We start from the raw sequence: 57,671 nt of genomic DNA, 5'->3' as shown, positions 1-57,671 counted from the left end.
ATCTGGCCGACGCCGTCACCTTCGTGGTTGACGGCCAGCACGTCCAGGGCCAACTGGCCGGAGGTGAAATAGACCCACAGGCTGCCCGTGTCGAAGTTGGCGGAGTCGCTGTCGCTCACCCAGACGTCGGCATCGATGATCTGCGGCGTGACGGCCTCGGCGGCGCCCAGGCTGCGGGTGGCAACGACATCGTCCAGCACGGGGTTGGCCTGCCGTGGCAGCTCGGATGGATCGCCGAAGAGCTGCTGGTAGATGCCGTTGCCGCTGCCGTCCTGATCGCCGGAAGTCCAGACGCTGACGTAGTTGCCGTTGCCCAGGTCGGCCAGCGCCGGCTGCGACTGAGCGGACCAGTAGTAATGGCCGCTGGCCGGATTGTTGATCTGCCGGTCGCCTTCGATGGGATTGCCGGCAGCGTCGTACTCGCGCACGTAAACATCGAAATAAGTGCCTTCCGGGCCCCAGTTGTCGTTGTAGAAGCTGACCACGAAGCCACCGGTGGACAGGCCGATGACGTCAGGCTGGTACTGGCCACCAGCCGTGTTTTCGTTGACGCGGAACGGGCTGCCCACGGCGGCACCGCTGGCGTCGTAGCGCTGGCCCATCACCGCCGCACTGCTGCCGTCCTGGTTGTCGTCGCGCCAGACGATGACATAGCCACCGTCGTTCAGGGCCGCCACCTTGGGTTCGTACTGGGCGCCACTGGTGTTGCCCGCATTCACCAGGAAACTGTCGCCGAAGCTCTCGGTGGCCGCGTCGAAGCGGCGGGCGAATACGCCATAGCTGCTGCCGTCATTGCCGTTGTCGTCGCGCCAGACCACGAGCAGGTCGCCGTCCGAAAGAGCGGCGATGTCAGGTACGACCTGGTAACCGGGCTGCGGCGTACCACTGCCCGGGCTCGTGCTGACCAGCAGTTCGCCACCCACCTTGTTGCCGGCGTTGTCCCAGCGCTGCAGGGTGATGTCGAGGTAACCGCTGTCCGCCGGACTGTAGGAACTCCAGGCCGTGGCAAAGCCGCCGCCATAGGCGGTCAGTGCGTCGTTGTACTGGGTACTGTCGGTGTAGGTATTGAGGAGGAACTGGCTGCCTTGGGCGACACTGCTCGCGTCGTAGCGCTGCCCAAACACGCCCCAGCCGGATCCGTCATGACCATTGGCGTCCTGCCAGGTGACGACGAAGCCACCGTCGGACAGGCCCGCCACATGCGGCCAGCTCTGCTCACCCGCGCTCAGGCTGTTGACCTGCCATTCCGGTCCCACCGCGACGCCGCTGGCGTTGAAGCGCTGGGCGTAGATGCCCCATGAACTGCCGTCCTGGCCGTTCGAATTCCACACCACCACATAACCACCGTCGGAAAGACGACCAACCTCGGGGCTGCTCTGATCACCCGGTGTGAAGGTGTTGACCCGCTCCTCGCCGTAGGCCTTGGCCGTGCCCGTGCCGTCGAGCTCGGGCGTGACGTTGATCGTCAGAACGTTGGCTTGGCTTGCGCCGCCGTCGCCGTCGGACACGCGCAAGCCGAGGGTGCGGCTGGCATTGGGACTCGAGTCGATGTTGGCGTAGCCCAGGCGCTGGATCACCGCCTCCACCGCGTCGGACGTGGCGGCGTCGTTGCTGAAGTCGATGCGCAGGTTGGCGCCGTTGCTGCCGCCGGAAATCGTGCCGATGGCGGTGCCGCCATAACTCACGGTAGCGCCGGAGACGCCGATCTGGCCGGCGGCGTTACCCTGGTGCACGACGCCGAGCTGGTCTTCGGCGGATTGGCCGGTGAGGTAGTAGAGGTCGAGGCGGCCACCGTTGAAATTGCTCGAGTCTGAATCCGTCAGGCTCACGGCCGCATCGATAATCTGCAGGCCGCTGTTGACGACGTTCTCGGCAAAGGTCACCGTACCGACGAAATCCGCCAGATCGGGGTTGGCCTGCCGTGGCAACTCGGCCGGATCGCCGAAGAGCTGCTGGTAGATGCCGTTGCCGCTGCCGTCCTGATCGCCGGAAGTCCAGACGCTGACGTAGTTGCCATTGCCCAAGTCGGCCAGCGCCGGCTGTGACTGGGTGGACCAGTAATAGCTGCTGGCCGGATCGTTGATCTGGCGATCGCCGTCCACCGGATTGCCGGCAGCGTCGTACTCGCGCACATATACGTCGGAATAGCCTTCCGGGCCGTAGCTGTCGCTGTAAAAACTGACCACGAAACCGCCCGTGGACAGGCCGATGACATCAGGCTGGTACTGGCCACCAGCCGTGTTTTCGTTGACGCGGAACGGGCTGCCTACGGCGGCACCGCTGGCGTCGTAGCGCTGGCCCATCACCGCCGCACTGCTGCCGTCCTGGTTGTCATCGCGCCAGACGATGACATAGCCACCGTCGTTCAGGGCCGCCACCTTGGGTTCGTACTGGGCGCCACTGGTGTTGCCGGTATTCACCAGGAAACTGTCGCCGAAGCTCGCGGTGGCCGCGTCGAAGCGGCGGGCGTAGACGCCATGGCTGCTGCCGTCATTGCCGTTGTCGTCGCGCCAGACCACGAGCAGGTCGCCGTCCGAAAGAGCGGCGATGTCAGGCACGGACTGGTAACCGGGCTGGGACGTACCACTGCCCGGGCTCGTGCTGACCAGCAGCTCGCCACCGACCTTGTTGCCGGCGTTGTCCCAGCGCTGAAGAGTGATGTCGTGGTAACCGCTGTCAGCAGGACTGTAGGAACTCCAGGCCGTGGCAAAGCCGCCGCCATAGGCGGTCAGTGCGTCGTGGTACTGCGTACTGTCAGCATAGGTATTGACCAGGAACTGGCTGCCCTGGGCGACGCTGCTCGCGTCGTAGCGCTGTCCGAACACGCCCCAGCCGGAGCCATCATGACCATTGGCGTCCTGCCAGGTGACGACGAAGCCCCCGTCGGACAGGCCCGCCACATGCGGCCAGCTCTGCTCGCCGCCGCTCAGGCTGTTGACCTGCCATTCCGGTCCCACCGCGACGCCGCTGGCGTTGAAGCGCTGGGCGTAGATGCCCCATGAACTGCCGTCCTGGCCGTTCGAATTCCACACCACCACATAACCACCGTCGGAAAGACGACCAACCTCGGGGCTGCTCTGATCACCCGGTGTGTAGGTGTTGACCCGCTCCTCGCCGTAGGCCTTGGCCGTGCCATCGAGCTGCGGCGTGACGTTGATGGTCAGCACGTTGGGCGCGCTGCTGCCGCCGTCGCCGTCGGACACGCGCAGACCCAGCGTGCGGCTGGCGTTGGGGCTGGAATCGGGGTTGGCATAGCCCAGGCGCTGGATCAGCGCCTCCACCGCGTCGGACGTGGCGGCGTCGCTGCTGAAGTCGATGCGCAGGTTGGCGCCGTTGCTGCCGCCGGAAATCGTGCCGATGGCGGTGCCGCCATAACTCACGGTAGCGCCGGAGACGCCGATCTGGCCGGCGGCGTTACCCTGGTGCACGACGCCGAGCTGGTCTTCGGCGGCCTGGCCAGTGAGGTAGTACAGGTCGAGGCGGCCACCGTTGAAGTTGGCCGAATCGCTGTCGATCAGATTCGCCGCCGAGTCGATGACCTGCAGGCCGGCGTTGACGGCGTTCTCGCTGAAGCTGACGGTGCCGGTGAAGTCGGCCAGTTCCGGGTTGGCGGAACGTGGGAGTTCGGTGGTGTCGCCAAACAGTTGCTGGTAGATGCCGCTGTTGCTGCCATCCTGATAGTCGGAACGCCAGACGACGACGTAGTTGCCTTGACGGAGTTCGGCCATGACCGGCTGGTGCTGGTTGTTGCTGGTGTAGCTGTTGACCAGGCGGTCGCCATCGACTGGGTTGCCGGCGGCGTCATACTCACGGATGTAGACGTTGGCGCTGGTGCCGTCCGGGCCGTAGTAGTCATTGAAGAAGCTGACCACGAAGCCGCCGGTAGACAGGCCGATGACGTCGGGCTCGTACTGGCTGCCGGTGGTGTACTCGTTGACGCGAACGGCCGTGCCGACTTTCGCGTCACTGGCGGCGTAGCGCTGCACCATGACCGCCGAGCCGCTGCCGTCCTGGTTGTTCTCACGCCAGACGACCACATAGCCGCCGTCGCTGAGAGCGGCCACCTTGGTCTCGTACTGGGCATCGTCGGTGCGCGTGTTCACCAGGAAGCTGTCGCCGAAGGTACCGGTGCCGACGTCGAAGCGGCGCGCATAGACGCCATGGCTGCTGCCGTCGTTGCCAGCGTCGTCGCGCCAGACGATCAGCAGGTCGCCGTCGTTGAGGGTGGCGATGTCGGGCACGAACTGATGCCCGCCCTGCGCCTGCGTCGCGTTACCGGGGGTCGTGCTCACCAGAAGCTGGCTGCCATCCAACGCCGTGCCATCGTTGTTGAAGCGGCGCAGATAGATATCGTGATAGCCGCCATCGGCCGGATTGTAGGAACTCCAGACCGTGGCGAAGCCGCCGGCATAGGCGCTGACTGCATCGTGGTACTGGTCGTTGCTGGTGTAACTCGACAGAGCGAACTGAGCGCCTTGCGCGACGGCATTCACGTCAAAACGCTGGCCGAACACACCCCAGCCCGATCCGTCATAGCCGGCGTTGTCCTGCCAGGTGATGACGAAGCCGCCATCGGACAAGCCGGCCACATGAGCATATTCCTGGCTCGAACCCGTCAGCGTCGGGACGCGGAATTCCGGCCCTACGGCGACGCCGCTGGCGTTGTAGCGCTGCGCATAGACGCCGTCGGCATCGCTTACGCTGTCCTGGCTGCGCGAGGTCCACACCACCACGTAGCCGCCATCAGCCAAGCGGGCGACTTCCGGGTTGTGCTGGTAGTCGTAGCTGTAGGTGTTGACCTGCTGCTCGCCGTAGGCGGCCGGGGTGCCATCCAACTCGCTGGTAACGTTGATGCTGACGATGCCGCCGAAGGTGGAACCGCCGTCGCCGTCGGAAACGCGGATACCCACTTCGCGGGAAGCGGCTGGGTTGCCGCTGCTGTTGCCATAGCCGAGGCGCTGGATCAACTGCTCGACCGCGTCGATGCTGGCGTTGGCGTTGAGGTCGATGATCAGGCTCGCACCGTTGGCGCCACCGCTGATCGTCCCGATCGCCGTGCCGCCATAGCTGACGGTCGTTCCGGAGACGCCGATGCGCCCGGGAGTGTTGCCTTGGTGCACCACGCCGAGTTGGTCTTCCGCGGCCCCACCGCCTTTGACGTAATACAGCTCGATCCGGCCGCCGTCGAAGTTCGCCGAGTCGGCGTCGCTGACGCTCACCGCGGCATCCAGCACCCGCAGACCGGCGTTGACCAGGTTCTCGCCGAAGGTGACGCTGCCACCGAAATCCGCCAGTTCGGGATTGGCCTGGCGGCTGAAGTCCGCCGGGTCACCGAAGATCTGCTGATAGACGCCGTAGCTGCTGCCATCCTGATTGTCCGACGACCACAGCACGACGTAATTGCCCTGCCCCAGATCGGCCACCACCGGTTGCAGCTGGCCATAAGAGCTGCTGTCGTAGGTGTTCACCTTCTGCTCGCCGGTGATCGGAGCGCCGGCGGCGTCGTATTCGCGGGTATAAATCTCGTAGTACTTGCCTTCCGCGGGCACGTAGTAGCTGTACCAGGTCACGACGAAGCCGCCGGTGGACAGGCCGGTCACATCAGGTTGCCCCTGGGTGTACTCGGTGGCCACGTTGACACGGAACTCGCCACCGGCCTTGCTGCCCGAGGCGTCGTAACGCTGGCCGTATACGCCGTCGTCCCAGCCGTCCTGGCCTCTCGACTGCCAGACGACGACGAAACCGCCATCGGAGAGGGTCGCCACCCGCGGCGCGAACTGGTAGTCGGAGACATGGCTGTTGACGTGAAACTCGCCGCCCAGTTTGTTGCCATTGCTGGCATAGCGCTGTCCGTAAACACCGGAATAACCATCGCCTTCCTGGCCCTCGGAGCGCCAGACCACGACGTAGCTGCCGTTGCTGTAGGCCGCAACGTCGGACTCCCACTGGTGGCTGGTGGTGTAGGTATTGACCTGGAACTCGCTCTGCCCGCCGGTCTGCACGACGTTGCCGGCGTTGTCGAAACGCGTGCCGAAGACACCATAGCTGCTGGTATCCACATTACCCGCGGCGTTGGCCCAGGTGACCACGAAACCGCCCGTGTAGGCTGCCACGCTGGGCTCGTACTGCGTGCTGTAGGTCGTCGTGTTGATGCGGAACTCGGCCCCCTGCGGCACGCCGGCAGCATCGTAGCGCTGGGCAAAGACGCCCCAGCCACTGCCGTCTGTGCCACCGTCGTCGGCCCAGACGATGACGAAGCCGCCATCGGAGAGCGCGGCGATCCTCGGATCGGTCTGATTGCTGCCCGTGGTCGTATTGACCCGGAACTCGGGGCCGATCGCAACCCCGTTGACGTCCATGCGCTGGGCAAAGATGCCTTCGACGCTGCCATCCTGGCCATTCGAGACCCAGGTGGTGACGTAGCCGCCACCGGTGAGCGCCGCCACGGCCGGAGCCGACTGGCTGTTCGAGACATAGGAATTCACCCGCTCTTCACCGAAGACTTTCATCACCAATCCCCTTTACCAGGCCAACCAATGGAGTGCTCGGGCGTTCGTTCGTGCTGCCCCACGAACCCTCTGCTCGAATGCGAGGTCGGTTGCAAGATTTGTGCCGCAATTTTTTCGCTCATTAGATCAATTCATTGCGATGGCACCCATAACCGAATACGAACCAACTGTAAAAAAAGCCGACACCGTGATGCGGTGACCGTGCGGGGCGTTCGCCGCGCCGCTGCGCGCAGAACCCGCAGACACGGCCAACCAGACGGAGGGGAAATTCAGCCCTCCCGGCTGCCGAGCAGGAAGTTGCCGATGCGCCGCAGGCGCAGCGCCCCGGCCTCGCCATCGACACCGGCGACCAGCGGAGCGGCGGCGGCAGCCAGTTCGGCGGCCCGCTCCGGCGTCAGCCGGGGCGCCCGCTGGCTGAACTCGATCAGCACGAGTTGTTCTTCGCGGCTCAGTGCGCACGGCGGCGGCTCGCTGCCGACCTCGATGCTGCCGCTCACCACCGGCCGCCGGCCACTCTCGACATGGACCACCAGCGTCCCGGCGGCGAGATCGCCGAGCCGCTTGCCGTCGGCGTTGAGGAGGCTGCTGACGAAACCCGTGGCGTAGAGCAGCGGCAGGAAGTCGATCGCGCGCAGGGTGTTGCGGATGAACGCCGCATTGCCGCCGAGCGGCCGCCCGTCGTCGTGCACCACCGCCAGCCCACACGCCTTCTTGCCGGGTGTCTGCCCATGAAACCAGACCTCGAAGGCGGTCGGATAGAGCCACTCGAGCAGGAACGCGGCGAGCAGGAGCAGACCGGCACCGAAATCGCCCAGCCGCGAGGCGACGAGCACCAGCAGCAGCCAGACCGCCAAGCGGATCAGGAAATCGATCAGCCAGGCGCGCGCGCGCACCACCGGACCGGCCAGCCGCAGGTCGATGACGCAACCCTCGGGAGTCGCCAGCCGGCGAACGGTATCCAGACGCGCGCTGCTCGTCACTCGCTGAAGAAGATGTCGCGATAGGCGGCGTAGAGCGAGGCGTAGATCACCGGCAGCAGCAGCAGCCAGCCGAGCAGCAGGGGCAGGCTGGCGCATACCGCAAGGAGGAGGACGAGGACGCCATAGACCATGAACGGCGGCAGGTTGCGCAAGGCGACGCGCAGGCTGGTCCAGATCGCCTGGCTGGCCGAGAAGTCGTGCAGCACGACCAGCGGCGGCGCCAGCCAGACGGCCATGGCGAGCGGCGTGAACACCAGGATCATCACCCCGAGCGACAGCAGGAAGGTCCACAGCGCCGCCTCGCCGCCCGCACCGTCCGCCGTTCCGACCGCCACCGCACCGGTCAGCGCGGCAACGACGCCAATGATGATGGCCATCAGCAACAGGCCGACGAGATAGAGCAGGCCCACCATCAGCAGCGTGCCCGGGCGCCGCGAGAAGCCGGCGAACAGGTGCGAGAAGCGGATGCCCTCGCCGTCCTCGATGGCGCGGCAGCCGATGCTGAGCCCGCCGATGAACACCGGCGCCAGCAGGTTGACGGCGACGTTCAGGACGGGGATGCTGCCGAGGACGAGCAACACGGCGAGACAGGCGACCGCGATGCCGATCCAGGTGCCCGGCGCCGTGCGGAAGAGCGCCCAGCCCCGCTGCAGCCAGCGGTAGCCATGGCTGAGCGGCAGCAGACGGCCGCCACCCTGGAAATCGCCGACGACCTGCTCGCCATGGTCCTGCAGGCGCGCCACCGGCGCCTGAAACGGATTGTCCTGGATACTCATCGCGCCCCCCGCGCCGCGGCCCTCACCCTGGCCGCCATGATCGTCTTCCTCACCGCGGCGCTGTCGCGCCGCCGCCCGCAGGCGCGTACTATAGCGTGCCGGCGCGCTTTCTGGCTCGGTAATGATTGATCAGCGCCACCGGCAATTCGCTCGCGCTGACATCCAGGATCTCGACGCCGCCGTGGCGCAGCAGGGCCAGTTGTCGTCGCCGCGCCTGCAGGTACTCGAGACCGGCGGCGCGCAGCAGCGCCGCGGAGAAGTCCTCGACCGGCGCCTCGAGCACCTCATCGAGGATCGGTTCGCGCAGACTGGCGACGCTGACCGCATGCCGGCGACGCAAATGCCGTACCGCCGGCAGCAGCGTATCGTCGTCCTCGTCGCGCAGGTTGGTGACCAGGATGACCAGCGCCCGCTTGCGCAGATGGCGGCTCAGCGTCTCGCCGGCGGCGAGATAGTCCGGGACCTGCAGCGATGGCTCGAGATCGTAGACCGCGTTCATCAGCGTATTGACCGTCGCCACCGTCTTGCCCGGCAGCAGAACCCGAGGCCGCGCATGGCCGAAGGTGGCGAGGCCGACCGTGTCGCCCTGGCGCAGGGCCACCCAGGCGAGCAGGAGAAGAGCGTTGAGGGTATGGTCGAAGTGCGACAGGTCGCCGTCGCGGGCGCGCATGCGGGCGCTGCAGTCGAGCAGGAAGACGATCTGCTGGTCGCGCTCATCGGCGTACTCGCGCGAGATCAGGCGGCTGACGCGGGAACTCGCCTTCCAGTCGATCGCCCGCGGCGAATCGTCCTGGCGGTAGTCGCGCAGTTGCTGGAATTCCATTCCCTGACCGCGCCGCCGCCGCTGCAGGATGCCGATCTGTGACAGCCGGTTGTCGGTGGCGAGCAGCGTGTAGTGGGCGATGCGCGCGAAATTCGGGTACACCCGAACCTCGTCGCGGGCCGCCAGCCGCTCCTGCATCTGCCACAGGCGCAGCGGCGACGAGCGGCGCAGCGTGATGCCGTCGAAGCACTGCCGGCCGCGCTCGCTGACCGCCACGCGGTAGCTGAGGCGCAGCCAGCGCCCCCGCGCCAGGGCGAAGCGCAGCGGCAGGCCGTCGCTGGCGAAGGCCGCCGGGTGGCCGTCGCTCAGCCAGCCGCGGGCGGCGGCGGCGTCACAGCGCAAACGCAGCCCGACGGTCTGCCAGGTACCTACCGGCATCGCGTGCGCCAGTTGCCGCTGCACGCTGACCTCGCCAAGCCGGCTGCGGGCAGCCAGTCCATCGGCCACCGCCAGCGCAGCCAGGGCGACGCCGGCGGTCTGCCAGAGCGGCAGCCAGGCCGGCACGACCGCAGCGGCCACTGCCAGCAGCAGCCAGCAGCCGGCGGCCAGCAGGAGCGCACGATCGGGCAGGAGCATCGACAGTCCTAGAGGCGTGGCGCCGACACGCGCTCGAGCAGCGCGCGCAGGAGATCGTCTGCGCTCAGCCCCTCGATCTCGGCCTCGGCGGTCGGCGTCACGCGATGGCGCAGGGCCGGCAGGGCGACGGCCTTGATGTCGTCCGGGGTGGCAAAGCCACGACCGCCGATCAGTGCCCGTGCCCGCGCCGCGCGGACCAGCGCGATCGGCCCGCGCGGCCCGGCGCCGCTGGCCAGGCCGGGCGTATCGCGACTGCCGCGAACGATCGCCACGGCATAGGCGAGGACGCGCTCGTCGAGCGTCACCTGCGCGGCCCACTGCTGCAGTTCGACGACGGCGGCCGGCTGCAGCAGTGTCGCCACCGCCTCGACGTCGAGATCGGCGCCGGTCTTGGCGCTCGTCACCTGCCGTGTCAGGGCGATCTCCTCCTGCTCGCTCGGGTAGTCGATGCGGATCTTGAGCAGGAAGCGGTCGAGCTGCGCCTCCGGCAAAGGATAGGTCCCCTCCTGCTCGATCGGGTTCTGCGTCGCCAGGACCATGAACGGTTGCGGCAGGCGCGACGTGCTGCCCTCCAGCGTCACCTGCTTCTCCTGCATCGCTTCGAGCAGCGCCGCCTGCGTCTTCGCCGGCGCCCGGTTGATCTCGTCGGCGAGCAGCAGATGCGTGAACACCGGACCCTGCCGGGTGACGAAGCGTGCCGTTGCCGCATCGAACAGCGTGTGCCCGACGACGTCGGAAGGCATCAGGTCGGGAGTGAACTGGATGCGCCGCGTCTCGCCGGCAAAGGTCCTCGCCAGCGCCTTCACCAGCAGGGTCTTGCCGAGACCCGGTACGCCCTCGATGAGGACATGCGCGTCGGCAAGCAGCGCGATCAGCACCTCATCGATGACTGCCCGCTGACCGATCACCGCTTTCGCCATCTCGCCGCGCAAGATGGCGAGCAACTGCGCCGCCTGCTGCCACTGTTCCGTCGAAAGGCTGACCGCTGGACTGTTCATGGTGGCATTCTCAAAGCACCCGTTCAAGCTCGCGCAGCGTGCGCAGGGCGTCGGTGAAGGCGTGCGGAGTGTCGGCAGGGCCCGCCAGAGCGGCGGTGATGCGCGCGACCGGCAGACCGGAAAGATCGGCCAGCTGGCTCGCCTGCGCGGCAGGCGCATGGCCGGCGATTCCCGGCCGGCGCTGGTTGAGGCGGTGGCGGAAATGCTCGCGGGCGGCCGGCAGCAAAACCGCCAGGTGCCCGCAGCGCCACAGGTAACGGCCGACCGCAGCCAAGTGCTCGCGCAGTTCGCGGCGTTCAGGCGCCGGCTCGGGCTGCAGTCCGCCGAAGCGGGGAACGATGCGCCACAGCCAGAGAAACAGCACGAGCAGCGTTGCGAACGCGGCCGCGCGGGCATTCTCGGCGATCCATTCAAACAGCGTCGGCATCTGCAGCCTCGACAGCAGCAAGACCTGCGGCGGCGGCGAGCCCTCGTTGCCACCGATCAGCGTCCAGAAGAACTCGGCGTGGTCCAGCTCGCCGATTCGCCGGTTGCCGAGCTGCTGGTCGAGTTCGCTGGCCACCGTCAGGCGCCCCTCGCCGATGCGGAACTGCAGCATCTGCGCCCCATGCCCGTCCTCGCCGGCCGACCAGGCGGGCTGCCGCCCCGTGGCGCTGAGCTTCTGCCAGCTGGCGGCGACCCGCAGCGGGCGGCTGCCGCCAGGCGGCTGCACGGCGACCGACGCGGGACGCTGCGCCATCTCCGCCACTGCCTTCGGCGCACGGCCGACGCCGACACTGTCGAGCAGCGGATCGGCAAGCTGCGGGTCTTCCGCCACCGCGATCAGGTGACCGCCGGCCGCGACCCAGGCAAGCAGGTGACGCAGGCGCTCCGGAGGCAGCAGATGCGCACGCTGACGGTCGAGAAAAACAGTGGCTCCCGCTGGTGGATCGTCGAGCACGCGGGCGTCGGACTGCCGCCTCAGTTTGCCGCCCATGCCGGCGGTCAGCCGCTCGAGCGCCAGGTACGGATTGCGCCGTGCCTCGGCGTGCGGCGCCTCGCGCACGGCAACCGGAACGCGCTCGAGATGATCGAGAAGCCAGAAGGCAAGCGCGCCCACGGCGAGCAGCACGAGCAGTCCGGCCGCCAGCAATCGCCACCTCATCGCCGCCCACCACTGGCATCGAAATGCCGCTGCCAGGACGCCAGCAGTTGCTCGCCACGTGGCCCAGGCAGCGGCCAGCCGCCATATGCGACGAGGCGCCAGGACTCGACGAGTTCGGCAAAGCTTTGCTCGACGGCCGCCGGCACCTGCCCGGCGACGCGGCGCAGACAGTCTCCCTCGGTGTCGCCGGCAGCGAACTCGATCTGCCGCTGCACGATCAGGCTGCGCAGCGCTCCGCGGTAGAGCAGGCTGAGGGCCTCGACGGTCGCGCCACGCGCCAGCGCCGCCGCCGCTGCCGCCGCGACCTCGACGGGCAGCGACGCGGGCCGCAGGTCGACGCCGGCGACGAACTCGGGCAGGCGCTGCGGCGGCGTCGCCGGCGATCTCGGCCGATAGCGGACGAGCACGAGGACCAGCGCCGCCAGCGCCAGCCCGGCGAACACCCACAGCAGGCCGCGCAGGAACTCGGCCAGGCTCTCGGCGACGATCGCCAGCGTTGCCAGCCAGTCATGCCGCGGCTCGTCAACGGGGCCCTCCTGCCGCCGCCAGTGCCAGCGCCAGTCCTCGCGCAATTGCCCGAAGACCGGTTCGGCGAGGACGGCATCGACCACTTCGCGCGCCGCCGCCGGCGGCCTGACCGGCGCCGCGGCCGCCGCCACGCCCGCATCCCCGGCGCCGACCGTAGCCACCGGCGGTGCAGCGGCCAGCGCCGGCGCTGGCGACAGCCAGACGGTACCGGCGGTCAGCGCGACGAGGACGAGCATCGATGGTGCGCCGACACGCTCGGCCGCGAGGCGCTGCGCCAGGCGTCGCAGACCGAGCTCGATGTCCCACCCCTCGAGTTCGCTGCGCCGGTTGATGTACAGAGAAAAGCCGGAGGCGACATACAGCGGCTCGATGATCGTCTCGGCGAGCATGAAGCCCAGCGTGGCCAGCAGATGACCGAAGCGGGACTCCTCATCGCCGAGCCAGTCCCATGGCGACCAGTGCGGATGCTCGCCCGGCACCAGGGCAAGGAGCACGAAGAGCAGCGACAGCAGCAGGACCGAAGACATGTTGGCGCAGAAAAAGGTCAGCCAGGCGGCATGACCGTGGCAGCGCCGGCCGAGCAGCGCGAAGCGGGCGCGGGCCGCGGCGCCGCGCTGTTCCTCCAGCTGCCAGACCGGCAGCAGCAGCGAGCGCGCCAGGCTGAAGCGGCGCAGGCTCAGTCCGGAGATCAGCCCGGGCGCACGCAACAGGCGCGGCAGCTCGCGCAGCACATCACGGACGGAACACGCCTCGCCGAACAGTGAACGACTGCAGACATGCAGCAGCACGCGGTCGAACAGCGGCTTCAGCCACCACAGCAGCGCGATCACGTATCCCGGCCAAGGCCAGAAGGCGAGCAACAGGAGGCCGGCCAGCCAGTAGGTGGCGAACCAGGCGCCGTAGATGCGCGCGGCCCACTGGCGCAGCATGGCCTGCCCAAGGTCGATGGCCTCCCAGGCGCTGCGCCGCCGCAGGCGGACGGCGATGTCCTCAAGCCGCACGGTGGCGCCCGGCGAGCAGCAGATAGGCCCAGGTCAGCAGCCACAGCGCGCTGCCGACGGCGACCTTGACCGCGAACGGCACGTCGGGGCGGGGCGACCAGAAGGCTTCGACGAAGGCGGCGAGCAAGGTCAGGGCGGCAGCACCGTAGAGCAGCTTCACCGCGACGCGTGCGTGCTGCCGCAAAGCCGCCAGCCGCGCCAGCCTCCCCGGCGCCACCAGCGCCATGCCGAGCTTCAGTCCGGCCGCGCCGGCGAGCACGGCACCGGTCAGTTCGAAAGCACTGTGACCGGCAACGAAACCCCAGAAGGTCGTCACATGACCGATCTGCGTCAGGTGGCCGGCGATGGCGCCGATGTGCAGGCCGTTGTACACCAGGTAGAAGATCGTCCCCAGACCGAAAGCGACGCCACCGGCAAAGATCTGGAAGTCGATGCGCACGTTGTTGGCAATGTAGAAGGCCCACGCCGCCCACTCGCTGCTTGCCGCCCGCGGCCGTCCGAGGTGCCGCGCCGTCGGCGAATACATGTCCTCGATGTCGCCCACCGTCTCCGTTGACAGCAACAGGAAGGCAACGTCGGGCCAGGCCTGGATCAGCAGCAGCAGGCCCAGCAGCGGTAGCAGGAGGAGCACGGCGGCGGCGAGCACGAGCCGCCACTCGCGGCGCACGAGCGCCGGCAGGTCGCCGCCAAAGAAACGTCGCCAGGCCTGTCCCTGCGGCTCGCCGGCGCCGTAGATGCGCTGGTGTGCCGCCAGTACGCGGCGGTGCAGGTCCTCCGCCAGTGCCGCCGAGTAGTTGCGGTCGAGCACCAGCGCGAGGTCGTGGCAGAGCCGCCGGAAGCGCTGCGGCAGCCCGGCGGCGTCGCCCTCCGGCGCCGCCGGGCGCGGCCTCCGTGCCGGCGCCAGCCAGCGATCCCAGGCTTCCCATTCCGCCGCTCGGCGAGCGATGTACTGACGTTCCTTCACGGTCCCTTCCAGACGATGCGGCGGATGATGCGGGATACGCCGGCAAAGGGCAAGGGTCGACAGCGGACAGTGGGGCGACGTGTGGTGCGGTCGCCGTCCCCCGTCGCCCGGACAGCGCGGCGGCGCACCGCCGGCGGCGGACACGACCCCCGGCGGCAGTGCCCGGCGCCCGCACCGCCGGCCCCGTGCCGTCGCCTGGCAACGGCATGCTGACGACGCGTCAGCCGGCGGTCAGCGTCAGCCGGCAGTCAGCGTCATCAGGATGTCGGCGTACCAGGCGCAGTTGAGGCCGAGTGCCTCGTCGAGCTCGAGGTCGCGCGATCCGACGTCCAGCCGCGCCGAGTGAACGCCGAGCAGCAGCCACGGCAGCCCGGCATCCACCGCATCAGCCGCCGTCACGCGCATCACCACCGGCGCGCCGCTGGTGCCGCGATGCGTCCGCGCATCGGTGAGGAAATAACCCTCGCCCTTGAAACGCAAACCGTAGGAGGAGGCCAGAACGGCCTGACGGACGACCGGCATGTGGTGCAGGGTATCGTGGAATCCCAGCGGGAAGCCGACGACGAGTACCGAACCCCCGATCTCGACGCGATCGCCGCAGCCCGGCAGATGTTCCGGCCCGAAGGCGCGGAGCAGCGTCGGTACCGGCAGTGCGCTGCGTTCGACCTCGATCACCGCCACGTCGACGTCACCGGCGGAATCCCGTCCCTGCCGCCAGAGACAGCGACCGCCGCGGTAGAGGGGAATCGAGAACTTCCTCGACTCGGCGAGATTGGCCGGGTCGACATGCAGCTCGATCTCGATGCGATCCGGAAAATGGTGGCTCGGCCGGTCGACCAGGACATGCCGGCTGCTGACCAGGAAGAGTCGGTCGTTGCGGGCGAAGAAGAAGCCACTGGCGTTGCTCAGTGGCTGCTGTTGGACGAAAGTGGTGATCCGCGTCGCAACAAGGAGGATGGAGTCGATCATCGGGGAACGGGCACGGGAGCGGTCGGAGGGTGAACCTTACCCCCAAACCGGGCCGATCGGCGACTGCCCGGCCGTGGCGTTCCGCCCGGACACACGCCGCGCCGCGATGCGCAGCCGCTGCGCCGGGCGCGGTGCAGAAAATGCCTCGCCGGGCGGCCCGCGTTGGACTATCCTGCAGCCGTTGCCGGCAAGACCAGGTCCCGCAGGGACCAGCCGCAGCGTCGGTTGCCGGCACGTCCCGATTCGACCAAGGAGAGAAGCGATGAGCAAACAGGCCCTATGTATCGGCATCAACGACTACCCCGGCACGCAGAACGACCTCTCTGGCTGCGTCAACGACGCCAACGACTGGGCTGCCGCACTTGCAGCGCGCAGCTTCAGCGTCGTCAAGCTGCTCGATTCGCAGGCCAGCAAGGCGGCCATGGTCGCCGCCATCAGCGGCCTCGTCGGGCAGGCGGTGAACGGCGACACGCTCGTCATCACCTATTCCGGCCATGGCACCTGGGTACCCGACCAGGACGGTGATGAGCCGGATCAGCGTGACGAAGCGCTCTGCCCATGGGACATCGGCCAGGGCAAGGCGCTGCTCGATGACGAACTGCACCTCCTGCTGGCGAAGCGCGCCGCCGGCGTCCGCATCATCCTGATGTCGGACAGCTGCCATTCCGGTTCGGTCACCCGTGGCGACAGCTCGGAGCTCGATCCCGGCATGCCGCGGGCCCGCTTCCTGCCACCGGAAGCGTGGCTGCGCGATGTCCGGTTGCCGAGTGCGACGCCGCGCCGGCTGGCGGGTGGCATTGCCCGTTCCGGTGGCGACCTGCTGATGGCAGGATGCCTCGACAGCCAGTTCAGCTGGGATACGCGTTTCAACGGACGGCCGAACGGTGCGTTCACCTACTACGCCCTGAAGACCCTGGCGAAGCTCGGCGCCGCTGCGTCCTACGCCCAATGGTTCAAGGCCATCACCCCGGCCTATCTGCCGACCAACCAGTTGCCGCAGAACCCGCAGCTGTTCGGCTCGGCGACAGCCCGCAAGTGGAAGGTCTTCAGCTGAGGGTCATGACGGTCGAGATGCGCCAGACGGGAACGGCCCGCCGGCGCCCTCAGGCGATCAGCGAGGCGGCGGCCGCGACACCGGCGAGGTAGTCCGCATCGCTCTGCAGAGTTCCGCGGTCGATCGCATCGGTCGTCGGTGCCAGCCGCTCGACCCGCCGCGCCCGCTGCGGATCGGCCGGCGGCCGCCATTCGGCGAGCACTTCGCCGACCGCGTCCGGCGAGTTGCAGACCAGCAGCAGGTCGCAACCCGCCTGCCAGGCGGCCCTGCAGCGGCCGACGATGCCACCGGCGAAGCTGGCGCCGGCCATCGACAGGTCATCGCTGAAGATCACCCCGTCGAAAGCCAGTTCGCGACGCAGCATGTCGATCCAGAACGGCGAGAAACCCGCCGGACGGGCGTCGAGCAGCCGATAGATGACGTGTGCCGGCATCACGGCGTCGAGCCGCAGCCGGCGATAGGGCTCGATATCGGGCGCCATCTGCGGCAGCAGGCGCTCGTCCATCGGCAGGTCGACATGCGAATCGGCGGTGACCCAGCCGTGGCCGGGGAAATGCTTGCCACAGGCAGCCATGCCGGCGCGGTGCAGGCCCTCGACCAGCGCCGCGGCGAGTTCGCTGACCGCCAGCGGGTCGCCGTGGAAGGCGCGGTCGCCGATGACCGCGCTGCGCCCCCAGTCGAGGTCGAGAACCGGCGTGAACGACAGGTCTACCCCACAGGCACGCAGCTCGGCAGCCAGCACGTAACCGATGCGCCGCGCCGCCAGCGTCGCCGCCGCGGGCTGCCGCTCCCACAACTCGCCAAGGCGGCGCATCGGCGGCAGGCGGGTGAAGCCGCTGCGACAGCGCTGCACCCTGCCCCCCTCGTGGTCGATGGCGATGAGCAGCGGCGGCGAGCGCAGCGCATGCACTTCGGCGGTCAGCTGCGCCAGTTGCTCCGGCGATTCGTAGTTGCGTGCAAAGAGGATCAGGCCGCCGACCAGCGGGTGCCGCAGGCGCTCTCTTTCCAGCTCTGAGAGGCTGCAGCCGGAAAGGTCGATCATCAGCGGACCGGGTGCAAGCTGGGGAAGGTTGCTCATGATGGTTCCAACGACTGTTCCAGGACGACGAAGGCGACGGCGTAGTCGTTCTCGTCGCTGATCGACAGGTGGGCGACGAGCCGACGCTGCGCCAGGTGGGCGGCCAGCGGCGGCGCGTAGACGAAGGCCGGCCGGCCGCGTGCATCGTGCGTGATGCCGATGTTCGGCAGCGTCGCCGGTGCGACGAGGCCGATGCCGAGCGCCTTGCCGAGTGCTTCCTTGGCGGCGAAGCGCTTGGCGAGAAAGCGCGCGGGATCGCGCACAGCGGCAAACTCGACGCACTCTGTCGCCGACAGGATGCGGCGCAGCGCGCGCTCGCCATGCCGCCGATACAGGCTGCCGAGGCGGGCGACGGCGACGATGTCGGTGCCGACACCCGCGATCATCGAGCCCGCGCCTGCGCCTCGCGCAGCAGGCGCTTCATCTCGCGCACCGCCTCGCGCAGGCCGACGAAGACCGCGCGGCTGATGATCGCATGGCCGATGTGCAGCTCGCGGATGCCGCGCAACTGCGCGACCGGCTGCACGTTGAAGTAGTTGAGCGCATGGCCGGCGTTGAAGCGCATGCCGTGTTGCCGGATGGCCTCGCCGGCGGCGCGGATCTGCTCGAGTTCGGCGAGCACCGCTGGGCTCTCCGGATCGCGCCCCTGGGTATAGAAGGCATGCGCGTAGGGGCCGGTGTGAATCTCGCAGACGCGCGCGCCGATGCGCGCCGCCGCTTCGACCTGCGCCAGATCGGCGTTGATGAAGACGCTGCTGACGATGCCGGCGTCAGTGAGCCGGCTCACCACCTGGCGCAGCCGGGCCTCCTGGGCGACCACGTCGAGGCCGCCTTCGGTCGTCACCTCGTGCCGCCCCTCGGGCACCAGCATCGCCATCTGCGGCTTGATCCGGCAGGCGATGGCGACCATCTCGTCGGTCGCCGCCATCTCCAGGTTGAGCTTGATCTGCGCCAAAGCGTGCAGCTTCTCGACGTCCGCGTCCTGGATGTGACGGCGGTCCTCGCGCAGATGGATGGTGATGCCGTCGGCGCCACCGAGGTGGGCTTCGACCGCCGCCCAGACCGGATCCGGCTCGTAGGTGCAGCGCGCCTGCCGGATCGTCGCCACGTGGTCGATGTTGACGCCAAGTTCGATCATAGTTCCTGTAGCTCCCTGAAAATCCGGCGGCTGACGAGGCTCCTGCCGCCGGTGTGGTGCCCGATCAGTGCCCGCATGAGTTGCTTGGCCTCGGCCAGCGAACGCGGATCTGAAAGATCATCGCGTGCCAGGTCGAGCAGCGTGCGGCCGCTCAGCGTCAGCGGCGACGCAGCCGGACCGGGCAGGCGCACCGGACCGCGCTCGACCTCGTACACGTAATGGGCGTCGGCCTCGACCGCGGCGCCGGCGACATCGGCGTCGAGGGTCGGTCCGTAGCCAAGCTCGCGCAGGAGCGCGCGCTCGAAACGGCGCAGGTCGGACTCCTGCTCACCATCGGCAAGGCGACGCAGGGTCGCGGCGTACACAGCGAACAGCTGCTCGTGGGCGTCTGCACGCGGCAGCAGGTGCAGCAGCAGCTCATTGAGGTAGTAGCCGCAGAACAGCGCCTTGCCCGCCAGCAGCGGTTGCCCGCCCTGCCACTCGGCCCGCATCAGCGTATACACTTCGCCGCGGCCGGCCCACGCCAGCTCGAGTGGCTGAAAGGCGAGCAGCACCCCGCGCAGGACGGAACGCGGCCGCCGCGCACCGCGTGCCAGCAGGGCAATCCGACCATGATCGCGCGAAAAGACGTCGACGATCAGACTGGTCTCGCTGTACGGGTAGGCATGCAGGACGAAAGCCGGCTGCCCGTCTACCTTGTGCCGCTGGTTCACCCGCCGACTCGCCCGCCAGCCACCGCTCGCCCTGCCGACCGACGGCCAGGACCGTTCCCGGCAGTGGCGATCATGAAAGCCCTGACCGCTTCCCCCGCCGCCGACCCCTGCTCTGCGATGGGGAGGGGAGATTCGTCAGTCGCCTGCGCGACTTGCCGATCAATCGTAGCCAAGTGCCCTCAACATGCGCTCATCGTCGGCCCAGCCCGACTTCAGCTTGACGAAGACCTCGAGAAAGACCGGCCCGCCGAACAGCCGCTCCATGTCCTGTCGCGCTTCCGTGGCGATGCGCTTGACGACCTCGCCGCCCTTGCCGACGACGATCGGTTTGTGTCCCTCGCGATCGACGAGGATCGCCGCACTGATGCGACGCAGGCCACCATCGACGACGAAGCGCTCGATCTCCACCGCGGCGGCGTACGGCAGCTCGTCACCGATCAGGCGAAACACCTTCTCGCGAATGTACTCGGCTGCCAGGAAGCGCTCGCTGCGATCCGTGAGCTCGTCCTCGGCAAACAGCAGGCCGGCGTGCGGCAGATGCTTGCGCGCCTCGGCCAGCAGCAGGTCGAGCTGGTCGCCGCGCGTCGCGCTGACCGGAACGATCGCCGCGAACTCTCCTTCGCCCGCCAGGCGAGCGAGGAATGGCAACAGCTGGCTCCGGTCGGGCAGCTGGTCGATCTTGCTGACGACGATGACCAGCGGCCGGTCGGCCGTCACCAGTTGGCGGACCTGACGATCGCGCGCGTCGAAACGGCCGGCCTCGACGACCAGGAAGACGACGTCGACCTCGGCCAGCGCCTGCCGCACGCCCCGGTTCATCGCGCGATTGAGGGCGTTGCCATGACGCGTCTGGAAGCCCGGCGTGTCGACGAAGACGTACTGCGCATCGGCCCGGGTGAGCACGCCGACGATGCGGTGCCGCGTCGTCTGCGCGCGGCGCGAAACGATGCTCAGCTTTTCGCCAACGAGTGCATTGAGCAGCGTGGACTTGCCGACGTTCGGCCGACCGACGATGGCGATCTGCCCCGAGCAGCGCTCGCTCATCGTTTGTCCACCACGGCCAACGCCGCCAGCGCCCGCTCGGCGGCCATCTGCTCGGCGGCCCGGCGGCTGCTGCCGCGACCCTCGGTGTGGATGCCGAGGCTGTCGATGACACAGCCGACGCGAAACTGCTGTGCGTGTGCCTCGCCTTCGGTCCCGGCCAGTCGGTACTGCGGCAGGGCCAGCCTGATCCCCTGCAGGTGTTCCTGCAGGCGCGTCTTGGCGTCCTTGCCTCCCTGCCCGGGCGTCAACCGGCTGAGCAGAGGTGCATAGCGGCGGACAATGAGCGCGCTCGCCGCGTCGAAGCCGGCGTCGAGCCAGAGCGCGCCGAACAGCGCCTCGAGAGCATCGGCGAGAATCGACGGCCGCTGCTGCCCGCCGCTCTTCTGCTCCCCTTCACCGAGGCGCAGGCAATCGCCGAGCGACAGCGACACAGCCTGTTGGTGCAGGCTGTCCTGGCGCACCAGGCTGGCACGAAGGCGCGACAGATCGCCTTCGGGCAAATCCGGAAAGCGGTCGAACAGGCTGCGGGCAATCACGGCATTGAGAATCGCGTCACCCAGGAACTCGAGCCGTTCGTTGTGTGGTGAACAGTAGCTGCGATGGGTCAGCGCGGTCTGCAGCAGCGCCTGATCCCTGAACACGTAGCCGAGTGCCCGCTGCAGCCGGGCGACGGTCATGGGCCGTAACCGCGGCCCGAGGTCGAGTTGCGGAACTCGAGCAGCAGGCTGACGTTGCCGGCGAGATGGACGCGCCGGTTGTAGGCGAAAGCGATCACCACCTGATTGTCTTCCTTGAAGATGTCGAGATCCGCCGGCCCGATCGTCTTGATGTGCTCGACCTCGGCGTACTTGCTGAAAGCCTGGCGAACCTCGGGCACGGTCTTGCCCGAAGACTCGGAAGCGACCGCCCGCACGATCCTCTTGATCTTGAAGTAGTCGATGACTTCGGGCAGGACGCGGATGCCGACGATGGCGACGAGCGAGATCACCACGCCCCAGAGAATCAGGGCCGAGAGCGCCAGACCGCGCTGACGATTCAGATTCATCAACCGAGCTCCTTACTTGAACGAGCCAATCCGCGACAGGTCGCTGAAGTTCAACCAGATGAAGAAAGCCTTGCCGACGATGTTCTGCTCCGGCACGAAGCCCCAGAAGCGGCTGTCCTTGCTGTTGTCGCGGTTGTCGCCCATGACGAAATAGTGTCCTGGCGGCACCTTGCAGACGACACCGGCACTATTGTAGGAACAATCCTCGCGGTTGGGAAACGGAGAAGGCCCTGGAATGTAAGGTGGCGCATCCACGTCGTTCAGTGTGCGGTACTCGGCGGCGTCGATCTTCTCGACGAACTGGCGCGAGTAATACAGCCGCTCGGCGTGCAGGTAGTCGTCGACGCGCTGCGTCGCCACCGCCTGTCCGTTGACCGTCAGCCGCTTGTTCTGGTAGGCAACGGTGTCGCCCGGCAGCCCGACGACGCGCTTGATGTAGTCGAGCGAGGGATCCTCCGGATAGCGGAAGACCATCACGTCGCCACGCTGCGGGCTGTTGATGTCGATGATCTTCCGGTTCGCCACCGGCAGGCGGATGCCATAGGTGTACTTGTTGACCAGGATGAAATCGCCGACCTGCAGGGTCGGAATCATCGAACCCGAGGGAATCTTGAACGGTTCGACGATGAAGGAACGCAGAACGAAGACGACCAGGATCACCGGGAAAAAGCTCGCCCCATACTCGACCCACCACGGATCCTTGGCGTCGGCCGGACGTCGCTTGCGCAGAACCAGGGTATCGAGCAGCCAGACGGCGCCGGTGAGCAGCAGCAGGATCAACAGGATCAACGCAAAATTCACTCGCCCACTCCTCTACTTGCCGACCCGCAATACGGCGAGGAAGGCTTCCTGCGGAATCTCGACCGAGCCCACCTGCTTCATTCGTTTCTTGCCCGCCTTCTGCTTCTCGAGCAGCTTCTTCTTGCGCGTGATGTCGCCACCGTAACACTTGGCGAGGACGTCCTTGCGCATCGCCTTGACGTTCTCGCGGGCGATGATGTTGGCGCCGATCGCCGCCTGGATCGCCACATCGTACATCTGGCGCGGGATCAGTTCGCGCATCTTGGCCGCCAGCTCGCGCCCGCGATAGACCGAGTTCGCCCGGTGCAGGATGATCGACAGGGCATCGACCCGCTCGCCGTTGATCAGCACGTCGAGCTTGACGACATCGGCGGCGCGATACTCCTTGAACTCGTAGTCGAGCGAGGCATAGCCGCGCGAGACCGACTTCAGCCGGTCGAAGAAGTCCATCACCACCTCCGCCATCGGCATCTCGTAGACCAGTTGCACCTGCCGACCGTGATAGTGCATGTCGATCTGGTTGCCCCGCTTCTGGTTGCACAGGGTGATGACGTTGCCGAGATAATCCTGAGGCACGAAGACCGTGGTGGTGATGATCGGCTCGCGGATTTCCTCGATCTTGCCCGGGTCCGGCAGCTTGGCGGGGTTCTCGACGAAAATCACGCGGCCGTCGCGCAGGACGACCTCGTACACCACCGTCGGCGCGGTGGTGATCAGATCCTGGTCGAACTCGCGCTCCAGCCTTTCCTGGACGATTTCCATGTGCAGCAGGCCGAGGAAGCCGCAGCGGAAACCGAAGCCTAGCGCCTGCGACACCTCCGGCTCGTAGCGCAGCGACGCGTCATTGAGCTTCAGTTTCTCCAGCGACTCGCGCAGCGCGTCGTACTGGTTCGACTCGACCGGATAAAGCCCCGCGAAGACCTGCGACTTGATCTCCTTGAAGCCGGGCAGCGCCGCACTGGCCGGCCTGTCGACCAGGGTCAGCGTATCGCCGACCTTCGCCGCCTGCAGTTCCTTGATGCCCGAGATGACGTAGCCGACCTCACCCGCCCGCAGCACTTCGCGCGCCACCGCCTTCGGCGTGAACACGCCAACCTGCTCGCAGAGGTGGGTCGAGCCGGTCGCCATCAGGCGAATGCGGTCCTTGCTGCGCAGGCTGCCATCGACGACCCGCACCAGCATGACGACGCCGACGTAGTTGTCGAACCACGCATCGACCAACAAAGCCTTCAGCGGCGCCTCGGGATTTCCCGTGGGTGCCGGAATGCGTTCGATGATCGCCTCGAGGACATCCTCGACGCCCAGTCCCGTCTTCGCCGAGGCGAGGATCGCTTGCGAGGCATCGAGCCCGATGACGTCCTCGATCTCCTGCCGCGCCTTGTCCGGCATGGCCGATGGCAGATCGACCTTGTTCAGGACCGGCACGACGTCGACACCGAGCTCGATCGCCGTGTAACAGTTGGCGACAGTCTGCGCTTCAACGCCCTGCGAGGCATCGACGACGAGCAGCGCGCCTTCGCAGGCCGACAGCGAACGCGACACCTCATACGAGAAATCGACGTGGCCGGGCGTGTCGATCAGGTTCAGGTTGTACACCTGGCCACTGCGCGAACGGTACTGCAGCGAAGCGGTCTGCGCCTTGATGGTGATGCCACGCTCGCGCTCGATGTCCATCGAGTCCAGCACCTGCGCCTCCATCTCGCGATCCGAGAGGCCACCGCAGAGGTGGATGATGCGATCGGCGAGTGTCGACTTGCCGTGATCGATGTGCGCGATGATGGAAAAGTTACGAATGTGCTGCATCTGCATTAGGCTTGCATCAAGCGATCCCGAACGACCTCGTTAGATTTTCCGTTCCCTGCCCTGCAGACCTTGCTGCCGGTTTCCTGCACGCATGGCACGCTGCCCCCCGCCACGACGGCGGCACCCGCTCCCGCAAAGCGACCGGCGATGGCCTTCGGAAACTCGCGGCATCCAACCTGACACCCGCCAGGCATACTGGCAGTGGCTCGTTGCGGCAGCGGCCGGCGGCGGCATGAGGCCGGCGAACAGCGGCAAGCCGGCTCCGGCAGCGAGCCGGCTGCCGGGTGGCCGCGGATTATACCTTGAAGTCGCCCGTCTGCGCGGCACGCCGTACCGCTGCGGTGGTACCGTGGTGCCGCCGCCAGTCGGCAACCGGGTCAGCACCGGCAGCGTTCGGGCAGAACCGGCAGGCGTTGCGCGCAATCAACCACGCGCCTCGTCAAAGATAGCGCGCGGCATCGGCAAGATTGATCTGCTGCGCTGCCGGCAGGTCGCTGCGTGCAACCCGGGCGATGATGAACGCGCGGCGGATCGGCGGCGTTCCGCGCAGGGTGGCAACGGCGAAATCGACTTCTACCGCAGCCTCGTCGCCGCTCTGCCCGACGACGACATTCATCGGGCTGAGCCATAGCCGTTTCGGCTCGATCGCCAGACAATCCTGCGGTCGCGACAGAACCCTCTGCAAGCATTCGAGTTCGCTCTCCAGGATCGTCTCCCCGCCGCCGAGCGCCTGCAGTTGCTGCTCGTTCGCCAGCAATTCCGATTCCAGGCGCGCCTGCTCTGCCGGCGCCGCCGGCCCCTCGCCGAACATCGATCCGAGGCCGGGTCCGTGTTGCTGCAGCAGGCGCAGGCGGGCCCGCAGCAGCGAGCGGCTGCCTTGCAGTTCCAGCCGCTCGCTGCGCTCGTCGCCGATCTCGGCCAGGGCGCGACCGACCAGGTACTCGAACAACTGGACGCCGATGGCTCGGCGCAGCAAGCTTTCGTCCCGCTCGCAGATGCGCGTCCGGTGATCGCTGAAGCTGACGCTCGTCTGCGCGACGTCGCGCTGCACAATGTCGCCGCGCAGCGCCATGCCGAACACCCTCTGCTCGGCGAAAGCCATGCCGAGAACGAGGTACGCCGCGTCGACTTCGGCAAAGCGCTCGAAGAGCGCGCGCACATCGTCGGCACGGGCAAGGACCCGCGCCACATCCGCCGGGGAGACGAACAACGCGCGCAACACGGGATCGGCAGACCATGCCGACTGCGAGAGTGGTCGCGCCGCCGGCAGTGCCGGGATCTGGGTGCGCAGGAAGGCGATCATCGCCTCGACTGCCGGCGCCAGGCGCTTGTGGTGATCGGGCAGCAGCTTCAGGCGCGGGTTGGTGAGTTCGATCGCCTTGTCCACCGCCCAACGCACCGTTTCGTCTGACACCCGTTCCGCGTCAAACTGCGCCGTCCGGCTCCTGAACCAGTTGAGAATTCCCATTTCCGCCTCCACCAAAGCCTGGAGCCTGCCCGCATGCCAGCGGCGAAGGCTGTCACCAGCCGGCAGCAAGCGCCGGCGGGGGTCTTCGTCGCCTGCTTACTTCTTCTGCGGCTGCGACTTGCCCGCCTGCACCCCCTGCTGGTAAGCGCGTTGCTCCTTCTGCTTCTGCTGGTCGTAGAGGTAGCCGCCGGCAGCGCCGATCGCCGCGCCACCCGCAGCCCAACCCCAGTCACCGGTGACCGCACCCACCGCAGCACCAACGCCGGTGCCGATCGCCGCCCCGCTCAGGGTGCGCTGCTCGGTCGTGCTCATGCCGGCGCAACCTGCCAACAGCAGTGCGCACGCCATCGTCTGTACGACTGCCCGTTTTCCGTTCATCGCGATGATTCCTCGAGTTCGTTGCGGATACCGTCGGCAGCGGCGGAAACGCCGCCGCCAACCCAACACAGAAACCGTCCATACACTCTACCCGCGAGCCGGTCCTCATGCAACAGCGGCGCCGCGACTGGAACGTCGGCGCTTGCGCTACAATGCTTGCACGGTACAGAGGGTATCCCGAGCGGTGCAGAAGCCAGAGCCGCCCCCGGTGGCACCAGCGCGGCGGCCGCAGGCAAGCTCCAGGAATGCCGCACAACGTGCCGGTATCGCAACCCAACATCCACCGCGGACAACAGACCATGACCCAGTTGAACCCGACAGAAGAGTTCTTTCGTGACCTCGCCGAGAAGGTGAAGGGCCCCGGCGGCGCGCTCGAGGGCAAGAAGGCTCTGGTGATCGGCATCGCCAACGACCAGTCGATCGCCTATGGCTGCGCGCTCGCGTTCCGTGCGATGGGCGCGAGCGTCGCAATGACCTACGTCAACGAAAAGAGCAAGCAGTACACGCAGGCACTCGCCGACCACCTCGGCGTGGACCCGGCGCTCTATCTCCCCTGCGACGTCCGCATCCCCGGACAGCTCGAGGCGGTTTTCGAAGCCATCGAGAAGACCTGGGGCCAGCTCGACATCGGCCTGCACTCGATCGCCTTCGCACCGCGCGAGGATCTGCACGGCCGCGTCACCGATTGTTCGCGTGACGGCTTCCTGATGGCGATGGACATCTCCTGCCACTCGTTCATCCGCATGGCGAAGCTCGCCGAACCGCTGATGAAGGACGGCGGCGCATTGTTCACGATGAGCTACTACGGCGCCGAAAAGGTGGTCGATCGCTACAACCTGATGGGTCCGGTGAAGGCAGCGCTCGAAGCATCAGCCCGCTACCTCGCCGCCGAACTGGGACCGAAGGGCATCCGCGTGCACCCGATCTCGCCGGGACCGATCAGGACTCGCGCCGCCAGCGGCATCGACCGTTTCGACGAACTGATGGAGATCGCCGCGACGCGCGCCCCGAGTCGGATGCTCGTCAGCATCGAGGATGTCGGACTGGCAACCGCTTTCCTCGCCTCCGACTATGCACGGCTGATCACCGGCGAAACCATGCACATCGACGGTGGTTACCACGTCATCGGCTGAGGCGTCGAGCCTCACGGGTGCCACCGCTCTCGCCGCCGGCCAGGGTCGCCGCCGGCGGGCGCGCACCGTCCCTGCGGCCGCCTGGCGTCGTGGCACGACGACCGGGTAGCGGCAGCCCGCCGCCGGCCGCAAAGAGACTCCGCGAGTGACCAGTCCGACGTCCACCATGCCCGCCAGCGCGGTTGCCGACTCGGGCGACATCCTGATCGATGCGCTGCTCGGCGGGATGAAATGGGGGAACGCCGGCGCAGGCGTTGGTGCGACGGTCGGGTACAGCTTCCCTGGCGCCAGCGGGACCGCCGTCTGGGCAGCGCCGGCGGCCTACGGATCGCCGCAGAATGAACCCGCCACTGCCTCGGCCCTCAGTCCGGCGAACCAGGCTGCGACACGCCTGGCGATGCAGGCGTGGGCGAACCTCGCCAACCTGGGCCTCGTCGAAGTCAGCGAGACCGCGACGGTAGTCGGCGACATCCGTCTCGCGCACACGGCAGATCCCGCCATCGCGCCCTACTGGGGGTGGTCGCTGTATCCGAACGATTACTGGCCGGCTGGCGGTGACATCTGGATCAATGGGTCTCAAGCCACCACGGAGTGGTCGCCCGGCACGAATGATTTTTCGTCGCTGCTGCACGAGATCGGCCATAGCCTCGGTCTCAAGCACCCTTTCGACGACCAGCCGGTCCTGCCGGCGAGCCTGGACAACGAGCAGTACACGCTGATGGCCTACGAAAGCCATCCCCACGGTCTGTTTCGCGATGTCGTCGATCATGGTGGCGGGTCCTATTCCTGGACCTACTTCACCGTCACGCCGCAAACGCCGATGCTCTACGACATCGCCGCCATCCAGTATCTCTACGGCGCGAATACGGCGTACCGCACCGGCGACGACCTCTATGGCTTCGACCCCGAGTCGCCCTTCTTCATGACGATCTGGGACGCGGGCGGGATCGACACCGTGTCGGTGGCCAATTTCTCGCGCGCCTGCACGCTCGACCTGCGCGCCGGCCATTTCTCGAGCATCGCCATCGAGTCCGACCCACTGCCAACCGGCGCATCGGGACCCGTGGCCACCTACGACGGGACCGACAACCTGGCGATCGCCTTCGGCGTCATCATCGAGAACGCCATCGGTGGTTCCGGCGGCGACCGGCTCATCGGCAATTCGGCGGCCAACGTCCTCGATGGGGGCGACGGCAACGATACCCTCGACGGAGCCGAAGGCGGCGACACCTTGAAAGGCGGCGCCGGCATCGATACCGCCAGCTACCTCTACGGCGCCAGCAGCGGCATCACCGTCAGCCTCGCCGTCGCCGGAGCACAGGCGACCGGCGGCTCCGGCAGCGATACCCTGGTGGGAATCGAGAACCTTGGCGGCTCGACCTATGCCGACCTGTTGCGCGGCGACGGCAACGGCAACGTCCTCGCCGGTGCGCAGGGCAATGACTTCCTCGACGGCGGCACCGGCAACGATACCCTCGACGGTGGCGCCGGCAACGACACGCTGTGGGGCGGCACCGGCGCCGACAGCCTGATCGGCGGCGACGGCAACGACGCCTACTACCTCGACAACGTGGGCGACAGCGTCAGCGAGACCAACGCCAACCCGGCCAGCGGCGGCAGCGACCAGGTCTTCAGCTATCTCGCCGCACACACCCTCGGCGCGAACGTCGAGAACGGGCGGATCCTCGCTCCCGGAGCCGCCAGCCTCAGCGGCAACGGCCTCGACAACCTCCTCGAGGCCGGCAGCGGCAACAACCTCCTCGACGGCGCCGCCGGCATCGATACCGTCAGCTACCTCTACGGCGCCAGCAGCGGCGTCAGCGTCAGCCTCGCCATCGCCGGCGCACAAGCGACCGGCGGCTCCGGCAGCGATACCCTGGCGGGAATCGAGAACCTCAGCGGCTCGACCTACGCCGACCTGCTGCGCGGCGACGGCAACGCCAACCGCCTTGCCGGCGCACAGGGCAACGATTTCCTCGACAGCGCCGCCGGCAACGACACACTGGACGGTGGCGCCGGCAACGACACGCTGTGGGGCGGCACCGGCGCCGACAGCCTGCTCGGCGGCGACGGCAACGACGCCTACTACCTCGACAACGTCGGCGACAGCGTCAGCGAGACCAACGCCAACCCGGCCAGCGGCGGCATCGACCAGGTCTTCAGCTATCTCGCCGCGCATACCCTCGGCGCGAACGTCGAGAACGGCCGCATCCTCACCGCCGCCGCCGCGAACCTCGCCGGCAACGGCCTCGCCAACATCATCGAGGCGGGAGCCGGCAACAACGTTCTCGACGGCTCCGCCGGCAGCGATACCGTCAGCTACCTCTACGGCGCCAGCAGCGGCGTCAGCGTCAGCCTCGCCCTCGCCGGCGCGCAGGCGACCGGCGGCTCCGGCAGCGACACGCTGACCAGCATCGAGAACCTCACGGGCTCGACCTACAACGACCTGCTGCGCGGCGACGGCAACGGCAACCGCCTTGCCGGCGCGCAGGGCAACGATTTCCTCGACGGCGGCGCCGGCAACGACACCCTGGACGGCGGCGACGGCAACGACACGCTGTGGGGCGGCACCGGCGCCGACAGCCTGCTCGGCGGCGACGGCAACGACGCCTACTACCTCGACAATGTGGGCGACAGCGTCAGCGAGACCAGCGCCAACCCGGCCAGCGGCGGCACCGACCAGGTCTTCAGCTATCTCGCCGCACACACCCTCGGCGCGAATGTCGAGAACGGCCGCATTCTCACCGCCGCCGCCGCGAACCTCGCCGGCAACGGCCTCGCCAACATCATCGAGGCGGGAACCGGCAGCAACGTCCTCGACGGCGCCGGCGGCACCGATACCGTCAGCTACCTCTACGGCACCAGCAGCGGCGTCACCCTCAGTCTCGCCATCGCCGGGGCGCAGGCGACCGGCGGTTCGGGCAGCGACACGCTGATCAGCATCGAGAACCTCAGCGGTTCGACCTACGCCGATACCCTGACCGGCGACGGCAGCGCCAACCGGCTCGAAGGCGGCAACGGCAACGACACCCTCGGCGGTGGTGCCGGCAATGACCTCCTCGCTGGCGGTCTCGGCAACGACAGCCTCGTCGGCGGCAGCGGCGCCGACCTCTTCCGCTTCGACACCCTGCCGGATGCCGCCAGCAACCGCGACACGATCGCCGACTTCAGCGTCCTTGACGACACCATCGAACTCGAAAACGCCGTCTTCAGCTGGCTCGCCACCCCCGGCGCCCTCGCCGCCGGCTCGTTCCGCTCCGGCGCCGGCATCACCGCTGCCGCCGACGCCGACGCCGACGACTATCTGATCTACGACAGCAGCTCCGGCGCTCTCTACTACGACGCGAACGGCAGTGCCGGTGCCGCTCCGGTGCAGATCGCCACCCTCGCCGCCGGCCTTGCGTTGAGCAACCTCGACTTCGTCGTTACCTGAACTGTTGCCAGTCCCGGCAGAGCGCAAGCGCCCGATCGGGACTGGCAACGCAGCACCGCCAAGCGGCCGCGCCCGGCTACGCACGGCCATTGCCCGGAACGTCGCCACAAAGGGACCGGTCTGTTGGCGAAGCGAACGCAACGCAGCTGGAGTCGCTCCCTTCGCTGCTCTGACCGACGGCAAGGATGTTCAGCCGCGTCCGCCTGGTTGCCCGCGCGTCATGGCCGGCAAGGCACCCTTCGGCTGGACGCCAACCGCCGCAAGGCAGGGAAAGACGTCGCCAGCCTGGGCGCAGGCGCCGCTGCGGTGCAAGCTCAGGCATCCTTTTCAAGAGGAGTACTGTCCGACTGCCCGCCGTAGCGAATCGACATTTTTCGCAGAATGGACATTTCGTCACGCGGCGCCGGCTCCCGTCACGCTATATTGCCGTGGAGTCGGCTGCTGTGTCCGGCTTCTCGCGGCGCTCGGCCGGTCTGCCGCAGGACGAAGTCGGCAGATGCTGCCGCTGGCGACCGAGCCGAAGACCTCCGCAGCCGGCACCACGATCGCAAGCGATCGCACAGATGGATATTGGGAGAGTGGCATGAGCAAGACCTTTGTCTTCGTCGATGAGCGAGTCGAGGATCGTTGGGCGCTGCTGGCTGGTCTTCCGCGAGATTGCCAAAGTGTGATCGTCGATGACCGGGAGCCGGGGCTGCGACAGCTCAGCGCGGCCCTCCAAGGCGAGCGCGACGTTACGTCGATCCGGCTCATCGCGCACGGCCAGCCAGGTGCGGTGCAGCTTGGCCGCGACGAAGTGACGCAGGCGACGCTGTCAGCATTCGGCGGCGAAGCCGCAGCGATCGGCCGCGCGCTCGCGACGGACGGCGACGTGCAGATTTACGGCTGCGAAGTCGGACGCGGCGAGGTGGGCCGCGACTTCGTCGCCGCGCTGGCGGCGGTGTTCGGCGCGCCGGTGGCCGCTTCCTCGACGCCGGTCGGCCACGCCGATCGCGGCGGCGGCTGGCGACTCGACGTCGGCGAGCGATGCACTCCGGCGCTGGCGGCGCCGAACTGGCGGGGACTTCTCGGCCTGAGCGTGTCCCGCCAGCCCCTTTCCTTTCCCGGTCACGGCGCGGGCGAATGGCGCAATCTGGGAGCCTTCGCGGCGATTCGTGCCGATGGTTCGGTGGTCACCTGGGGCGATCCCGTGTACGGCGGCGACAACAGTGCCGTGGCGGCGCAACTCGACGGCACGATCGGCGTGACACAACTGTTCTCGACGCGATCGGCCTTCGCCGCGCTGCGCGCGGACGGCTTGCTGGTCACCTGGGGCGATCCGGGGTACGGCGGCGACAGCAGTGCCGTGGCCGGACAGGTCAATGGTACGATCGACGTGCTGCAGGTGTTTTCGACGGTCAATGCCTTTGCCGCATTGCGCGCCGACGGCTCGCTGGTCACCTGGGGGAGCGCCTCGTACGGCGGCGACAGTAGCGCGGTCGCGGGGCAGATCGACGGCACGATCGACGTGACACAGGTGTTTTCTACCGCCAGAGCATTCGCCGCATTGCGCGCCGACGGCTCGCTGGTCACCTGGGGGAGTGCTTCGTACGGCGGCGACAGCAGCGCGGTGGCTGGGCAGATCGACGGCACGATCGACGTCACGCAGGTGTTCTCGACCGGCGATGCCTTTGCTGCATTGCGGACCGACGGCTCGCTGGTCAGCTGGGGGGACTCCTCATCCGGCGGCGACAGCGCAGGCGTCGCGGCGCAGATCGACGGAACGATCGATGTGACACGAGTGTTTTCCACCTACGCTGCCTTTGCTGCATTGCGTGTGGACGGATCACTCGTCGTTTGGGGAGATCCCTCGTACGGCGGCGACACCGGCGCGGTTGCGGCGCTGATCGACGGCACGATGGACGTGACGGAAGTGTTTTCGACGGGTCATGCCTTTGCCGCGCTGCGCGCCGACGGTTCGCTGGTCACCTGGGGCAATCCGTCGCACGGCGGCGATCGCGGCGCTGCGGCCGCACAACTCGACGGGGCGATCGACGTGACGCAGGTGGTCGCGACCGAATCTGCCTTTGCCGCCCTGCGTGCCGACGGCTCGGTCGTCACCTGGGGGAATCCCGCCCATGGCGGCAACAGCAGCGCCGTCGGGGCACAGCTCAACGGTGGCATCGACGTCACGCGGGTGTTTTCGACGCTGCATGCCTTTGCCGCATTGCGCGCCGACGGCTCGCTGGTCACCTGGGGCGATTCGTCCTCAGGTGGCGACAGCAGCGCGGTGGCCGCGCAGCTCGACGGCACGATCGACGTGATGCAAGTCTTCTCGACCGAGGAAGCCTTTGGCGCATTGCGCGCCGACGGATCCCTGATCACTTGGGGCGCTGCCGGCAATGGAGGCAACATCGGCACGGCTTCCCTGATCGACGGCAGCGTCGACGTGACGCAGGTGTTTTCGACGGGATCCGCCTTCGCCGCAGTGCGGGCCGACGGCTCGCTGGTCACTTGGGGGAACTCCTCGTCTGGCGGCAACAGCAGCGCGGTGGCGACACAGATCGATGGCACGGTCGACATCGCGCAGGTGTGGTCGACGGCAGAAGCATTCGCCGCCTTGCGGGCCGACGGCTCGGTGGTCACCTGGGGCGATGCCGCTTACGGCGGCGACAGCAGCGCGGTGGCAGTGCAGATCGACGGTACGATCGACGTCACGCAGGTGTTTTCGACGTACGGAGGCGCCTTCGCCGCCTTGCGCAGCGACGGTTCGCTGGTCACTTGGGGCCTCTCCTGGGGCGGTGGCGACAGCAACCCGGTGGCGGCGCAGATCGACGGCTCGATCGACGTGACGCAGCTGGCCTCGACGTTCTGGGCCTTCGCCGCCTTGCGCACCGACGGTTCGGTGGTCGCCTGGGGGATTTCGTCGTATGGCGGCGACAGCAGCGCGGTGGCGGCACAGATCGATGGCACGATCGACGTGACGCAGGTGGCGGCGACGGACTCCGCCTTCGCCGCGTTGCGTGCCGACGGCTCGGTGGTCACCTGGGGCGATTCCCGGTACGGCGGCGACAGCGGCGCCGTGGCGGCACAGATCGGCGGCGCGCTCGACGTGACGCAGCTGTTCTCGACGGTCTCAGCCTTTGCTGCATTGCGCAGCAACGGCTCGCTGGTCACCTGGGGGGATGCCTGGTCCGGTGGCGACAGCAGCGGAGTGGCGGTACAGATCGACGGCACGACCGACGTGACGCAGGTTTTTTCGACCGCCACTGCCTTTGCCGCATTGCGCGCCGACGGCTCACTGGTCTCCTGGGGCGATTCCGCTCACGGCGGCGACAGCAGCGCGGTGGCGGCACAGATCGATGGCACGCTTGACGTCGTACAGGTGCGTACGACCTACGGAGGCGCCTTTGCCGCAGTGCGCGCCGACGGCTCGCTGGTCACCTGGGGACACTCCGGGTACGGTGGCGACAGCAGCGCCGTGGCTGCCGGGATCGACGGGACGATCGACGTGACCCAGGTCTTTTCCACCGCCTATGCCTTTGCCGCGTTGCGCGTCGATGGCTCACTGGTCACCTGGGGAGATGCCCGCTACGGAGGCAACAGCGCTGCCGTGGCAAGGTACCTCGACGGGACGATCGACGTCACGCACGTATTTGCGACCGACGGTTCCTTTGCCGCCGTGCGTGCAGACGGCTCGGTGGTCACGTGGGGAGAGCCTGCGTGGGGTGGCAATGCCGGTGCCCTTGGCAGCCCATGGGGCGACATCGTCAGCCTCGCCAACCCGCAGACCGACGACTGGTATGCACCGCTTGGTGCTGATGAGCACTTCCATTCGGCACCGTCTGGCAGCGACCGGACGGTGGTAACGAACGAGGACTCCCCCTACGCATTCTCCGTCGCCGATTTTCCCTTCACCGATCCGAGCGACATACCCGCCGACACGCTCGCCGGCATCCGCATCAGCACGCTCCCCGCCGCCGGCAGTCTGACCCTTGCGGGAGTCGCCGTCACCACCGGGCAGTCGATCGCTGCCACGGATCTCGCGGCCGGTTTGCTGGTTTTCACGCCCACCGGGAACGAAAACGGCGACAGCTATGCAAGCTTCACCTTCCAGGTGCGGGACAACGGCGGCATCGCCAACGGCGGAGCGGACCTCGACCCGACACCCAACCTCATCACCGTTGACGTCAGGCCACTGATCGGCACCGATGGCGATGATCATCTCGTCGGCGGTCCGCACGACAACCTCCTCGACGGCCGAGGTGGCAACGACACCCTCGACGGCGGTGGTGGCGCCGACACGCTCGTCGGCGGTGACGGCAACGACACCTATTACCTCGACCACGCCGGCGACAGCGTCAGCGAGACCAACGTCAACCCGGTGAGCGGCGGCACCGACCAGATCTTCAGCTACCTCGCCGCCATCACCATCGCCGCGAACGTCGAGAACGGGCGGATCCTCGCTCCCGGCGTCGCCAGCCTCAGCGGCAACGGACTCGACAACCTCATCGAGGCCGGCAGCGGCAACAACCTCCTCGACGGCGCCGCCGGCATCGATACCGTCAGCTACCTCTACGGCGCCAGCAGCGGCGTCAGCGTCAGCCTCGCCATCACCGGCGCGCAGGCGACCGGCGGCTCCGGCAGCGATACCCTGATCAGCATCGAGAACCTTGCCGGCTCGACCTACGCCGACCTGTTGCGCGGTGACGGCAACGCCAACATTCTTGCCGGCGCCCAAGGCAACGACTTTCTCGACGGCGGCGCCGGCAACGACACCCTCGATGGCGGCACCGGCAACGACACGCTGTGGGGCGGTACCGGCGCCGACAGCCTGCTCGGCGGCGACGGCAACGACGCCTACTACCTCGACCACGTGGGCGACAGCGTCAGCGAGACCAATACCAACCCGGCCAGCGGCGGCACCGACCAGGTCTTCAGCTATCTCGCCGCACACACCCTCGGCGCGAACGTCGAGAACGGGCGGATCCTCGCTCCCGGAGTCGCCAGCCTCAGCGGCAACGGCCTCGACAACCTCCTCGAGGCGGGCAGTGGCAACAACCTCCTCGACGGCGGCGCCGGCATCGATACCGCCAGCTACCTCTACGGCGCCAGCAGCGGCGTCAGCGTCAGCCTCGCCGTCGCCGGCGCACAGGCGACCGGCGGTTCGGGCAGCGACACGCTGATCAGCATCCAGAACCTTGGCGGCTCGACCTACGCCGACCTGTTGCGCGGCGACGGCAACGGCAACCGCCTTGCCGGCGCACAAGGAAACGACTTCCTCGACGGCGCCGCCGGCAACGACACCCTCGATGGCGGCACCGGCAACGACACGCTGTGGGGCGGCACCGGCGCCGACAGCCTGCTCGGCGGCGACGGCAACGACGCCTACTACCTCGACAACGTGGGCGACAGCGTCAGCGAGACCAACGCCAACCCGGCCAGCGGCGGTACCGACCAGGTCTTCAGCTATCTCGCCGCACACACCCTGGGTGCCCACGTCGAGAACGGGCGGATCCTCGCTCCCGGCGTCGCCAGCCTCAGCGGCAACGGCCTCGACAACCTCCTCGAGGCCGGCAGCGGCAACAACCTCCTCGACGGCGCCGCCGGCATCGATACCGTCAGCTACCTCTACGGCGCCAGCAGCGGCGTCAGCGTCAGCCTCGCCACCGCCGGCGCGCAGGCGACCGGCGGCTCCGGCAGCGATACCCTGGCGGGAATCGAGCACCTCACCGGCTCGACCTACGCCGACCTGCTGCGCGGCGACGGCAACGGCAACCGCCTTGCCGGCGCGCAGGGCAACGATTTCCTCGACGGGGGCGCCGGCAGCGACACCCTCGATGGCAGCGCCGGCAACGACACGCTGTGGGGCGGCACCGGCGCCGACAGTCTGATCGGCGGCGACGGCAACGACGCCTACTACCTCGACAACGTGGGCGACAGCGTCAGCGAGACCAACGCCAACCCGGCCAGCGGCGGTACCGACCAGGTCTTCAGCTATCTCGCCGCACACACCCTCGGCGCGAACGTCGAGAACGGCCGCATCCTCACTGCCGCCGCCGCGAACCTCGCCGGCAACGACCTCGCCAACTTCCTCGAAGCCGCCACCGGCAACAACGTTCTCGACGGCGCCGGCGGCAGCGACACCCTCAGCTACCTCTACGGCGCCAGCAGCGGCGTCAGCGTCAGCCTCGCGATCGCCGGCGCACAGGCGACCGGCGGTTCCGGCAGCGACACCCTGATCAGCATCGAGAACCTCACGGGCTCGACCTACAACGACCTGCTGCGCGGCGACGGCAACGGCAACATCCTCGCCGGCGCGCAGGGCAACGATTTCCTCGACGGTGGCGCCGGCAGCGACACCCTCGATGGCGGCGCCGGCAACGACACGCTGTGGGGCGGCACCGGCGCCGACAGCCTGCTCGGCGGCGACGGCAACGACGCCTACTACCTCGACAACGTGGGCGACAGCGTCAGCGAGACCAACGCCAACCCGGCCCGCGGCGGCACTGACCAGGTCTTCAGCTATCTCGCCGCCCATACCCTCGGCGCGAACGTCGAGAACGGCCGCATCCTCACCGCCGCCGTCGCGAACCTGACCGGCAACGGCCTCGACAATATTCTCGAGGCGGGCAGCGGCAACAACGTCCTCGACGGCGCCGGCGGCAGCGATACGGTCAGCTACCTCTACGGCGCTACCGGTGGCGTCAGCATCAGCCTTGCCATCGCCGGCGCACAGGCCACCGGCGGTTCGGGCAGCGACACGCTGATCAGCATCGAGAACCTCAGCGGCTCGACCTACGCCGACACCCTGACCGGCAACGGCGACGCCAACCGGCTCGACGGCGGCAACGGCAACGACACCCTCGACGGTGCCGCCGGCAATGACCTCCTCGCTGGCGGTCTCGGCAACGACAGCCTCGTCGGCGGCAGCGGCGCCGACATCTTCCGCTTCGACACCCTGCCGGATGCCGCCAGCAACCGCGACACGATCGGCGACTTCAGTGTCCTCGACGACACGATCGAACTCGAGAACGCCATCTTCACCTCGCTGCTGAGCCCCGGCACCCTCGCCGCAGGCTCGTTCCGATCCGGCGCCGGCCTCAGCAGCGCCGCCGACGCCGACGACTACCTGATCTACAACAGCAGCTCCGGCGCCATGTACTACGATGCCGCGGGCAACACGGGCGCAGCTCCGGTACACATCGCCACGCTCGCCCCGGGTCTTGCGCTGAGCAACCTAGATTTCGTCGTCACCTGAAGCTTGCGTATTTCGGTGACGGTAGATGGGTTTCTCTCGATCGTCGACTTCGGGGTCTGTCGCTTTACCGATCCGGCTCACCATCCTTTCCCGGTCAGAGCAGCACGCCGCGTGTCCGCCAACGAGCGGACGCGAACGGATCAGGCCACTTGCGGCAGCCTGACCATTCCACTGGAACCAGCTGCGTCCCTACCGTTTCTTCACCGCCGGCAGGTCGGTGCACACGCCCTCATAGACCTCGGCCGCCATGCCGATCGACTCGCCGAGAGTTGGATGCGGATGGATGGTGTGGCCGATGTCGGCGGCGTCGCAGCCCATCTCGATGGCCAGGCAGATTTCGCCGATCATGTCGCCGGCCTCGGTGCCGACGATGCTGCCGCCGATGATGCGATGCGTCGCCTCGTCGAAGATCAGCTTGGTGAAGCCCTCCTCGCGGCCGTTTGCCAGCGCGCGCCCGGAAGCGGCCCAGGGAAAGACACTCTTGCCGTAGGTGATCCCTTCGACGCGGCATTGCTCCTCGGTCTTGCCGGCCCAGGCGATCTCGGGGTCGGTATACGCGACCGACGGGATCTGCAGCGCATCGAAGCAGCGCTTGCTGCCGTGCGCCGCCTCGGCGGCGACATGCGCTTCATGCACGCCCTTGTGCGCCAGCATCGGCTGGCCGACGATGTCGCCGATGGCGAAGATGTGCGCCACGTTGGTCCGCTGCTGCGCGTCGACCGGGATGAAGCCGCGCTCGGTGACGGCGATGCCCGCCTTGTCGGCGGCGAGCCGGTTGCCGTTCGGCGCGCGGCCGACAGCGACGAGGACGAGGTCGAAGCGCTCGCTTTCGCCGCTGCTGTAGCTCACCTCGATACCTGCGGCGGTCGCTGACGCGGCAACGACGCCGGTGTTGAGCAGGATGCGGTCGAAACGGTGGGCGTTCTTCTTCTCCCAGACCTTGACCAGATCCCGGTCGGCGCCCGGCATCAGCACGCCGCCGAGTTCGACGACGGTGATGCGCGAGCCGAGCGCCGAGTAGACGCTCGCCATCTCGAGGCCGATGATGCCGCCGCCGACGACCAGCATGCGCTGCGGAATCTGCCGCAGTTCGAGGGCACCGGTCGAATCGACGACGCGCGGGTCGTCGGGCATGAAAGGCAACGCGATCGGCTGCGAGCCGGCGGCGATGATCGCCTTCTGGAAACGGATCAGCCTGCTGCCACCGGCGGCGAGCGCGACCTCGAGATGATTGGCGTCGACGAACTGGCCGACGCCCTGCACGACCTCGACCTTGCGCCCCTTGGCCATGCCGGCGAGACCGCCGGTCAGCTTGCCGACGACCTTGTCCTTGTGCGCGCGCAGCCGGTCGAGGTCGATGCTCGGCGCGCCGAAGCTGACGCCGCAGTCGCCCATGTGCTGCGCCTCTTCCATGACCGCGGCGACATGCAGCAGCGCTTTCGACGGGATGCAGCCGACGTTGAGACAGACGCCGCCGAGGGTCGCGTAACGTTCGACGAGAACCGTCTGCATGCCGAGGTCGGCACTGCGGAAGGCCGCCGAGTAACCGCCCGGACCGGCGCCAAGGACCAGCATCTCGCACTCGAGGTCGGCCTTGCCGCTGACCGGCGCTGCCGCCTGCGGCGCCGGACTGGCGCTCGCCAGCGACACTGTCTCAGCCGGTGCCGGCGCTGCCGCGGCCGCACCGGTGTCGATCACCGCCACCAGCGAGCCGGCCGAGACCCGGTCGCCGACGGCGACGCGGATTTCGCGGATGGTGCCGGCGACGCTGCTCGGCACGTCCATCGTCGCCTTGTCGGACTCGAGGGTGACGAGTGCGTCGTCGATCCGGACTGTGTCGCCGACGGCAACGCAGACGTCGATGACCGGCACGTCGTGGTAGTCGCCGATGTCTGGTACTTTCGCTTCAATGATCTGGCTCATCGTCTTGTCCCCGGTCAGAGCAGCACGCGCCGCATGTCGGCGAGCAACAGGGCGAGATGGACGTTGAAGCGCGTCGCCGCGGCGCCATCGATGACGCGGTGGTCGGCAGTGAGCGACAGCGGCAGGATCAGCCGCGGAGCGAACTCGCGGCCGTTCCACACCGGCTTCATGACCGACTTGTTGACGCCGAGGATCGCCACCTCGGGGGCGTTGACGATCGGCGAGAAAAGCGTCCCGCCGATACCGCCGAGGCTCGATATGGTGAAGCAGGCGCCGGACATCTCGCCCGGGGTGAGCTTGCCGTCGCGCGCCTTCTTCGCCAGCTCGCCGCTTTCGCTGGCGAGTTCGGCGACGGACTTCTGGTCGGCATTGCGGATCACCGGCACGACGAGACCATTCGGCGTATCGGCGGCGAAAGCGATGTGACAGTAGCGCTTGAGGATGAGATTGTCGCCGTCGAGCGAGCTGTTGAACTCGGGGAACTTCTTCAGCGCGACCGCGCAGGCCTTGATCAGGAAGGCGAGCATGGTGATCTTCAGTCCCGACTTCTCGTTCTCGCGGTTGACGGCGACGCGGAAGGCTTCGAGGTCGGTGATGTCGGCATCCTCGTGGTAGGTCACCGCCGGGATCATCACCCAGTTGCGCGCCAGGTTCTGCGCCGAGATCTTCTTGATGCGCGACAACGGGCTGACATCGACCGGACCGAACTTGGCAAAGTCGACTTTCGGCCACGGCAGCAGATCGAGGCCGCCGCCGAGCGACGCCGCGGCTGCCGGCGTCGGTGCCGTCAGGACGCCCTTGACATAGGCAGTGACGTCCTCCTTGAGGATGCGCGACTTCGGACCGCTGGGCGTCACCTTGCTCAGGTCGACGCCCAACTCGCGCGCCAGCAGGCGCACCGAGGGGCTGGCGTGCGTGCGCGAGCCGAGGGCAAGGCCGGCAAGCGGTGGCGCGGTGGGTACGGCCGTCGCGGCAACCGCTGCCGGCGCAACCGCAACCGGCGGAGCTGCCGGAACAGGCAGGGCTGCCGGAACAGGCAGGGCTGCCGGAACAGGCGGGGCTGCCGCAGCGACGGCTGTCGCCGCAGCGACTTCGGCCGCCTCGAGCACGACCACCACCACCCCCTCCGATACCTTCTCGCCGAGCGCGACGCGAATCTCGCGCACGACGCCCGCTGCCGGCGAGGGAACGTCCATCGTCGCCTTGTCCGACTCCAGCGTCACCAGCGCATCATCGACCTTGACGACGTCGCCGACGATGACGCAGAGGTCGATCACCGGCACGTCATGGTAGTCGCCGATGTCGGGGACTCTTACTTCGATCAGTTGACTCATCGCTCGCTCCCTCAGACCGTCGTCGGGTTGGGTTTGTTGACGTCGATGCCGTAGCGGGCGATCGCATGCGCGACCTTCTCGCGCTCGATCGTGCCCTCGTCGGCCAGCGCCTTGAGTGCCGCCACGGTGACCCAGCGCCGATCGACCTCGAAGAAATGGCGCAGCTTCTCGCGCGTGTCGGAGCGGCCAAAGCCATCGGTACCCAGCGTCACGTAGCGACGGTTGAGGAAGGGACGGATCTGCTCGGCGAACATGCGGACGTAGTCGGTGGCAGCGACGATCGGCCCGCGGGTGTCGCCGAGGCAGCGCTCGACGTGCGAGACACGCGGTTTCGCCAGCGGGTTGAGCATGTTCCAGCGCTGCACGTCAAGCCCGTCGCGTGCCAGCTCGGTGAAGCTCGGGCAGCCCCAGAGGTCGGCATCGATCCCCCAGTCGTTCTTCAGCAACTCGGCGGCGGCGATGACCTCGCGGAAGATCGTTCCCGAGCCGAGCAGCTGCACGCGCGGCGTCACCGGACGGGTGTCCGAAGACTGGCCGCGACGCAGCAGGTACATGCCCTTGATGATGTCAGCCTCGGCACCGGTGGGCATCTCGGGATGCTCGTAGTTCTCGTTCATCACCGTGATGTAGTAGAAGATGTCCTGCTGCTCCTGGTACATCCGCCGCAGGCCCTCACGCATGATGACGGCAATCTCGAAGGAAAAGGTCGGATCGTAGCTGAGGCAGTTCGGGATCAGGCTGGAGAGCACCAGCGAGTGGCCGTCCTCGTGCTGCAGGCCTTCGCCGTTGAGTGTCGTGCGACCGGCGGTCCCGCCGATCAGGAAACCGCGCGCGCGCTGGTCGGCGGCCGCCCAGCAGAGGTCCATCGTGCGCTGCAGGCCGAACATCGAGTAGCAGATGTAGAACGGGATCATCTGCACGCCATGTACCGAGTACGACGTCGCGGCGGCGATCCAGTCGCTCATCGCGCCGGCCTCGTTGATTCCCTCCTGCAGCACCTGGCCGTCCTTCGACTCCTTGTAGAACATCAGCTGGTCGTGGTCTTCGGGGACGTACTTCTGCCCTTCCTGGTTCCAGATGCCGACCTGGCGGAAGAGGCCCTCCATGCCGAAGGTGCGTGACTCGTCGGGAACGATCGGGACGACGTGCCGACCCACCTTCCTGTCCTTGAGCAGGATGTTGAGCAGGCGGACGATGGCCATCGTCGTCGACACCTCGCGCCCTTCGCCGGAAGCCTTGAGCAGAGCGTCGAAGGCAGCGAGATCCGGAATTTCGAGTGGTGCCGCGGCGCCACGCCGCTTCGGCAGGTAACCGCCGAGATCCATGCGGCGCTGCCGCATGTAGCTGAGTTCGGCCGAGCCCTCGGCAAACTTGAGGTACGGCAGTTCGTAGAGCTGTTCGTCGGCAACCGGCAGGCTGAAGCGGTCACGGAAACGCTTGATCGCCTCGAAATCGAGCTTCTTCTGCTGGTGCGAGATGTTCATGCCCTCGCCCGCCTGGCCCATGCCGTAACCCTTGATCGTCTTGGCGAGGACCAGCGTCGGCTGACCCTTGTGCTCGACGGCCGCTTTGTAGGCACTGTAGATCTTGAAGATGTCGTGGCCGCCGCGGTTCAGCGCCCACACCTGGTCGTCGGTCCAGTCGGCGACGAGTTCCTTCAGCTCCGGCGTGTTGAAGAAGTGCTCGCGGACGTAGGCACCGTCCTTCGCCTTGAAGGTCTGGTACTCGCCGTCGACGATCTCCATCATGCGCTGCTTCAGAACGCCCTTCTTGTCGCGCAGGAAGAGCGCGTCCCAATTGGTTCCCCAGATCAGCTTGATGACGTTCCAGCCGGCACCGCGGAAGGTGCCTTCGAGTTCCTGGATGATCTTGCCGTTGCCGCGTACCGGCCCGTCGAGCCGCTGCAGGTTGCAGTTGATGACGAAGATCAGGTTGTCGAGCCGCTCGCGCGCCGCCATGCCGATGGCGCCGAGCGATTCGACCTCATCGGTCTCGCCGTCGCCGAGGAAGGCCCAGACCTTGCGGTCGCCGGCCTCGATGAAGCCGCGACTGTCGAGATACTTCATGAAGCGTGCCTGATAGATCGCCTGGATCGGCCCGAGGCCCATCGACACCGTCGGGAACTGCCAGAAGCCCGGCATCAGCCACGGGTGCGGATAAGACGAGACGCCCTTGCCGTCGACTTCCTGCCGGAAGCAGTCCATCTGCTCGTCGGTCAGCCGTCCGAGCAGGTGCGCGCGCGCATAGACGCCGGGAACCGAATGACCCTGGAAGAAGATCAGGTCGCCGCCATGCGTCTCCGAGGGCGCGTGCCAGAACCACGAGAAGCCGACGTCGTACAGCGCCGCCGCCGAAGCGAAGGAGGCGATGTGGCCACCGACGTTGCTGTGCCGGTTGGCGCGGACCACCATCGCCATCGAGTTCCAGCGGATGTAATTGTGGATGCGGATCTCCATGTCGGCATTGCCCGGGTACTTCGGCTGCCGGTCGACCGGAATCGTGTTCACGTATTCGGTGGTCGCGCTGTAGGGAATGTCGATCCCCTCCTGGCGCGCCTGGGCGATCAGCCCCTGGATCAGGAAGTGGGCCCGCTCGGGCCCCTCCTGGTCGATGACGCCCTGCAGCGCGTCTTGCCACTCCTGGGTTTCCTGCGGGTCGGCGTCGCCGGCGGCGACCGACAGCGCGTTGTCGGGCAGAGCTGACATGAATGTGTCTCCTGGTCTACGGAATCGTGGGATGAATGATGCTTGCCTGCACGCCGAAACGACGCCACCTGCAAATGTAATACCTTGGGTTACCGCGTGGTACCGCAGCGCAACAATCAGTGCATCCCGGATTGTAAAACGTCCTTTTGCATTGTGCAATGCCGCACGCTGCGCTGCAACGGCAGTGCTGCCGCCTGACACTTGCGTTGACCACACGGACCGGCAGAAGTTGACCTGCGTCAACCGCGCCGGTGCCGGCGGCGGCTAAGGTTCTGCTTTTGTCGCAGGAAACCCTTATCAACGGGAGAGGCAATGAGCGCACACGCAGTGATGTCGACGCCGCCGGCGGCGGCCGGCAGCAGGCTCCTGATGTCGGGCAACGAGGCGGTCGCGCGCGCCGTCTGGGAAGCCGGGACGCGCGTCGCGGCGGCTTACCCCGGAACGCCATCGACCGAGATCCTCGAGTGCCTGGCCGGCTATCCGGATCTGTACTCCGAGTGGTCGGTGAATGAGAAGGTCTCGCTCGAGGTCGCTTTCGGTGCCGCCATGGCGGGATCGCGCAGCTTCTGCGCGATGAAGCATGTCGGCCTCAACGTCGCTTCCGACGCGCTGATGACGATGACCCTGACCGGCGTCAACGGCGGCCTGGTGATCGCCGTCGCCGACGACGTCGGCCTCTCGTCGTCGCAGAACGAGCAGGACTCGCGCTACTGGGGCCGCTTCGCGCATGTGCCGGTGCTCGAACCGGCCGACTCGCAGGAAGCGCACGACCTGACGCTCGCCGCCTTTGGGCTCTCAGAGCGTTTCGAGGTACCCGTGATCCTGCGCATGACGACCCGCATCTGCCACGTCAAGGGTGTCGTCACGACCGGCGAGCGCAACGCCCACAGCGCCGCCGGCTTCCGCAAGGACGTCGGTCGCTGGGTGATGGTTCCGAGCGCCGCCGGTCGCCGGCTGCCACTGATGTTCGAGCGCGAGCGCCGGCTGCGCGCCGAAGCCGAGGTGTCACCGCTGAACTTCGCCGAGCCTGGCAGCGACCGGCGGGTCGGCTTCGTCACCTCCGGACCGGCCTACATGCACGTGCGCGAGAGCTTCCCCGATGCGCCGGTGTTCAAGCTCGGCCTGTCCTTCCCGCTGCCTTTCGACAGCCTGCGCCGTTTCGCCGCCGAATGCGAGCGCGTGGTCGTCGTCGAGGAAGTCGAGCCGCTGGTCGAAAGCGAACTCCTGGCGCAGGGAATCGACGTCACCGGCAAGCGGATCCTGCCGCTGTCGGGTGAGTTGTCGCCGCAGGTGCTGCGACCGGCGATCGCCCGCCTGCTCGGCGAACCGGTGCCGGAGGACAGCGCGGCGGCGCCGATGGAAGTCTTTCCGCGGCCACCGACGATGTGCGTCGCCTGCCCGCACCTCGGGGTCTACTACACGCTGTCGCAGCTGCGCAACGTCACCATCTCGGGCGACATCGGCTGCTACACGCTCGGCTTCGGGCAACCCTGGAATGCCCTCGACGCCTGCATCTCGATGGGCGCCTCGATGGGCATGGCACTCGGTCTCGACAAGGGGCGCGGCGACAACGAAAGGGAGCGCAAGATCGTCGCCGTCATCGGCGATTCGACGTTCCTGCACATGGGCATGCAGGGCCTGCTCGACATCGTCTACAACCAGGGCAACGTCACCGTCCTGCTGCTCGACAACCGCGCCGTCGGCATGACCGGCGGCCAGGACAACCCCGGCAGCGGTCGCGACATCCATGGCAACGAAGCGCCACGGGTCGATTTCGTCCGCCTCGTCAAGGCGCTCGGCGTCCGCGACGAGCGGGTCCACCTGGTCAACGCCTATGAACTGCCGGTCCTGCTGAAGACCCTGCGCGAGGAGACGAAGATCCCCGAACCCTCGGTGATCATCACCAGCCAGCCATGCGTCCTGATCAAGGACTACCATGCACTGAAACCGTACATGGTGATCGACGAGCGCTGCACCGGCTGCGGCAACTGCATCGACGTCGGCTGTCCGGCGATCCACGTCACGCGCCGCGACCGCGTGACGAAAGCCAGCGGCCGCGAGGTCGACCTCGCCTTCGTGCGCATCGAGAGCGCCGCCTGCACCGGCTGCGGCCTCTGCCTGAAGCCCTGCGCGCCGGATGCGATCGTTCACGTCGACACGCTGTCGATGCCGATCAAGGTCGTCCGCAAGAATCCCGCACCCGTCCACAACGCCTAGCGACGCAGGCGACGGCAGCGGCCAGCGTTGCCGCCAGCCGCCGCCTGCCCGCCCATGCCGAGAGCTTCCGAAGCCGATGACCAGCAGATGCAAGTACGACACCACCAACATCCTCGTCGTCGGCACCGGCGGCCAGGGCGTCATGACCGCCACCGAGATCCTCGCCGAGGCGGCGATCGCCCTTGGCCATGACGCCAAGAAGACCGAGGTCGCCGGCATGGCACAACGCGGCGGCGTCGTCTCCTCGCACCTGCGCTTCGGCCAGAAGGTGCTGTCGCCGCAGATCAGTCCCGGCACGGCCGACTTGCTGCTCGGCTTCGAAGCCGCAGAGGCGATGCGCTGGCGGCACATGCTGCGGCCCGACGGCCTGGTGCTGATGAACACCGGCCGTCTCGTGCCGCCGATCGTCGAACTCGGCCTCTACGACTACCCGGACGACCCGGTGGCCGAAGTGCGCGCCGCCGGCACGCATGTGGTGTCCTTCGACGCTTCGGCGATTGCCCTCGAACTCGGTGAGATCCGGCTCGGCAATACGGTCATGCTCGGCGCCATCGCCGATCACCTGCCCTTCCCCGCCGAAGTGCTCGAGCAGTGCGTCCTGCAGCGCTTCGCGCACAAGAAGCCGGAGATCGTCGAGATGAACCGGCGCGCCTTCGCCGCCGGCCGCGCGGCTGCCGCCGATGCGTTGCGCGCCGCGCCTGATGCCGCCTGATCTGCGCTAGAATCGCAACCTTCCTGCACCGCTCCCCCGCCCCCGTTTCCCGGCCTCATCGGAAGAATCCACGTGACCGCAAGAATCCTCGACGGCAACGCGCTGGCGCAAAGCCTGCGCGCCGATTTCAAGACCCGCGCCGAAGCGCTGGCGGCGCGCGGCACCCGCCCCGGGCTGGCGGTGATCCTCGTCGGCGAAGACCCGGCGTCGCAGGTCTACGTGCGCAACAAGGTCAACGCCTGCGCCCAGGCCGGCTTCCACTCGGAGAAGATCAGCTACCCGCCGGACGTCGACCCGCAGGTGGTCTTCGACCGGCTCGCCGAACTCAACGCCGACCCGGCGATCCACGGGATCCTGGTGCAGTTGCCGTTGCCGAAGCACTTCGACAGCGACGCCGTACTGAAGGCGATCGCACCCGCCAAGGACGTCGATGGCTTCCACGCCGAGAACGTCGGCGCGTTGATGCAGGGTCATCCACGCTTCATCCCGTGCACCCCCTACGGCGTCATGAAGTTCTTCGCCGAAGCCGGCATCGACCTGCGCGGCAAGGAGGCGGTGGTCCTCGGCCGCTCGAACATCGTCGGCAAACCGATGGCGATGCTGTTGCTGCAGGCCAGCGCCACGGTCACCGTCTGCCACTCGCAGACGCGTGACCTCGCCTTCCACACCCGCCGCGCCGACATCCTCGTCGCCGCGCTTGGCAAGGCCCGCTTCGTCACCGCCGACATGGTCAAGCCGGGCGCGGTGGTGATCGATGTCGGCATCAACCGCCTGCCCGATGGCAAGCTCTGCGGCGACGTCGATTTCGCCGGCGTCAGCGAGGTTGCCGCGGCGATCACCCCGGTGCCGGGCGGCGTCGGACCGATGACCATCACGATGCTGCTCGCCAACACCCTCGAGGCGGCCGAACGGGAGGCCGGCTGATGTCTTCCGCTCGCGCGCCGCTGGTCGGCGTCGTCATGGGTTCCGATTCCGACTGGCCGACGATGCAGGCGGCTGCCGTCGTCCTCAAGGAGTTCGGCGTGCCGTTCGAGGCGCGCGTCGTCTCGGCGCACCGCACACCGGATCTGCTTTTCGAGTATGCCGGCGCAGCGGCAGCGCGCGGCCTGCGGGCGATCATCGCCGGCGCCGGCGGCGCCGCCCACCTGCCCGGCATGCTGGCGGCGAAGACGACGCTTCCCGTGCTCGGCGTGCCGGTGCAGTCGAAGGCCCTGTCCGGGCAGGACTCGCTGCTCTCGATCGTGCAGATGCCGAAGGGCATCCCGGTCGCCACCTTCGCCATCGGCGAGGCCGGCGCGGCCAACGCCGCGCTCTTCGCCGTCGCCATGCTGGCCACCGGCGACGCGATGCTGGCGCAGCGCCTCGCCGATTTTCGCCGCGCCCAGGCCGACAAGGTCATGGCGATGAAGCTGCCCGAGGTGTGAGCCGCTGCCGCGTTCGGTCTCCCCGAAGATGATCCTTCCGCCCGCAACGCTCGGCATGCTCGGTGGCGGCCAACTCGGTCGCTTCTTCGTCGCCGCGGCGCACGAGATGGGCTACCGCGTCTGGGTTCTCGACCCCGATCCGCACAGCCCGGCGGCGCTGCTCGCCGACCGCCACCTCCGTGCCGCCTACGACGACCATGCCGCGCTCGACGAACTCGCACAGGCCTGTGCCGCCGTCAGCACCGAGTTCGAGAACGTCCCCGCGGGCACACTCGACTACCTCGCCAAGTTCGTCGTCGTCCACCCGTCTGCGGCGGCGGTCAGCGTCTGCCAGAACCGCATCGCCGAGAAGGACTTCCTGCGCGACAACGGCCTGCCGCACGCGCGCTGCGTCACGGTGTTCGACGAGCAACAACTGCGACAGGCGGGTGACGAGCTGTTCCCGGGAATCCTCAAGGTCGCCCGCTTCGGCTACGACGGCAAGGGGCAGGCGGTCGTCGCCGACCGCCAGCAGGCGATCACCGCCTTCCAGCATTTCAAGGGCGAGAGCTGCGTGCTGGAAGAGAGGCTGCGGCTCGAGTGCGAGGTTTCGGTGGTGCTGGCACGCGACCAGGGCGGAGTGGTGTGCAGCTTTCCAACCGCCGAGAACAGTCACCGCCGTGGCATCCTCGACGTCTCGCTCGTCCCGGCGCGCGCCACCGCGGCGCTGCACGCGCGCGCCGCCGGACTGGCGGCGACGATCGCCGAGCACCTGGCTTACGTCGGCACGCTGGCGGTCGAGTTTTTCGTCGTCGACGGCGAACTGCTGATCAACGAGATGGCGCCGCGACCACACAACAGCGGTCACTACACGCTCGATGCCTGCATCACCAACCAGTTCGAACAACAGGTGCGGGCGCTCTGCGGTCTGCCGCTCGGCGACCCGCGGGCGCATTCGGCAGCGGCGATGGTGAACCTGCTCGGCGATCTCTGGTACGGCAGCGGTGTCGCCGGCCAGCACTACCGCGAGCCAGACTGGTCACCGCTGTACGCCTGGCCCGGCCTCAAGCTGCACCTCTACGGCAAGCACCACGCCCGCCCGGGCCGCAAGATGGGCCACTTCACGGTGCTCGCCGGTGACGTCGAGAGCGCCCGCGACATCGCCCTCGCGGCGCGCGCCGCGATCGGCATCAGCGATGCTCCCTGAAGCCGCCATCATCGACCATGCCGTCGTCCTGCTGCAGGCCGGCGAGCTCGTCGCCTTCCCGACCGAAACGGTCTACGGCCTTGGCGCCGACGCCGCCAACCCGTCTGCCGTCCGCCGCATCTTCGCCGCCAAGGGGCGCCCCGCCGATCACCCGCTGATCGTCCATCTGCCGGCCGACGGCTACCTTGACAACTGGGCGAGCGACATTCCGCGCCAGGCCTGGGAACTGACCGAAGCCTTCTGGCCCGGACCGCTGACGCTGATCCTCAAGCGCGCCCGCGGCGTGCCGAGCGCCGTCACCGGCGGCCAGGAGACGATCGGCTTGCGCGTGCCGGCGCACCCGCTGGCGCTGGCACTGCTGCGCGCCTTTGCCGAGGCCGGCGGCGGCCTCGGCGGCCTCTGCGGCGTCGCCGCGCCGTCGGCCAACCGCTTCGGCCGCATCAGCCCGACCGAGGCGGCGCACGTGCGCGCCGAGCTCGGCGACGCCGTGCGGCTGATCCTCGACGGTGGCCGCTGCGGTGTCGGCATCGAGTCGACGATCCTCGACCTCAGCCGCGGCGACGGCGCGGCGCCGCGCATCCTGCGTCCGGGAGCGATCACGCCGGAATGCATCGCCAATGTACTCGGTCGCCTGCCCGAGGTCGCCGGTCAGCCACCCGGTGCTGACGCCACGGCCATGCCGCGCGTGCCGGGAGCGCTGGCGGCGCACTACGCGCCGCTGACGCCACTGCGACTGCTGCCGGCAGCCGAGCTCGCTCACCTCGCCGAAGCGGTGACCGCGGGCCAAAGCTGCGCGCTGCTCTGCCACAGCCGGCTGCCGGAGACGCCCGCGGCGGCGCTGCTCGTTCGCCAGCTGCCAGCCGACCCGTCGCGCTACGCGCACGAACTCTACGCCGCGCTGCGCGAGCTCGATGCCGTGGGCGCCGACCTGATCCTCGTCGAGGAAGTGCCGTCGGACGCCGCGTGGGCGGCGATCGCCGACCGACTGCGGCGCGCCGCCCGCGGTGCTGGCGGGCAGGATCTCGAGCAATTGTCGTCGAACCCGTCCAGCGCGCTTTCCTTTCCGCGCTGCGCCGAGGAGTGATGCAGCCCCCGCAAGCATGGCCGACTCCGACGGCTGCCAACGACGTTCCGCCCGCGTGTGAGCACGATTCTTGCTGCGCACCGCAGGCGCAAAGCGTGGCTGCAGGCGAGCGAATGCATGACCGTGCGCGCGCGCAGCTGATAGGATTGCGGAACGGCAGCACTTGCTGGAGCAGTCCAGCCAGCGACTGGCGAATCTCCCTTCTCCCGCGCGCTGGCGAAGGGTCGGGGATGAGGGGAAGCGGTCATGACTTTCCTCAGCAGGGCTACCCCGTCCGTCATGACCGTTCGCTTACAGGAACCTCGCAATGGCTGTAGCCAGGCCCCAGGGAGTCAGTGTCCGAGTGGCGCTGCGTATCAAGTCGGCTCGACAACCCGCCGCTGAGCGCGAGATGCACAGCCCCGCCAACGGGGTCGAGCTCATGGTCGCGGCCTGTTGCCGTGCTCGAGGCTACCCGCACGCAGGTGTCGCAAAACGGCACGCTGGCCCACATCACCCGGCGAGGAAGTCCTTCGTGACCGAGCATCGTCAGACACTCCTCGCCCGACTGGGCTTCCGGTTTGGCATCAACGGCCCGCATGCTGCGCGCACCGTGATGCTGGGCGAGCTGCGTCTGCTCTTGGGGCATAGCCCGTTGTCGGCCAATCTGCAGCGCGGACCCGTCAGCATTTGAAGCGAGGAGCCCAGACCATGCTCGACCCAGCACAACTCAGCCGTGCCGCCGAACGCCTGGCATCCGCCGCCACACGCCCGGCCACAGTCATAGTGTTCGGCTCCTACGCCCGCGGCGATGCCAGCGAGGCTTCCGACCTCGACCTCGTGGTGATCGAGCCCGAGTTGCCCGACAAGGCCGGTGAATACCTTCGCCTGAGAGCTGCTCTGGGCCGCGTGGGCGTCGGCGTGGACTTGCTGCTGTTTGCGCGGCCCGACTTCGACCGCCGCAGCCAAGTGCCTGGCACGCTGCCCTACTGGGCCAAGAAGGAAGGCAAGGTGTTGCATGACGCCGCAGCGTGAGGAAGCAGCCCGTCTGCTGCGCCTGGCTCGGCGCGACCACGCCGCGCTGCAGGCCTTGCTGGTTGCGCCGGGCGTGGGCGTGGCGGTGGCCTTCTTCCACGCCCAGCAGGCGGCCGAGAAGGTCTTGAAGGCGGCCATGTGCCTGCATGGGCTGGAGTACCGCCGCACACACGACCTGGAAGAACTGGCCGGGCAGCTGGCCGATGCAGGCCACCCGCCCAGCGTGGCGGAAGCCGACCTGCGCCTGCTCACGCCCTACGCCGTGGAATACCGCTACGACGACGAGGCGCCCGAACTGCTGACACCGGAACAGGCGCTGTCGATCGTGACCGAGCTGCTGGCCTGGGCCGACATACAAACCACGGCACATCCATGAATGCCACACGGCCGCTGCGAACCGGCCCTGGCCAGAGGAGGCCTGCATGCTGACCGAGCTCACCCTCAGCAACTTCAAGAGCTATCGCGAGGCCCGGCTGCCACTGGCGCCGCGGAGTTTTCTGATCGGCGCCAACGCCTCCGCCGAGCCCACACCGACGAAATCAGCGTCGCCTACAACAATTTCAGACGCGGTCGCACCAAACCTCACATAACCACCGTCCAGGCCGCCCGCTGTCGCGTGCTTTCCACCTGGGCTCTGCCGCCGCGACAGCAGCGGCTTGCAGACCGTACAATCGCCGCCGAGTCACCACAGGAGACCGATGAATGGACGGCGCACGCTCGTGCTGAACCCGGCGACCCAGTGCGCCTGATCGTGGACGTTGGCCACTGCCGGTTCGGCGCCGAGTCGCCTCGCCCGGCGACGATCAAGCGCGCCGCCGGTTCTCCCGCCAGAGCAGCCCGAGTCCCGCAGCGAGGAGCCAGGGACTCGCCGGCAACGATACTGCCGCCGCGTTCACCTGGTAACTGAATCCCTCGAAGAAGAAACCGGCTGGCTGGAAGCCGGCAAAGCTCAACCGGCCAGCGGAATCGATCTGCCCAGCCAGTTGCGACAGCGGTCCGAGCACCGAACCGCTGCAGAACGTATCCGGTCCGAAGGGCAAGCTGCACGGATGGTCGTCACCAGCCAACTGGTCTCCTGTCCGCCGAATGAAGTAGCCGGGGAAGACGAAACCGCCCAGCGCGCTGTCCAGCACGAGACTCGCGTTCCTGAACTGGATCCAGTCGGACTCGGCAAGAAAGGTTCCCTGCAGTCCCTGCGGGTCGAAGTCCTGCCGGTACTCCCACCAATAGCGGGAATACACGACGTCGAACTGCCCGGAAACCGGCAGTGGCCCCACGTCACCGCCACCGAAGAAGCCACCCTGATAACCGACGCTACTGCCCGACACAATCGTGTAGCGTTTCGTCACCGTATCGACACCGGAGTCGATGACCAGCACCGCGCTGGCAGCCGACGACCAGACCAGTGCCGCTGCCGCTGTCGCACGAGCAACAGCCACCCAGGAATTTCTGCTCACTGCAAACCCTCTCATGATCATGTTTGTTGGCAACCGGTCCCGTCGCCGCGGGCCGAGCGCGGCAATCGCTCAAGGCCGTGCAGCGTTCATGACTGTCGAGACGCTACGGATGATGGAAGTCATGCGTAATTCGCCCAGACCCGGGGTGAGGGAGCGTCGCGACTCGCTTGCGGGCTTTCCCGACAGGCAGGGGACGCATAAAGCAAGAGTCGTACCATGACTTACCGATCAGGAACTTTCTTCGTCCGATCAATCGACTCGGCCGGATCGCCGCCCAAACCGCGCGAGCCGGCAAGCTGAAGGTGTAAAGATTTCCGACACGCTTGCGGGCGCCAGCACGCCAGCGGCGGCGCGCAGGCCCTACAATCGCCGTCGACCCACAACAGGAGACCGCTGATGGCCAGGGAACGATTCCGTTGGGACGACCCGCTGCTGCTCGACGCACAACTGGGCGAAGACGAACGAATGATCCGCGACGCGGCGCGCGACTACTGCCAGGGCCGCCTGATGCCGCGCGTCACCGAGGCCTTTCGCCACGAGCGCAGTGACCCCGCCGTTTTCCGCGAAATGGGCGCACTCGGCCTGCTCGGCCCGACCATCCCGCCCGAGTATGGTGGCGCCGGGCTCAACCACGTCGCCTACGGCCTGATCGCGCGCGAGGTCGAGCGCGTCGATTCCGGCTACCGCTCGATGATGAGCGTGCAGTCTTCTCTGGTCATGCTGCCGATCTTCCGTTTCGCCAGCGAGGCGCTGAAGCGGCGCTACCTGCCGCAACTGGCGACCGGCGAGTGGATCGGCTGCTTCGGCCTGACCGAGCCGAACCACGGCTCCGATCCGGGCAGCATGGAAACACGGGCGCGTGCCGTCGAAGGCGGCTACCGCCTGCGCGGCGGCAAGACCTGGATCACCAACTCGCCGATCGCCGACGTCTTCGTCGTCTGGGCAAAGGACGACGCCGGCGCCATCCGCGGCTTCGTCCTCGACCGCGGCATGGCCGGGCTGACGACGCCGGCCATCCATGGCAAGGTCGGGCTGCGCGCCTCGATCACTGGCGAGATCGTCATGGACGACGTCTTCGTCCCCGAGGAGAACGCCTTTCCCGAAGTGCGCGGCCTCATGGGACCCTTCGCCTGCCTCGACTCGGCGCGCTACGGCATCGCCTGGGGTGCGATCGGCGCTGCCGAGTTCTGCTGGCACACGGCGCGGCAATACACCCTCGACCGCAAGCAGTTCGGCCGTCCGCTGGCCGCCAACCAACTGGTGCAGAAGAAGCTCGCCGACATGCAGACCGAAATCAGCCTCGGCCTGCAGGGCTGCCTGCGCCTCGGCCGCATGAAGGACGAGGGCACGGCCTCGGTCGAGATCACCTCGATCATGAAGCGCAACTCCTGCGGCAAGGCGCTCGACATCGCCCGCACGGCGCGCGACATGCTCGGCGGCAACGGTATCTCGGATGAGTTCGGCGTCATCCGCCACCTCGTCAATCTGGAGGTGGTCAACACCTACGAGGGCACGCACGACATCCATGCGCTGATCCTCGGCCGCGCGCAGACCGGCATCGCGGCATTCTGAAGCGGCGCTGCGTGGCGCCCTCGCCCACCCGGCGCACTGCTCGAGCGCTCGCACCGGCGGGCCGACCCGCGGCGCAGCCGGGTGGCGAGACGAACGTCTGCCGGTCGGCGCCGGGACGCCGACCTCTGCGCCTTCCCCCGAGCATGCGGCCGGCAGCACATGCCACCGGCCGCATGGCGCGCGCTACTGCGCCTGGACGATCGCCGGCGGACTCCAGGTGCCCTGGCCGGCCGGAAGGATCGACGGTGGCTCGGCCTTCGGCCAATAGAGCCGCATGACGAGGTAGATGGGGCCGTCCGGTGCCGGCAGCCAGTTCGCTTCCTTGTCCTTGCCCGGCGAGTCCTTCTGGATGTACAGCGTCAGCGACCCATCCTTGTTCTTCTTCATCGCCGGCAACATGGGCGAGTTGATCAGGTAGCGGTTGATCGGGTTCTTGACCAGCAGCTGGTTCTTGCCGTCGTACATCGTCACCGACCAGAAAGCATTCACCGGTGGCAGCTGGTCCTTCGCAAAGCTCAGGGTGTACTTGTGGCTGCTTCCGTCGAGCGGCGTGCCGTCGGCCAGCGTCTTGCTCATCGGATACATCGCCTCGACCGCGTCGTTGCCGTAGATGCCGGCACGGGCCGCCGCCGCCCGCAGCAACCAGTCGCCGTTGTAGAAGGCGCGATCACCGAACGCCGAGCTCACGTTCCAGCCGTTGATCGCCTTGCCGAGCGTGGCGACGCGCTCGTTGACCTTGCTGTCGCCCTCCTTCATGCCGAGAAGGATCGCCGCCTTGTGTTCGAGCGAGAGGTCCTTGAACGCGAACTTCTTGCCCGGGCCGACACCGATGCTGGCGAGCCGGGCGCGGATGGCTTCCTCGTCTGCGCCGGCCGGCGCGAATTGCAGCGCGGTGTCGAGGAACTCGAAGAACTCGGTCTTGACGAGATCCTTGTCGAACTTCGCCCAGGCGACCTCGGGCGCGGCGGGTGGCGCCGGCTGCTTGAGGAAGGCGGAAAGCGGCTGCAGCTTGTAGCCCTCCTGCACTTGGATCACGTTCGGCATGTCGGCCGCGTCAAACAGTTGCGTGCGGAAGACGGCGAGTGAAAAGTCGGTCGACGACTGGAACACCTTCCTGATCCCGGGCGGCGTCTCACCCTTCCAGCGCGGGCCGACGACGAGGTAGTCGCCGGCCTCGCTGCCCGTGGCGCGGCTGCCGATGTAGCCGAAGTTGAAGGTGTTGCCATCGACCAGCATCACCGAGTAGTAACGCTTCCTGTCGACCGCCGGCACCGAGATCACCATCGGTTCGGCGCGCAGGTCCATCCACGCCAGCGAATACGGAGTGTCGCTGTTTGGCGTCGGGATCGCCGTGTCCTCGTAGGTGAAGACGCGATGCTCGTTGTACATCGTGTTGAAAGGCGCCTTGTACTGGCCGGAGTTCCTGTCGATGATGTACTCGTACATGACGCCGTAGTTCATCACCAGCGGCAGGCCGTAGATGAACCCTTCCTCGGCAATGGCTTTGACTTCGGCGATGCTTGGCGCCGGGACGCCGCTGGCAACTTCCTTCTTCGCCGCCTGCGCGACCGGGTCTTCCTTTTTGCTGCAGCCGCCGAGCAGCGCCGCAGCCAGCAGCCCGAAGGCGACGAATTTCAGTGCATTTCGCATGCGATCACTCCGCAAGAGGTGAATGATGGGCTGGGCGCGGCCCGGGTGATCGAGGACGAACGGCATGCCGCCCCTGTCGTGCGACCGCCCCTGGGGGGACGCCATCCGGCGACCCGGCGCGAGTATCTCCGCTTCTGCCGACGATCGTCAACCGGCGATTGCCCGCTGCTCCTTGGCCGCACGACAGAGGCCCCTGCACACCCTGCATGCCAGTGGCCGGGCAGCCTGCCGGCGGGGGCGCGCCATCGCCGGCCGTGTCAGCTGCCGCGGCCGAGGAGGCGGGCGATCTGGTCGAAAAACAGGCAGTAGGCGGTGATCGGCAACGGCAGGCCGAGCAGCGTGCCGCTGAGGTAGGCGCGGAAAGGGATGCCCGACAGGCCGAGGGCGACGTTGAGCGCCGGCATCGTCTGGAACATCAGGCGCAGACCGGCGACCGCCAGCTCCGGCGAGGAATCAAGCTGTGCGAACAACCGGCGCGCCCAGGGCTGGTGGAATTCGCGCAGCGCGTCGCCACCGATCTGGCGAACGACGAGGAAGGTTGCGACGCAGGCGGTGGCGGCAGCGAGATAGGTCACCACCCCGCCGTGTGCCGGCCCGAGCGCCACCACGGCCGCCGCCAGAAAAAGCCAACCGGGAACCTGCAACAGGTTGCCGAGGGCGAAGAGGCCGACGTAGATCAGGAGGCCCCACACCGGGTGACGCAGCAGCCCTTTCTGGATCGTCTCGGGGCTGAAATGCTCGTCGGCGCCGAACAACATTCCGAACGCGGCGACGAGCAGCCCGAGGAACGCGATGACTGCCAGCAGGCGACGGTGCCGCGCGAGGAGCAGACTGCCTTGCCGACCAGTGGTCATGGCGGCGTCACCGGCGGCGGCCCCGGCTGGCGGCGGCGCGCAGGCGCCGTGGACGGGCCCGGCAGAGACCGGCATGCGGACGACCCGCTTCCCGCCAGAGGTGTTGGCCGTCGCTCATGTGCGCAGCGCCGGCAACGGTGTGCCCTTCGGCACGAAGGCCAGCGCGACGCCGTTGTTGCAGTAGCGCTTGCCGGTTGGCGGTGGGCCATCGTTGAACACGTGACCCTGGTGGCCACCGCAGCGTGCGCAGTGATACTCGGTACGCGGGTAGATCAGCTTGTAGTCGGTCGAGGTACCGATTGCCCCGGGCAGCGCCTGCCAGAAACTCGGCCAGCCGGTCCCGCTGTCGTACTTGCTGGCGCTGTCGAACAGCGGGTTGGCGCAGGCGGCGCAGATGAAGGTGCCGGCACGCTTCTCGTCGTTCAGCGGGCTGCTGCCGGCGCGCTCGGTGCCCTCCTCGAAGAGCACCTGGTAGGCTGCCGGCGACAGCAGCTGCTTCCACTCGTCTCGGGTCTTCTGCAGCGGGAAGCTGCGCCCGGCAGCTGCGCCAGGGCGGAAGGGTAGCATGCCCAGGCCCAGCAGCAGGCCCGTGGCGCTGGTAATCAGTCGTCTGCGCGTCATCATCTCTCTTCTCCGGTTGGGCACAGGACGGGCCTGGCAGCCACGCCCCTTTCGACCGCGCAGCAGCGCGAATGGTGCCGTTTCGTCGCCCGCGCAGGCTCTTTCCTTACAGGGCGCAGCACACGATGGCGCGCTTTCGCTACACTCGCAGCCTCGACCCGAATACTGCCACGGCAACCAGCCATGCCCTCCCGCGAATCCGGCGAGCCAGACGAGCTCCTGCTCGTCGGCGGCGGCCACAGCCACGTCATCGTCCTGCGCGAAATCGGTCTGCGGCCGCTTGCCGGCGCGCGCCTGACGCTCGTCTCGAGCGCCGAGCGCA

Annotated in this window: 43 protein-coding genes (2 of these 43 cut by a window edge); 16 read left to right on the top strand and 27 right to left on the bottom strand. The window is 67.8% G+C overall.

Going from position 1 to position 57,671, the window contains the following annotated elements:
• From V5B60_RS16090 to V5B60_RS16050, 9 genes are all read right to left on the bottom strand, one after another.
• Window positions 1–6,509, bottom strand: the 5' portion of a protein-coding gene (locus V5B60_RS16090) for a hypothetical protein (protein WP_332348147.1). 1,981 nt of this gene lie to the left of the window's left edge; the window shows 6,509 of its 8,490 coding nt (coding positions 1–6,509); it begins with the start codon at window positions 6,507–6,509; its stop codon lies off the left edge, out of view.
• Window positions 6,510–6,778: 269 nt separating this feature from the next.
• Window positions 6,779–7,489 carry an RDD family protein gene (locus V5B60_RS16085; RefSeq protein WP_332348145.1) on the bottom strand — a complete coding sequence of 237 codons (711 nt, stop codon included), beginning with the start codon at window positions 7,487–7,489 and terminating at the stop codon, window positions 6,779–6,781.
• Window positions 7,486–8,265 (bottom strand): BPSS1780 family membrane protein, encoded by a 780-nt coding sequence (locus V5B60_RS16080; protein ID WP_332348143.1) that lies wholly within the window; start codon window positions 8,263–8,265, stop codon window positions 7,486–7,488. The genes V5B60_RS16085 and V5B60_RS16080 overlap by 4 nt, the downstream gene beginning before the upstream one ends.
• 88 nt (window positions 8,266–8,353) lie before the next feature.
• Window positions 8,354–9,664, bottom strand: coding sequence for a DUF58 domain-containing protein (locus V5B60_RS16075; protein ID WP_332348141.1), 1,311 nt, complete (start codon window positions 9,662–9,664; stop codon window positions 8,354–8,356).
• 8 nt (window positions 9,665–9,672) lie between these two features.
• Window positions 9,673–10,662: an AAA family ATPase gene (locus V5B60_RS16070; RefSeq protein ID WP_332348139.1), complete on the bottom strand. Its 990-nt coding sequence runs from the start codon at window positions 10,660–10,662 to the stop codon at window positions 9,673–9,675.
• Between the two features lie 10 nt (window positions 10,663–10,672).
• Complete coding sequence (locus V5B60_RS16065) at window positions 10,673–11,806, bottom strand: DUF4350 domain-containing protein (protein ID WP_332348137.1); 1,134 nt, start codon at window positions 11,804–11,806, stop codon at window positions 10,673–10,675.
• The gene (locus tag V5B60_RS16060) at window positions 11,803–13,335 is read right to left on the bottom strand and encodes a hypothetical protein (RefSeq protein ID WP_332348135.1); all 1,533 of its coding nucleotides are present in this window, start codon (window positions 13,333–13,335) and stop codon (window positions 11,803–11,805) included. The genes V5B60_RS16065 and V5B60_RS16060 overlap by 4 nt, the downstream gene beginning before the upstream one ends.
• Complete coding sequence (locus V5B60_RS16055) at window positions 13,325–14,299, bottom strand: stage II sporulation protein M (protein WP_332348133.1); 975 nt, start codon at window positions 14,297–14,299, stop codon at window positions 13,325–13,327. Before V5B60_RS16055 ends, V5B60_RS16060 begins: the two co-directional genes overlap by 11 nt.
• Before the next feature lie 237 nt (window positions 14,300–14,536).
• A complete protein-coding gene (locus V5B60_RS16050) occupies window positions 14,537–15,268 on the bottom strand; it encodes a S1 family peptidase (RefSeq protein ID WP_332348131.1) in 732 nt (243 codons plus the stop codon).
• 262 nt (window positions 15,269–15,530) lie between these two features.
• Here V5B60_RS16050 and V5B60_RS16045 point away from each other — a divergent pair, with 262 nt between their 5' ends.
• Window positions 15,531–16,322, top strand: a complete 792-nt coding sequence (locus V5B60_RS16045) for a caspase family protein (protein WP_332348129.1) — start codon at window positions 15,531–15,533, stop codon at window positions 16,320–16,322.
• A gap of 49 nt (window positions 16,323–16,371) precedes the next feature.
• Here the strand turns inward: V5B60_RS16045 and nagZ are convergent, their stop codons facing one another.
• The 11 genes from nagZ to V5B60_RS15990 all read right to left on the bottom strand — a co-directional run bounded on the left by nagZ (window position 16,372) and on the right by V5B60_RS15990 (window position 25,790).
• Entirely contained in the window at window positions 16,372–17,400 is a 1,029-nt protein-coding gene (gene nagZ, locus V5B60_RS16040) for a beta-N-acetylhexosaminidase (RefSeq protein ID WP_332348127.1), read from the bottom strand.
• The gene (gene acpS / locus V5B60_RS16035) at window positions 17,397–17,786 is read right to left on the bottom strand and encodes a holo-ACP synthase (protein ID WP_332348125.1); all 390 of its coding nucleotides are present in this window, start codon (window positions 17,784–17,786) and stop codon (window positions 17,397–17,399) included. The genes nagZ and acpS overlap by 4 nt, the downstream gene beginning before the upstream one ends.
• Window positions 17,783–18,538 carry a pyridoxine 5'-phosphate synthase gene (locus V5B60_RS16030; RefSeq protein ID WP_332348123.1) on the bottom strand — a complete coding sequence of 252 codons (756 nt, stop codon included), beginning with the start codon at window positions 18,536–18,538 and terminating at the stop codon, window positions 17,783–17,785. Before V5B60_RS16030 ends, acpS begins: the two co-directional genes overlap by 4 nt.
• The gene (recO, locus tag V5B60_RS16025) at window positions 18,535–19,251 is read right to left on the bottom strand and encodes a DNA repair protein RecO (protein WP_332348121.1); all 717 of its coding nucleotides are present in this window, start codon (window positions 19,249–19,251) and stop codon (window positions 18,535–18,537) included. The genes V5B60_RS16030 and recO overlap by 4 nt, the downstream gene beginning before the upstream one ends.
• 159 nt (window positions 19,252–19,410) lie before the next feature.
• Window positions 19,411–20,295: a GTPase Era gene (era, locus tag V5B60_RS16020; protein ID WP_332348118.1), complete on the bottom strand. Its 885-nt coding sequence runs from the start codon at window positions 20,293–20,295 to the stop codon at window positions 19,411–19,413.
• A complete protein-coding gene (gene rnc, locus V5B60_RS16015) occupies window positions 20,292–20,972 on the bottom strand; it encodes a ribonuclease III (protein WP_332348116.1) in 681 nt (226 codons plus the stop codon). The genes era and rnc overlap by 4 nt, the downstream gene beginning before the upstream one ends.
• The gene (locus V5B60_RS16010) at window positions 20,969–21,340 is read right to left on the bottom strand and encodes a DUF4845 domain-containing protein (protein ID WP_332348114.1); all 372 of its coding nucleotides are present in this window, start codon (window positions 21,338–21,340) and stop codon (window positions 20,969–20,971) included. Before V5B60_RS16010 ends, rnc begins: the two co-directional genes overlap by 4 nt.
• Window positions 21,341–21,352: 12 nt before the next feature.
• A complete protein-coding gene (gene lepB / locus V5B60_RS16005; protein WP_332348112.1) occupies window positions 21,353–22,141 on the bottom strand; it encodes a signal peptidase I in 789 nt (262 codons plus the stop codon).
• A 12-nt stretch (window positions 22,142–22,153) separates the two neighbouring features.
• Window positions 22,154–23,944, bottom strand: a complete 1,791-nt coding sequence (lepA, locus tag V5B60_RS16000; RefSeq protein ID WP_332348110.1) for a translation elongation factor 4 — start codon at window positions 23,942–23,944, stop codon at window positions 22,154–22,156.
• Window positions 23,945–24,383: 439 nt separating this feature from the next.
• Window positions 24,384–25,412, bottom strand: coding sequence for a hypothetical protein (locus V5B60_RS15995; protein ID WP_332348108.1), 1,029 nt, complete (start codon window positions 25,410–25,412; stop codon window positions 24,384–24,386).
• A 96-nt stretch (window positions 25,413–25,508) separates the two neighbouring features.
• Window positions 25,509–25,790, bottom strand: a complete 282-nt coding sequence (locus V5B60_RS15990) for a YMGG-like glycine zipper-containing protein (RefSeq protein WP_332348105.1) — start codon at window positions 25,788–25,790, stop codon at window positions 25,509–25,511.
• Window positions 25,791–26,089: 299 nt separating this feature from the next.
• On the opposite strand from V5B60_RS15990, the gene fabI reads away from it, so the two are divergent.
• From fabI to V5B60_RS15975, 3 genes are all read left to right on the top strand, one after another.
• Window positions 26,090–26,923 carry an enoyl-ACP reductase FabI gene (gene fabI / locus V5B60_RS15985; RefSeq protein WP_332348103.1) on the top strand — a complete coding sequence of 278 codons (834 nt, stop codon included), beginning with the start codon at window positions 26,090–26,092 and terminating at the stop codon, window positions 26,921–26,923.
• A gap of 145 nt (window positions 26,924–27,068) precedes the next feature.
• Entirely contained in the window at window positions 27,069–30,356 is a 3,288-nt protein-coding gene (locus V5B60_RS15980; protein ID WP_332348101.1) for a M10 family metallopeptidase, read from the top strand.
• Between the two features lie 583 nt (window positions 30,357–30,939).
• The gene (locus V5B60_RS15975; protein WP_332348100.1) at window positions 30,940–37,596 is read left to right on the top strand and encodes a DUF4347 domain-containing protein; all 6,657 of its coding nucleotides are present in this window, start codon (window positions 30,940–30,942) and stop codon (window positions 37,594–37,596) included.
• Window positions 37,597–37,785: 189 nt separating this feature from the next.
• On the opposite strand, the gene lpdA is transcribed toward V5B60_RS15975, so the two are convergent.
• From lpdA to aceE, 3 genes are read right to left on the bottom strand one after another with little or no spacing between them, the layout of a single operon-like run.
• Window positions 37,786–39,519: a dihydrolipoyl dehydrogenase gene (gene lpdA / locus V5B60_RS15970; RefSeq protein ID WP_332348098.1), complete on the bottom strand. Its 1,734-nt coding sequence runs from the start codon at window positions 39,517–39,519 to the stop codon at window positions 37,786–37,788.
• Window positions 39,520–39,533: 14 nt separating this feature from the next.
• Window positions 39,534–40,853: a dihydrolipoyllysine-residue acetyltransferase gene (gene aceF / locus V5B60_RS15965; RefSeq protein WP_332348096.1), complete on the bottom strand. Its 1,320-nt coding sequence runs from the start codon at window positions 40,851–40,853 to the stop codon at window positions 39,534–39,536.
• Window positions 40,854–40,864: 11 nt separating this feature from the next.
• Complete coding sequence (gene aceE / locus V5B60_RS15960) at window positions 40,865–43,558, bottom strand: pyruvate dehydrogenase (acetyl-transferring), homodimeric type (RefSeq protein ID WP_332348094.1); 2,694 nt, start codon at window positions 43,556–43,558, stop codon at window positions 40,865–40,867.
• A gap of 312 nt (window positions 43,559–43,870) precedes the next feature.
• Between aceE and V5B60_RS15955 the strand changes: the two genes are divergently transcribed.
• The 10 genes from V5B60_RS15955 (at window position 43,871) to V5B60_RS22285 (ending at window position 51,785) form a co-directional block, all read left to right on the top strand.
• A complete protein-coding gene (locus V5B60_RS15955; RefSeq protein WP_332348092.1) occupies window positions 43,871–45,775 on the top strand; it encodes a thiamine pyrophosphate-dependent enzyme in 1,905 nt (634 codons plus the stop codon).
• A 76-nt stretch (window positions 45,776–45,851) separates the two neighbouring features.
• Window positions 45,852–46,487 (top strand): indolepyruvate oxidoreductase subunit beta, encoded by a 636-nt coding sequence (locus tag V5B60_RS15950; protein WP_332348089.1) that lies wholly within the window; start codon window positions 45,852–45,854, stop codon window positions 46,485–46,487.
• Between the two features lie 72 nt (window positions 46,488–46,559).
• Entirely contained in the window at window positions 46,560–47,411 is an 852-nt protein-coding gene (gene folD / locus V5B60_RS15945; protein ID WP_332348087.1) for a bifunctional methylenetetrahydrofolate dehydrogenase/methenyltetrahydrofolate cyclohydrolase FolD, read from the top strand.
• A complete protein-coding gene (gene purE / locus V5B60_RS15940; RefSeq protein WP_332348085.1) occupies window positions 47,411–47,911 on the top strand; it encodes a 5-(carboxyamino)imidazole ribonucleotide mutase in 501 nt (166 codons plus the stop codon). The genes folD and purE overlap by 1 nt, the downstream gene beginning before the upstream one ends.
• 28 nt (window positions 47,912–47,939) lie before the next feature.
• Window positions 47,940–49,097 carry a 5-(carboxyamino)imidazole ribonucleotide synthase gene (locus V5B60_RS15935; RefSeq protein ID WP_332348083.1) on the top strand — a complete coding sequence of 386 codons (1,158 nt, stop codon included), beginning with the start codon at window positions 47,940–47,942 and terminating at the stop codon, window positions 49,095–49,097.
• Complete coding sequence (locus V5B60_RS15930; RefSeq protein ID WP_332348081.1) at window positions 49,087–50,181, top strand: L-threonylcarbamoyladenylate synthase; 1,095 nt, start codon at window positions 49,087–49,089, stop codon at window positions 50,179–50,181. The genes V5B60_RS15935 and V5B60_RS15930 overlap by 11 nt, the downstream gene beginning before the upstream one ends.
• A gap of 514 nt (window positions 50,182–50,695) precedes the next feature.
• Window positions 50,696–50,854: a hypothetical protein gene (locus V5B60_RS15925; protein WP_332348079.1), complete on the top strand. Its 159-nt coding sequence runs from the start codon at window positions 50,696–50,698 to the stop codon at window positions 50,852–50,854.
• A 17-nt stretch (window positions 50,855–50,871) separates the two neighbouring features.
• Window positions 50,872–51,195, top strand: coding sequence for a nucleotidyltransferase domain-containing protein (locus tag V5B60_RS15920; protein WP_034937559.1), 324 nt, complete (start codon window positions 50,872–50,874; stop codon window positions 51,193–51,195).
• Entirely contained in the window at window positions 51,179–51,571 is a 393-nt protein-coding gene (locus V5B60_RS15915; RefSeq protein ID WP_332348075.1) for a HEPN domain-containing protein, read from the top strand. Before V5B60_RS15920 ends, V5B60_RS15915 begins: the two co-directional genes overlap by 17 nt.
• 46 nt (window positions 51,572–51,617) lie before the next feature.
• The gene (locus V5B60_RS22285; RefSeq protein WP_434735338.1) at window positions 51,618–51,785 is read left to right on the top strand and encodes a hypothetical protein; all 168 of its coding nucleotides are present in this window, start codon (window positions 51,618–51,620) and stop codon (window positions 51,783–51,785) included.
• A 213-nt stretch (window positions 51,786–51,998) separates the two neighbouring features.
• On the opposite strand, the gene V5B60_RS15905 is transcribed toward V5B60_RS22285, so the two are convergent.
• Window positions 51,999–52,652: a hypothetical protein gene (locus V5B60_RS15905; RefSeq protein WP_332348073.1), complete on the bottom strand. Its 654-nt coding sequence runs from the start codon at window positions 52,650–52,652 to the stop codon at window positions 51,999–52,001.
• A 396-nt stretch (window positions 52,653–53,048) separates the two neighbouring features.
• Here V5B60_RS15905 and V5B60_RS15900 point away from each other — a divergent pair, with 396 nt between their 5' ends.
• Window positions 53,049–54,224 (top strand): acyl-CoA dehydrogenase, encoded by a 1,176-nt coding sequence (locus V5B60_RS15900; RefSeq protein WP_332348071.1) that lies wholly within the window; start codon window positions 53,049–53,051, stop codon window positions 54,222–54,224.
• Window positions 54,225–54,407: 183 nt separating this feature from the next.
• Here the strand turns inward: V5B60_RS15900 and V5B60_RS15895 are convergent, their stop codons facing one another.
• From V5B60_RS15895 to msrB, 3 genes are all read right to left on the bottom strand, one after another.
• Window positions 54,408–55,874, bottom strand: a complete 1,467-nt coding sequence (locus tag V5B60_RS15895) for a DUF1254 domain-containing protein (protein ID WP_332348067.1) — start codon at window positions 55,872–55,874, stop codon at window positions 54,408–54,410.
• Between the two features lie 257 nt (window positions 55,875–56,131).
• On the bottom strand, window positions 56,132–56,728 hold the full coding sequence (locus tag V5B60_RS15890; protein ID WP_332348064.1) for a TVP38/TMEM64 family protein: 597 nt from the start codon (window positions 56,726–56,728) through the stop codon (window positions 56,132–56,134).
• 114 nt (window positions 56,729–56,842) lie between these two features.
• A complete protein-coding gene (msrB, locus tag V5B60_RS15885) occupies window positions 56,843–57,349 on the bottom strand; it encodes a peptide-methionine (R)-S-oxide reductase MsrB (protein ID WP_434735381.1) in 507 nt (168 codons plus the stop codon).
• Window positions 57,350–57,532: 183 nt separating this feature from the next.
• Between msrB and V5B60_RS15880 the strand changes: the two genes are divergently transcribed.
• Window positions 57,533–57,671 carry the 5' end (the start) of an FAD-dependent oxidoreductase gene (locus V5B60_RS15880; protein ID WP_332348061.1) on the top strand. It continues 1,064 nt past the right edge of the window, so only the first 139 of its 1,203 coding nucleotides appear in the window; it begins with the start codon at window positions 57,533–57,535; its stop codon lies off the right edge, out of view.

It is taken from the genome of Accumulibacter sp. (assembly GCF_036625195.1).
In the GTDB taxonomy this organism is placed as follows: Bacteria; Pseudomonadota; Gammaproteobacteria; order Burkholderiales; family Rhodocyclaceae; genus Accumulibacter.
Note: the sequence above shows the minus strand (reverse complement) of the source record. Positions and strands in the feature narration are given on the sequence as shown.

What these genes read in the sequence shown, in the direction of transcription:
- V5B60_RS16065 (WP_332348137.1), bottom strand. Translation starts at nt 11,806, where the DNA reads ATGAGGTGGCGATTGCTGGCGGCCGGACTGCTCGTGCTGCTCGCCGTG.
- V5B60_RS16045 (WP_332348129.1), top strand. Translation starts at nt 15,531, where the DNA reads ATGAGCAAACAGGCCCTATGTATCGGCATCAACGACTACCCCGGCACG.
- V5B60_RS16050 (WP_332348131.1), bottom strand. Translation starts at nt 15,268, where the DNA reads ATGATCGACTCCATCCTCCTTGTTGCGACGCGGATCACCACTTTCGTC.
- V5B60_RS15900 (WP_332348071.1), top strand. Translation starts at nt 53,049, where the DNA reads ATGGCCAGGGAACGATTCCGTTGGGACGACCCGCTGCTGCTCGACGCA.
- aceF (WP_332348096.1), bottom strand. Translation starts at nt 40,853, where the DNA reads ATGAGTCAACTGATCGAAGTAAGAGTCCCCGACATCGGCGACTACCAT.
- aceE (WP_332348094.1), bottom strand. Translation starts at nt 43,558, where the DNA reads ATGTCAGCTCTGCCCGACAACGCGCTGTCGGTCGCCGCCGGCGACGCC.
- rnc (WP_332348116.1), bottom strand. Translation starts at nt 20,972, where the DNA reads ATGACCGTCGCCCGGCTGCAGCGGGCACTCGGCTACGTGTTCAGGGAT.
- V5B60_RS15950 (WP_332348089.1), top strand. Translation starts at nt 45,852, where the DNA reads ATGACCAGCAGATGCAAGTACGACACCACCAACATCCTCGTCGTCGGC.
- acpS (WP_332348125.1), bottom strand. Translation starts at nt 17,786, where the DNA reads ATGATCGCGGGTGTCGGCACCGACATCGTCGCCGTCGCCCGCCTCGGC.
- msrB (WP_434735381.1), bottom strand. Translation starts at nt 57,349, where the DNA reads ATGACGCGCAGACGACTGATTACCAGCGCCACGGGCCTGCTGCTGGGC.
- V5B60_RS15930 (WP_332348081.1), top strand. Translation starts at nt 49,087, where the DNA reads ATGCTCCCTGAAGCCGCCATCATCGACCATGCCGTCGTCCTGCTGCAG.
- lepA (WP_332348110.1), bottom strand. Translation starts at nt 23,944, where the DNA reads ATGCAGCACATTCGTAACTTTTCCATCATCGCGCACATCGATCACGGC.
- purE (WP_332348085.1), top strand. Translation starts at nt 47,411, where the DNA reads ATGTCTTCCGCTCGCGCGCCGCTGGTCGGCGTCGTCATGGGTTCCGAT.
- fabI (WP_332348103.1), top strand. Translation starts at nt 26,090, where the DNA reads ATGACCCAGTTGAACCCGACAGAAGAGTTCTTTCGTGACCTCGCCGAG.
- V5B60_RS16080 (WP_332348143.1), bottom strand. Translation starts at nt 8,265, where the DNA reads ATGAGTATCCAGGACAATCCGTTTCAGGCGCCGGTGGCGCGCCTGCAG.
- V5B60_RS15935 (WP_332348083.1), top strand. Translation starts at nt 47,940, where the DNA reads ATGATCCTTCCGCCCGCAACGCTCGGCATGCTCGGTGGCGGCCAACTC.
- V5B60_RS16010 (WP_332348114.1), bottom strand. Translation starts at nt 21,340, where the DNA reads ATGAATCTGAATCGTCAGCGCGGTCTGGCGCTCTCGGCCCTGATTCTC.
- V5B60_RS15955 (WP_332348092.1), top strand. Translation starts at nt 43,871, where the DNA reads ATGAGCGCACACGCAGTGATGTCGACGCCGCCGGCGGCGGCCGGCAGC.
- V5B60_RS15915 (WP_332348075.1), top strand. Translation starts at nt 51,179, where the DNA reads ATGACGCCGCAGCGTGAGGAAGCAGCCCGTCTGCTGCGCCTGGCTCGG.
- V5B60_RS15995 (WP_332348108.1), bottom strand. Translation starts at nt 25,412, where the DNA reads ATGGGAATTCTCAACTGGTTCAGGAGCCGGACGGCGCAGTTTGACGCG.
- V5B60_RS15890 (WP_332348064.1), bottom strand. Translation starts at nt 56,728, where the DNA reads ATGACCACTGGTCGGCAAGGCAGTCTGCTCCTCGCGCGGCACCGTCGC.
- V5B60_RS15895 (WP_332348067.1), bottom strand. Translation starts at nt 55,874, where the DNA reads ATGCGAAATGCACTGAAATTCGTCGCCTTCGGGCTGCTGGCTGCGGCG.
- lpdA (WP_332348098.1), bottom strand. Translation starts at nt 39,519, where the DNA reads ATGAGCCAGATCATTGAAGCGAAAGTACCAGACATCGGCGACTACCAC.
- V5B60_RS22285 (WP_434735338.1), top strand. Translation starts at nt 51,618, where the DNA reads ATGCTGACCGAGCTCACCCTCAGCAACTTCAAGAGCTATCGCGAGGCC.
- V5B60_RS15920 (WP_034937559.1), top strand. Translation starts at nt 50,872, where the DNA reads ATGCTCGACCCAGCACAACTCAGCCGTGCCGCCGAACGCCTGGCATCC.
- V5B60_RS15975 (WP_332348100.1), top strand. Translation starts at nt 30,940, where the DNA reads ATGAGCAAGACCTTTGTCTTCGTCGATGAGCGAGTCGAGGATCGTTGG.
- era (WP_332348118.1), bottom strand. Translation starts at nt 20,295, where the DNA reads ATGAGCGAGCGCTGCTCGGGGCAGATCGCCATCGTCGGTCGGCCGAAC.
- V5B60_RS16075 (WP_332348141.1), bottom strand. Translation starts at nt 9,664, where the DNA reads ATGCTCCTGCCCGATCGTGCGCTCCTGCTGGCCGCCGGCTGCTGGCTG.
- V5B60_RS15990 (WP_332348105.1), bottom strand. Translation starts at nt 25,790, where the DNA reads ATGAACGGAAAACGGGCAGTCGTACAGACGATGGCGTGCGCACTGCTG.
- nagZ (WP_332348127.1), bottom strand. Translation starts at nt 17,400, where the DNA reads ATGAGCAACCTTCCCCAGCTTGCACCCGGTCCGCTGATGATCGACCTT.
- V5B60_RS16030 (WP_332348123.1), bottom strand. Translation starts at nt 18,538, where the DNA reads ATGATCGAACTTGGCGTCAACATCGACCACGTGGCGACGATCCGGCAG.
- V5B60_RS16070 (WP_332348139.1), bottom strand. Translation starts at nt 10,662, where the DNA reads ATGAACAGTCCAGCGGTCAGCCTTTCGACGGAACAGTGGCAGCAGGCG.